General features: G+C 72.2%; 45 protein-coding genes, 1 rRNA gene, 2 pseudogenes and 1 riboswitch (1 of these 49 running past the window's edge). Of the genes and pseudogenes, 16 read left to right on the top strand and 32 right to left on the bottom strand.

Annotation, left to right across the window (positions count from 1 at the left end; genetic code table 11):
- The 7 genes and pseudogenes from ABZ956_RS07090 to ABZ956_RS07060 form a co-directional block, all read right to left on the bottom strand.
- On the bottom strand, positions 1–574 hold the 5' portion of the coding sequence (locus ABZ956_RS07090; protein ID WP_361888168.1) for an SDR family oxidoreductase. It extends 188 nt beyond the left edge of the window; the window shows 574 of its 762 coding nt (coding positions 1–574); the start codon lies at positions 572–574; its stop codon lies beyond the left edge, outside the window.
- An 18-nt stretch (positions 575–592) separates the two neighbouring features.
- Positions 593–1,354 carry a 3-oxoacyl-ACP reductase FabG gene (fabG, locus tag ABZ956_RS07085; protein WP_361888166.1) on the bottom strand — a complete coding sequence of 254 codons (762 nt, stop codon included), beginning with the start codon at positions 1,352–1,354 and terminating at the stop codon, positions 593–595.
- Between the two features lie 170 nt (positions 1,355–1,524).
- Entirely contained in the window at positions 1,525–1,917 is a 393-nt protein-coding gene (locus tag ABZ956_RS07080; protein WP_361888164.1) for a DUF3037 domain-containing protein, read from the bottom strand.
- Positions 1,914–2,738 carry a HipA family kinase gene (locus tag ABZ956_RS07075; RefSeq protein WP_361888161.1) on the bottom strand — a complete coding sequence of 275 codons (825 nt, stop codon included), beginning with the start codon at positions 2,736–2,738 and terminating at the stop codon, positions 1,914–1,916. Before ABZ956_RS07075 ends, ABZ956_RS07080 begins: the two co-directional genes overlap by 4 nt.
- 220 nt (positions 2,739–2,958) lie before the next feature.
- Positions 2,959–3,327, bottom strand: coding sequence for a TauD/TfdA family dioxygenase (locus tag ABZ956_RS07070; protein ID WP_361888159.1), 369 nt, complete (start codon positions 3,325–3,327; stop codon positions 2,959–2,961).
- A gap of 211 nt (positions 3,328–3,538) precedes the next feature.
- Positions 3,539–4,008, bottom strand: a pseudogene (locus tag ABZ956_RS07065) (alcohol dehydrogenase catalytic domain-containing protein); the annotation flags it as partial.
- A 417-nt stretch (positions 4,009–4,425) separates the two neighbouring features.
- On the bottom strand, positions 4,426–5,142 hold the full coding sequence (locus ABZ956_RS07060) for a hypothetical protein (protein WP_361888157.1): 717 nt from the start codon (positions 5,140–5,142) through the stop codon (positions 4,426–4,428).
- Positions 5,143–5,522: 380 nt separating this feature from the next.
- On the opposite strand from ABZ956_RS07060, the gene ABZ956_RS07055 reads away from it, so the two are divergent.
- The 3 genes from ABZ956_RS07055 to ABZ956_RS07045 all read left to right on the top strand — a co-directional run bounded on the left by ABZ956_RS07055 (position 5,523) and on the right by ABZ956_RS07045 (position 8,726).
- On the top strand, positions 5,523–6,980 hold the full coding sequence (locus tag ABZ956_RS07055) for an amidase (RefSeq protein WP_361888154.1): 1,458 nt from the start codon (positions 5,523–5,525) through the stop codon (positions 6,978–6,980).
- Between the two features lie 769 nt (positions 6,981–7,749).
- Complete coding sequence (locus tag ABZ956_RS07050) at positions 7,750–8,127, top strand: hypothetical protein (RefSeq protein WP_361888152.1); 378 nt, start codon at positions 7,750–7,752, stop codon at positions 8,125–8,127.
- Positions 8,128–8,387: 260 nt separating this feature from the next.
- Positions 8,388–8,726: a peptidoglycan-binding domain-containing protein gene (locus tag ABZ956_RS07045; protein WP_361888149.1), complete on the top strand. Its 339-nt coding sequence runs from the start codon at positions 8,388–8,390 to the stop codon at positions 8,724–8,726.
- Between the two features lie 461 nt (positions 8,727–9,187).
- Here ABZ956_RS07045 and ABZ956_RS07040 read toward each other — a convergent pair whose 3' ends face one another.
- Positions 9,188–9,943, bottom strand: coding sequence for a dienelactone hydrolase family protein (locus ABZ956_RS07040; protein ID WP_361888146.1), 756 nt, complete (start codon positions 9,941–9,943; stop codon positions 9,188–9,190).
- A 566-nt stretch (positions 9,944–10,509) separates the two neighbouring features.
- On the opposite strand from ABZ956_RS07040, the gene ABZ956_RS07035 reads away from it, so the two are divergent.
- The 5 genes from ABZ956_RS07035 to ABZ956_RS07015 all read left to right on the top strand — a co-directional run bounded on the left by ABZ956_RS07035 (position 10,510) and on the right by ABZ956_RS07015 (position 24,873).
- Positions 10,510–17,412 carry an SDR family oxidoreductase gene (locus ABZ956_RS07035; RefSeq protein WP_361888143.1) on the top strand — a complete coding sequence of 2,301 codons (6,903 nt, stop codon included), beginning with the start codon at positions 10,510–10,512 and terminating at the stop codon, positions 17,410–17,412.
- A gap of 2 nt (positions 17,413–17,414) precedes the next feature.
- Positions 17,415–22,076 carry a beta-ketoacyl synthase N-terminal-like domain-containing protein gene (locus tag ABZ956_RS07030; RefSeq protein WP_361888140.1) on the top strand — a complete coding sequence of 1,554 codons (4,662 nt, stop codon included), beginning with the start codon at positions 17,415–17,417 and terminating at the stop codon, positions 22,074–22,076.
- A 66-nt stretch (positions 22,077–22,142) separates the two neighbouring features.
- Complete coding sequence (locus ABZ956_RS07025; RefSeq protein ID WP_361888137.1) at positions 22,143–22,490, top strand: acyl carrier protein; 348 nt, start codon at positions 22,143–22,145, stop codon at positions 22,488–22,490.
- 13 nt (positions 22,491–22,503) lie between these two features.
- On the top strand, positions 22,504–23,745 hold the full coding sequence (locus ABZ956_RS07020; protein WP_361888134.1) for a glycosyltransferase: 1,242 nt from the start codon (positions 22,504–22,506) through the stop codon (positions 23,743–23,745).
- A gap of 48 nt (positions 23,746–23,793) precedes the next feature.
- Positions 23,794–24,873: a class I SAM-dependent methyltransferase gene (locus ABZ956_RS07015; protein ID WP_361888131.1), complete on the top strand. Its 1,080-nt coding sequence runs from the start codon at positions 23,794–23,796 to the stop codon at positions 24,871–24,873.
- Here ABZ956_RS07015 and ABZ956_RS07010 read toward each other — a convergent pair.
- Positions 24,863–25,597: a dienelactone hydrolase family protein gene (locus ABZ956_RS07010; RefSeq protein WP_361888128.1), complete on the bottom strand. Its 735-nt coding sequence runs from the start codon at positions 25,595–25,597 to the stop codon at positions 24,863–24,865. The two genes, ABZ956_RS07015 and ABZ956_RS07010, sit on opposite strands and share 11 nt — an antisense overlap.
- Before the next feature lie 371 nt (positions 25,598–25,968).
- On the opposite strand from ABZ956_RS07010, the gene ABZ956_RS07005 reads away from it, so the two are divergent.
- Positions 25,969–26,460 (top strand): Rieske (2Fe-2S) protein, encoded by a 492-nt coding sequence (locus ABZ956_RS07005; protein WP_361888125.1) that lies wholly within the window; start codon positions 25,969–25,971, stop codon positions 26,458–26,460.
- Positions 26,461–26,496: 36 nt separating this feature from the next.
- Here ABZ956_RS07005 and ABZ956_RS07000 read toward each other — a convergent pair whose 3' ends face one another.
- Positions 26,497–27,141, bottom strand: coding sequence for a cysteine hydrolase (locus ABZ956_RS07000; protein ID WP_361888122.1), 645 nt, complete (start codon positions 27,139–27,141; stop codon positions 26,497–26,499).
- Between the two features lie 130 nt (positions 27,142–27,271).
- Between ABZ956_RS07000 and ABZ956_RS06995 the strand changes: the two genes are divergently transcribed.
- Positions 27,272–27,745 carry a pyridoxamine 5'-phosphate oxidase family protein gene (locus ABZ956_RS06995; protein WP_361888120.1) on the top strand — a complete coding sequence of 158 codons (474 nt, stop codon included), beginning with the start codon at positions 27,272–27,274 and terminating at the stop codon, positions 27,743–27,745.
- A gap of 68 nt (positions 27,746–27,813) precedes the next feature.
- On the opposite strand, the gene ABZ956_RS06990 is transcribed toward ABZ956_RS06995, so the two are convergent.
- Positions 27,814–28,719, bottom strand: coding sequence for a LysR substrate-binding domain-containing protein (locus ABZ956_RS06990; protein ID WP_361888118.1), 906 nt, complete (start codon positions 28,717–28,719; stop codon positions 27,814–27,816).
- 73 nt (positions 28,720–28,792) lie between these two features.
- On the opposite strand from ABZ956_RS06990, the gene ABZ956_RS06985 reads away from it, so the two are divergent.
- Positions 28,793–29,935 carry a DMT family transporter gene (locus ABZ956_RS06985; protein ID WP_361888115.1) on the top strand — a complete coding sequence of 381 codons (1,143 nt, stop codon included), beginning with the start codon at positions 28,793–28,795 and terminating at the stop codon, positions 29,933–29,935.
- Here the strand turns inward: ABZ956_RS06985 and ABZ956_RS06980 are convergent.
- Complete coding sequence (locus ABZ956_RS06980) at positions 29,926–31,257, bottom strand: aminotransferase class I/II-fold pyridoxal phosphate-dependent enzyme (RefSeq protein ID WP_361888112.1); 1,332 nt, start codon at positions 31,255–31,257, stop codon at positions 29,926–29,928. The genes ABZ956_RS06985 and ABZ956_RS06980 overlap by 10 nt on opposite strands.
- Before the next feature lie 35 nt (positions 31,258–31,292).
- Here ABZ956_RS06980 and ABZ956_RS06975 point away from each other — a divergent pair, with 35 nt between their 5' ends.
- Entirely contained in the window at positions 31,293–31,985 is a 693-nt protein-coding gene (locus tag ABZ956_RS06975; RefSeq protein ID WP_361888109.1) for a pyridoxamine 5'-phosphate oxidase family protein, read from the top strand.
- Here the strand turns inward: ABZ956_RS06975 and ABZ956_RS06970 are convergent.
- The 5 genes from ABZ956_RS06970 to ABZ956_RS06950 all read right to left on the bottom strand — a co-directional run bounded on the left by ABZ956_RS06970 (position 31,972) and on the right by ABZ956_RS06950 (position 38,364).
- Positions 31,972–32,928: an EamA family transporter gene (locus ABZ956_RS06970; RefSeq protein ID WP_361889371.1), complete on the bottom strand. Its 957-nt coding sequence runs from the start codon at positions 32,926–32,928 to the stop codon at positions 31,972–31,974. The genes ABZ956_RS06975 and ABZ956_RS06970 overlap by 14 nt on opposite strands.
- A gap of 515 nt (positions 32,929–33,443) precedes the next feature.
- Positions 33,444–34,490 (bottom strand): EamA family transporter, encoded by a 1,047-nt coding sequence (locus tag ABZ956_RS06965; RefSeq protein ID WP_361888106.1) that lies wholly within the window; start codon positions 34,488–34,490, stop codon positions 33,444–33,446.
- Positions 34,491–34,612: 122 nt separating this feature from the next.
- Positions 34,613–35,134 (bottom strand): Clp protease N-terminal domain-containing protein, encoded by a 522-nt coding sequence (locus ABZ956_RS06960; protein WP_361888103.1) that lies wholly within the window; start codon positions 35,132–35,134, stop codon positions 34,613–34,615.
- Between the two features lie 206 nt (positions 35,135–35,340).
- The gene (locus ABZ956_RS06955; protein WP_361888100.1) at positions 35,341–37,653 is read right to left on the bottom strand and encodes a glycoside hydrolase family 3 N-terminal domain-containing protein; all 2,313 of its coding nucleotides are present in this window, start codon (positions 37,651–37,653) and stop codon (positions 35,341–35,343) included.
- 117 nt (positions 37,654–37,770) lie between these two features.
- Positions 37,771–38,364: a PadR family transcriptional regulator gene (locus tag ABZ956_RS06950; protein WP_361888097.1), complete on the bottom strand. Its 594-nt coding sequence runs from the start codon at positions 38,362–38,364 to the stop codon at positions 37,771–37,773.
- A gap of 192 nt (positions 38,365–38,556) precedes the next feature.
- On the opposite strand from ABZ956_RS06950, the gene ABZ956_RS06945 reads away from it, so the two are divergent.
- The gene (locus ABZ956_RS06945) at positions 38,557–39,372 is read left to right on the top strand and encodes a PhzF family phenazine biosynthesis protein (protein WP_361888094.1); all 816 of its coding nucleotides are present in this window, start codon (positions 38,557–38,559) and stop codon (positions 39,370–39,372) included.
- Between the two features lie 22 nt (positions 39,373–39,394).
- Here ABZ956_RS06945 and ABZ956_RS06940 read toward each other — a convergent pair whose 3' ends face one another.
- Complete coding sequence (locus ABZ956_RS06940) at positions 39,395–40,186, bottom strand: CPBP family intramembrane glutamic endopeptidase (RefSeq protein ID WP_361889369.1); 792 nt, start codon at positions 40,184–40,186, stop codon at positions 39,395–39,397.
- A gap of 145 nt (positions 40,187–40,331) precedes the next feature.
- Complete coding sequence (locus ABZ956_RS06935; RefSeq protein ID WP_361888091.1) at positions 40,332–41,837, bottom strand: glutamate--cysteine ligase; 1,506 nt, start codon at positions 41,835–41,837, stop codon at positions 40,332–40,334.
- A gap of 482 nt (positions 41,838–42,319) precedes the next feature.
- Here ABZ956_RS06935 and ABZ956_RS06930 point away from each other — a divergent pair, with 482 nt between their 5' ends.
- A complete protein-coding gene (locus ABZ956_RS06930) occupies positions 42,320–42,907 on the top strand; it encodes a hypothetical protein (RefSeq protein WP_361888088.1) in 588 nt (195 codons plus the stop codon).
- Positions 42,908–43,220: 313 nt separating this feature from the next.
- Positions 43,221–43,427 (top strand): DUF5999 family protein, encoded by a 207-nt coding sequence (locus tag ABZ956_RS06925; protein ID WP_071964758.1) that lies wholly within the window; start codon positions 43,221–43,223, stop codon positions 43,425–43,427.
- A 123-nt stretch (positions 43,428–43,550) separates the two neighbouring features.
- Here ABZ956_RS06925 and gcvP read toward each other — a convergent pair whose 3' ends face one another.
- Positions 43,551–46,436 carry an aminomethyl-transferring glycine dehydrogenase gene (gcvP, locus tag ABZ956_RS06920; RefSeq protein WP_361888085.1) on the bottom strand — a complete coding sequence of 962 codons (2,886 nt, stop codon included), beginning with the start codon at positions 46,434–46,436 and terminating at the stop codon, positions 43,551–43,553.
- Positions 46,437–46,622: 186 nt separating this feature from the next.
- Positions 46,623–46,740, bottom strand: a riboswitch (glycine riboswitch).
- A gap of 166 nt (positions 46,741–46,906) precedes the next feature.
- Between gcvP and ABZ956_RS06915 the strand changes: the two genes are divergently transcribed.
- Positions 46,907–47,272: a PRC-barrel domain-containing protein gene (locus ABZ956_RS06915; RefSeq protein WP_361888082.1), complete on the top strand. Its 366-nt coding sequence runs from the start codon at positions 46,907–46,909 to the stop codon at positions 47,270–47,272.
- Here the strand turns inward: ABZ956_RS06915 and ABZ956_RS06910 are convergent.
- The 12 genes and pseudogenes from ABZ956_RS06910 to rrf form a co-directional block, all read right to left on the bottom strand.
- Positions 47,200–48,618 (bottom strand): DNA polymerase IV, encoded by a 1,419-nt coding sequence (locus tag ABZ956_RS06910; RefSeq protein WP_361888080.1) that lies wholly within the window; start codon positions 48,616–48,618, stop codon positions 47,200–47,202. The genes ABZ956_RS06915 and ABZ956_RS06910 overlap by 73 nt on opposite strands.
- Before the next feature lie 102 nt (positions 48,619–48,720).
- Positions 48,721–49,371 (bottom strand): MerR family transcriptional regulator, encoded by a 651-nt coding sequence (locus ABZ956_RS06905; protein WP_361888077.1) that lies wholly within the window; start codon positions 49,369–49,371, stop codon positions 48,721–48,723.
- 215 nt (positions 49,372–49,586) lie between these two features.
- On the bottom strand, positions 49,587–50,060 hold the full coding sequence (locus ABZ956_RS06900) for a bifunctional nuclease family protein (protein WP_004947186.1): 474 nt from the start codon (positions 50,058–50,060) through the stop codon (positions 49,587–49,589).
- Positions 50,061–50,111: 51 nt separating this feature from the next.
- Positions 50,112–50,891, bottom strand: coding sequence for a MerR family transcriptional regulator (locus ABZ956_RS06895; RefSeq protein WP_361888074.1), 780 nt, complete (start codon positions 50,889–50,891; stop codon positions 50,112–50,114).
- 44 nt (positions 50,892–50,935) lie between these two features.
- Positions 50,936–51,379 carry an FHA domain-containing protein gene (locus ABZ956_RS06890; RefSeq protein WP_361889366.1) on the bottom strand — a complete coding sequence of 148 codons (444 nt, stop codon included), beginning with the start codon at positions 51,377–51,379 and terminating at the stop codon, positions 50,936–50,938.
- Positions 51,380–51,397: 18 nt separating this feature from the next.
- Positions 51,398–51,646, bottom strand: a pseudogene (locus ABZ956_RS06885) (zinc ribbon domain-containing protein); the annotation flags it as partial.
- A 268-nt stretch (positions 51,647–51,914) separates the two neighbouring features.
- A complete protein-coding gene (locus ABZ956_RS06880; RefSeq protein WP_361888071.1) occupies positions 51,915–52,919 on the bottom strand; it encodes a DUF881 domain-containing protein in 1,005 nt (334 codons plus the stop codon).
- Positions 52,920–52,924: 5 nt separating this feature from the next.
- Positions 52,925–53,257, bottom strand: coding sequence for a small basic family protein (locus tag ABZ956_RS06875; RefSeq protein WP_071964751.1), 333 nt, complete (start codon positions 53,255–53,257; stop codon positions 52,925–52,927).
- Positions 53,254–54,144 (bottom strand): DUF881 domain-containing protein, encoded by an 891-nt coding sequence (locus ABZ956_RS06870; RefSeq protein ID WP_361888067.1) that lies wholly within the window; start codon positions 54,142–54,144, stop codon positions 53,254–53,256. The genes ABZ956_RS06875 and ABZ956_RS06870 overlap by 4 nt, the downstream gene beginning before the upstream one ends.
- 127 nt (positions 54,145–54,271) lie before the next feature.
- A complete protein-coding gene (locus ABZ956_RS06865; protein WP_361888064.1) occupies positions 54,272–56,767 on the bottom strand; it encodes a mannose-1-phosphate guanyltransferase in 2,496 nt (831 codons plus the stop codon).
- A gap of 74 nt (positions 56,768–56,841) precedes the next feature.
- Complete coding sequence (locus ABZ956_RS06860; protein ID WP_361888061.1) at positions 56,842–57,432, bottom strand: CDP-alcohol phosphatidyltransferase family protein; 591 nt, start codon at positions 57,430–57,432, stop codon at positions 56,842–56,844.
- A gap of 154 nt (positions 57,433–57,586) precedes the next feature.
- Positions 57,587–57,671: ribosomal RNA gene (gene rrf, locus ABZ956_RS06855) — 5S ribosomal RNA — on the bottom strand; the annotation flags it as partial.

Genomic DNA, 57,671 nt, shown 5'->3' with positions numbered 1-57,671 from the left:
TCTTCACGAGGGCCGGGGCGATGGCGTTGACCCGTACGCCCGGCGCCAGCTCGTGGGCGAGCTGCAGGGTGAGGTTGACCATGGCGGCCTTGCTGATGCCGTACGCGCCGACGAAGGGGGACGACCCGAGGCCGGCGACGGAGGCGATGTTGACGATCGCGCCGCCGTTCTCCTTCTGCCATGCCTTGTACGTCTGCTGGGCGAAGCCGAGCGCCGAGATGACGTTGGTCTCGAAGACCTTGCGGGCGACGCTGAGTTTGAGGTCGGCGATGGGGCCGAACACCGGGTTGGTGCCGGCGTTGTTGACGAGGTAGTCCACGCGCCCGAAGGTCTCCATGGCGCGCTCGACGGCCACCGCCTGGTGGGCCTCGTCGTGGGCCTTGCCCGCCACGCCGATCGCCTGTCGCTCGCCGAGCGCCGCGACGGCCTCCTTGAGGGCGTCCTCGTTGCGGCCGGTGATGACGACGCGGTCGCCGCGGGCCACGAGGGCCTCGGCGATGCCGTAGCCGATCCCTCTGCTGGCGCCGGTGACGAGGGCGACTCTTCCGGTGAGCTCCCGCTCCTGAACGGTCATGTGTGTTTTTGCCTTCCGTCAGTTGAGAGGGCCGCCGGCCACGTACAGGACCTGGCCGGAGACGAAGCCGGCCTGCTCTCCGGTGAAGAAGGCGACGGCGTGGGCGATGTCCGCGGGCTCGCCGACGCGCTGCACCGGGATCTGGCTCGCGGCGGCGGTCTTGAAGTCTTCGAAGCTCATGCCCACGCGGGCGGCGGTGGCGGCCGTCATGTCGGTGGCGATGAAGCCGGGCGCGACGGAGTTGGCGGTGATGCCGAACTTGCCGAGCTCCTTGGCGAGGGTCTTGGTGAACCCCTGGATGCCGGCCTTGGCGGCCGCGTAGTTGGCCTGGCCGCGGTTGCCGAGGGCGGAGCTGCTGGAGAGGTTGACGATCCGGCCGAAGCCGGCGTCCACCATGTGCTTCTGGCAGGCGCGCGACATGAGGAACGCACCGCGCAGGTGGACGTTCATGACGGTGTCCCAGTCGCTGTCGCTCATCTTGAACAGCAGGTTGTCGCGCAGCATGCCCGCGTTGTTGACGAGGATGACGGGAGCGCCCAGCTCCGCGGCGACGCGGGCCACGGCGGTGTCCACCTGGGCGGAGTCGGAGACGTCGCAGCCGACGGCCAGGGCCGTGCCGCCCGCCGCCGTGATCGTCTCCACGGTGTCCGCGCAGGCCGCCTCGTCGAGGTCGAGGACGGCGACCGCGCGGCCCTCGGCGGCCAGGCGCACGGCGGTCGCGGCGCCGATGCCCCGGGCCGCGCCCGTGACCAGGGCTACGCGCTGCTCGGTGGTGGACATGCGGGTTCTCCTCACCTCGAAGGCGGCTCCCCGCCTTCCATCGCGGGTGAGCAACCGCTTAGTAGCATCGGACGATCTACGACGCTAGAAGCCCCGCCACCGGCTGTCAACGCCTCGCGGCGCACCGCCTCCCGTACGGCCCGCCGCTCACCCGCACCCGGCCGGCGGCCTCACCTGACGAGCAGGTCGAGGAGGCGCTCGGACTCGCTGTCGGGGTCGGTGGTCAGTCCGGTGTGCACGGGCCCGGGCTGGACGACCGTGCTGCGCGGCGCGATCAGCCAGCGGAACCGCCGGCCCGCGTCGTCGCAGGCCGCCTGCCCGGCGCGCTCGCCGCCGGCGCAGACGCCTTCGACGGCGTGCAGCGCGGCGCGTACGCCCGCCACGTCCGCCGTGGGGTCGAGGGCCAGCAGCCTGGCCTCGTCCAGATGGACGCGGGCGGCGACGTAGGACTTGGCCTGGCAGTAGACGACGACTCCGGCGTTGATCTGCTCCCCGCGCTCCACGCGCGGTACGACGCGCAGCAGCGCGTACTCGAAGACGTCGCGTCCGTTGTGGCGCGTCATTTCCCGGCCTTTCCGTTCAGCCTGACACGCACCCATTCAGGGGCCTGCGAGGGTTTGTCGGCGCTGCGCTCGCCAACAGTGATGCGATCGCCGATGGTCACCGCGCGTTCGAGCAGTACTTCGACGTAGGCGCGGCGCAGGGCGTCCGGGCTGTCGAAGCCGGGCTCGTCCGCGAGCCACTCGTCGGGCACGTCGGCGGCGACCTCGGTCAGCAGCTCCGCGGTGATGCGCGGGGCGAGCTCGGCCGCAGCGCCCGCGACGTCCGGGTCGAAGGAGGCGAGCACATGGTCGGAGGCGTCGTACGCCTTGCCGGCCGCGGCCGCCGCGCTCGGCCAGTTGTGGTGCCAGATCATGGTGGCGCCGTGGTCGATGAGCCACATCTCGCCGTGCCACACCAGCAGGTTGGGGTTGCGCCAGGAGCGGTCGACGTTGTTGATCAGCGCGTCGAACCAGACCACGCGCCCGGCCTCGGCCGCGTCCGTCTCGAAGGCGAGCGGGTCGAAGCCGAGGGCGCCGGGGAGGAAGTCCATCCCCAGGTTGAGCCCGCCGCTGGCCTTGAGGAGCGCCTGCACCTCGGGGTCCGGCTCGCCGCGGCCGATGACCGGGTCGAGCTGGATGCGGGCCAGCTCCGGCACGCGCAGCCCGAGGCGACGGGCGAGCTGCCCGCAGATGACCTCGGCCACCAGCGTCTTACGGCCCTGACCGGCGCCGGTGAATTTCATGACGTACGTACCGAGATCGTCGGCCTCGACGATGCCCGGGAGCGAGCCGCCCTCACGCAGAGGCGCGATATAGCGGGTCGCAACAACCTCTTCCAGCATTTCCCCAGGCCATCCGTCTCTTTAGCCTTGCACTCCACAGACCGCTTCGAAGGGGTGCGGCAGCGGGACTCGCCGGCGCGCCCCTTGCTGCCGGCCGCCTCCGGCATGAAGTGAGCATAGTAACCGAGGGTGATCGCGGGCGAGGAGATCGCCTGGCCCCGGCGGCGAACATGAATGGCGCCTTGGGCCACCACGCGGGTCTGCTCGGGGAGTGTGTCGGTCAGTCGACGGAGGGGCCGGTCACGGAGCCGCCGGGGTAGTGGATGCCGGTCAGGTAGAGCCGGCTGAGGTACAGCGCCGTCCGGGTCGGCCCCGGCACTCGGCTGACGACGGGGTGCCGGGCCGTGTCACCGCGCAGGGCATGGGTGTGGGTGCCGACGGCCCCCTCCAGCGCGTCCTTCCACCGCGGTGGGAGCGTCTTGTGGGCGCCGACCATGTCGGCGAAAAGGGTGTCCCCGCCGCGGGTGGGCAGCACGTGGCCCTGAAGCAGGGTGTAGCGGTCCGGCCGGGGCCGGAAGGACCGGTCGGTGTGCCACTGGGCGATGTCAGGGTGGGCCGAGGGGTGGATGTCGGTGGTGATGACCTGCACGTACGGGCTGTCCGGGTGAGGGGGGGAAGGAGTGCGGCGAGGGGACCGGCCGGGGCGAGCCGACGAGCCGGGCGACGGTCTCCAGTCCGCCAGGTCCGGGCCGTACGCCGCGCAGGACGACCACCCCGTGCCCGTCGAGAGCCCGCCGCAGCGCGTGGACGGCGGACAGAGCGGGTCTGATGTGGCCCAGGGAAATCAGCCGGTTGACCTCCATACTGTCGGCGTGGACGGCGGGATCCTCCGCGTCGACCACCCCGGTCGCCACGACAACGGCGTCACCGGTCCTCCAGCGGCGCACCCCCGCCCCCGTACGCACGACGACCCCGGCGGCGTCCGAGCCGATGACGTGGTACGGAAGGTCGTGCCGGGCCTCCCAGCGGCCCTGCTTCCCGTACTCCGCGAGGAAAGCGAAAGTGGGGACGGGCTCGAACACGGCTGACCACACGGTGTTGTAGGTGATACCGCTCGCCATGACGGCCACCAGCACCTCGTCCGGCGCGAGGGCGGGCATCGGCACCGGTCCGACGTGGATCGACTTCCGCACGTCCTTCTCGGCCGTACCGTCGAACATGCCGGCATCGGTGGCCCGCAGGTGCGCGGCGAGATACGTGTCGGCACGGGCAGACGAGCCAGCACGTCCGCCGGAGCGCCGGCGACTACTGTCTCACCCAGCGCGTCCAAGGGACTCCTCCCCCGAGAAAGACGGGTGGCGGAACGCGGCCCACCCTAGGCGGTCCCGCCGGTCCCGCCGGTCCGTGAAGATGCGAAATCAAGCCTGCGGGCGACGCGCAGTCGCCGTGGTTCCGCCGCCAGGCGGGGGTCACCGATGCCTCTGGGGCCGGCAGCCGCTACCTCGGTGAGGGATCCGGGTGAGTTCGGGCGGCGCCGGCGCGCACTGCGGCTGGGCCATGACCGACCACCAGTGGCCCACCACCCTCGACAACGTCCTCACAGCCCCGGCAGCATCCTGCAACAGCGCGTCGTACCCGTCACCGAACCCACTCAGTCGGCCGACCGAAGCCTCGCGAGGTGCGGCTCGCCGAATACGCCCGGTGCCATGACGGCACCGGGAGCATCCGGCATGACGTCAGTCCGGTCTCAACTGCCCAGAGGGCGGTATGCCGAGTTGAGTCGGTCGAGAGTCCAGCCTCCGCCGCCAGGACCGCACTGCAGCGCCGTGTCAGCCGTGCGGGACGCGTTTGTGCCGGTGTTGAAGTTGGCGTTGGGAGTATTGGGCATCAGGCCCATGTAGTACTGCCCGGCCGACGTCCACACGCATTGGTGCAGGTTGAGGTAGCGGTTGTCCGACAGGTCGAAGGATTGAACGGCGGAGTTTGCCCGCAGGAGACTCCAGCCGCCCCCGCCCGGGCTGCAGGTCAGCGTGGTGTCCGCGGTGTTGGAGACGTTGGTGCCCGTGTTGAAGTTGGCGTTCGGCGTGTTCGGGAGCACGGCTGTGTAGTGCTGCCCAGCCGAGTAGTACACGCACTGGTGGAGATTCAGGTACCGCCCGGCGGCGAGGTCGAAGGCCTTCACCGCCGAGTTGGCGGCAGCGGGACTCCAGCCCCCGCCTCCCGGGCCGCACGAGAGCGCCGTGTCCGGCGTGTTGGAGACGTTCGTACCCGTGTTGAACGCGGTGTTCGCCGTGTTCGGCAGCACGTTCGTATAGTGCCCGCCACTGCCGACATAGACGCACTGATGAAGATTCAGGTAGCGCTCGGCCAGCCGTGGCGCCGGCTGCGCCGCCACGGCGGTACTTCCCAGAATCAGGCCGATGGCCCCTGCAACTGCTGCCGTGACAAGGGAATATCTGCGCATGGCGCGCTCCTCCCGATCCGACGCCGCCCATCAGGGCATGTACGCACCAAGCTACTGATGTGACGCCCGCAGGAGGTCCGCGAGCGCACGGCGTACCCCGTATGGACTAAGCGATCGGTTGTCAGTGCGGCAAAGCGCTACCACGCCGCCGGACCGGCGCAGGCGGTGATGCGGTCGAGTGGTGCACAGTGTGTGGGACATCCGCTGGGCGGCACCGACGACGAGTGGGGCGTCATCGACCCTGATCCCCGCCAAGCCCAGATCAACAGGCTCACAGCGGAAACGCCAAGCTCAAGGAACGGCTGGATCAGTCGCACATCCACCCCGTTGTGCGAAGCGGCATTTCGTGCCCTCTTCCACAGGCCCATACGGTCGGATTCATGGAGTGGAATCTTTCGACGGCCGAACAACTCGCGGCTGCCTTGCGTGCCGGTGAAGTGACTTCGGCGGAACTGACCGACGAAGCGATCGCCCGTATTGAACGGGACGACGATGCGATCAACGCGATCTGTGTGCCGGACTTCGACCGTGCACGGGCCGCCGCGCACGATGCGGACCAGGCGCGTGCCCGCGGTGAGGACCGGCCCCTGCTGGGCATTCCGGTGACGGTCAAGGAGTCGTACGACATTGCGGGGCTGCCCACGACCTGGGGCATGCCGCCGCACCGGAACTTCGTGCCGGCCGAGGACGCGGTGCAGGTGTCACGGCTCAAGGCCGCGGGCGCGGTGGTGCTCGGAAAGACCAATGTGCCCCTGGGGCTGCAGGACATACAGAGCTTCAACGAGATATACGGCACCACCAACAATCCATGGGACCACCGTCGTACGTCGGGCGGATCCTCCGGCGGCTCGGCGGCGGCCCTTGCGTCCGGATTCGGCGCGCTGTCCATCGGCTCCGACATCGCGGGTTCATTGCGTACCCCCGCGCATTTCTGTGGCGTTTACGCGCACAAGCCGACACTCGGGCTGGCGGCGAGCCGCGGCATGGTCCCGCCGCCCGGGCCGGCCCTGCCGGTCGAGCAGGACCTCGCCGTCGTCGGTCCGATGGCGCGCACCGCTCGCGACCTCACGCTACTGCTCGACGTCATGGCCGGACCGGACCCGCTGACTCTCGGTGCGGCGTACCACCTGACGCTGCCGCCCGCGCGCCACGAACGGCTCCGCGACTTCCGGGTCCTGGTCGTCGACGAGCATCCGTTCATTCCGACCGGGTCCGCCGTGCGGGCGGGCGTGAACCGGGTGGCCGACGCGCTTGTCGACGGCGGCGCCCGCGTCGAATGGCACAGTCCGCTGCTGCCCGATCTGACCGAAGCCGCGATGCTCTACAGGCAGTTGCTGTTTTCGGGCTCCGTCGCACGTTTTCCTGTCGAAGCGTACGAGCAGCTGCAGTCCCGCGCCGCCGCACTGAGCGCGGACGACCAGAGTCTCGATGCGGCGATGCTGCGCGGCATGGTGTTCAGCCACCGCGACTGGATCGAGGCGAACAGCCGTCGCGAGCTCCACCGCCACGGTTGGCGGCAGTTCTTCGCCGAGTTCGACGCCGTGGTCTGTCCCATCACGCCTACTCCCGCGTTCCCGCACGACCACAACCCCGATCCGAGGAAACGCCGGATCGACATCGACGGCGTCGAGTATCCGTACTTCGACCAGCTCGTATGGGCCGGTCTGGCCACGATGCCCGGTCTACCCGCCACCGCAATACCAGCGGGTCGGTCGCCCGAGGGTCTGCCGGTGGGAGTGCAGCTCATCGGTCCGATGTTCGAGGACCGCACCCCGCTGCGGCTGGCCGAATTGCTCGAGCAGAAGATCGGCGGCTTCCAGGCACCGAAGACACCATGAGCAGACCCGCACCACCCGGCGTGGTGCGAACCCGTGTTACAGCACGACTACATGAACTGCCGCCCTGGCCACCGGCTGGAAGCCGGAGCAGTACCGCGATACCTACCACGAGCAGGTGAAGGAGCTGGTGCGGGCGAAGGCCGAGGGCCAGGAGGTCGAGCCTGCGCCGGCGCCCTCGGAGGGGGCCAACCTCGTCGACTTGATGAGGGCGCCGCACGGGCGGAGGCGGGTCCCGACGCGGAAGGCCGCCACCGGAAAGCCGGCCAGGGGCAAGAAGATCGCTATGCCAAGGCCCGGCCGGCGCGCCGGAACCGGCCGCGGCCGTGGGCGCTGGGCCGGCGGGAAGAACAGCACCGGCCTGTCCGGGCTCAGCAAGGCTGAGACCCACCAGCGGGCCGGCAAGCTCAGCGGCCAGCGCCGCGCGGATCTGGACGCGCTCGGCACGCGCGGGACCAGCAATGTGGGGAGGGGGACTGCGTGGCGTTCCAGGGTCACTCCTTTTGGTGAATTGCGTGGATGTCGACCCAATGGGGCTACTGTGTCTGCTGCCCTGGATGCATCCCCGTCGAAACGGGGACGGCATCTACGGCAGGGGGGCACAATGCGGCTCACACGATGCTCAGTAGCCGAAAAGCCATCCACAGGACGAAGAATCTCCCGGATCGCGGCGCTCGCCGCAGCGGCGGCCCTCGGTGTGGCGGGGTCCGGCGGGGCTGTCGCCGCCGAACGGGCGCAAGTCTCAGTCCTGTTCTGCTTTGGCAGCATCACCATGAACGTCACCCCGGGGCCGGGGGGCGTCACCGGCAATGGCAACCTCACGTGCGACGAACCCAGTGGCTCCCGGCGCACTGCCACCATCCGCATCTCGGGCTCCGTGGGCGGCGGCAGCGGGATGGTGACCGAGACCTTCACCACGGACACCATCAGCTACAGCGACGGCCAGGCCTCCACCCTCGATGTGAGCAGGCGGTTGGAGAGGCTCTCCACCGGCACCAGCGGCAACGCCCAGAGCACAGGCACCGGAAGGGTGGACAGCGGCCAGTACGACGGTGCCGGTGAGAACGAGCAGGCGAGCGGCACGTTCCGCACCGGCACCAATGGTACGACGTACACCTTCGGTGACTTCAGCCTGAGCTTGTCACAGTAGTCCGTTACTGTTCGCCTCCGCCCGATGGGCGGAGGCGAACGGGGGACTTTGGGCCGGACAGTTGGCCTTGCTGACGGAGTGTCATTGGGGCCGAATAGCGGGCAGCAGCTGAGGACGCCTGGATGAGCATCGGCGCCCTCGGCGGCGCCGCCGCCCTGGCCGCCGGTGCGGGCATGGTCACGGTGGCCCGCCGGACGCTTCCATGCCCCGCGTAACCGATCTCGTGCCTGCCGGGTTGGATAATCATGATTATCCAACGCATGACCTACCTTCTCGGCGCGGTCGCCGGTGCCGCCGTGATCGCGGCCTCCTCGCTTCCGGCCGCGGCCCACGTCCCAGCCACGACGTCGGTGGCCAAGGCCGCAGCCCACTGCGGCTTCTACCACGGCAAGGCGACGACCAGGCGCGGAGACCGTGGTGACCGGGTCAAGGAAATCCAGTGCATCATCAACCGCTGGAACGGTGGCGCCCCGCTGAAGGTGGACGGCGTTTTCGGACCACGCGTGGAGAGCTGGGTCGTCTACTTCCAGGACAAGCGCGGGCTGAAGGTGGACGGCGTCGTCGGGCCCCAGACCTGGTCCTCTCTTCGGGCGGTCTGAACACTTCCCGACGTCCCCCTGCTGCGCCCGGGCTCCAGGCTTGCCCCGGGTGCAGCAGGACGAAGCGGTCCGCGCCCTCGCCCTCGGACCAGCCGGCGCGGCCGGGCCGGCGCCAGAACCATTGCAGGGTGCGGCATTTGATCGCGCCTATGCCGGGAACGCAGGTCGACGACCGCCCGGCCGGGTGTTTCATGAGCGACCACCTATGAAACACCGATGTCCGGACTGTCGGCGGAACCGAGAATGCCTTCCCTCGTCGAACTGATCACGCGGGGACTCATCTGCGGGCTTGCGACGTTCCCGAGCTCCGCCAAGTGGGGTCGGCACCCCTCGTCACCCCGAAGGTTGCGTGGGGACCCCGGACTTGGGCAGAGAGCGCGTCGTCGGCGTCCTGCGGCGTTGAAGGAAGGAACGGGACCGGAACACGCCAGAAATGTGCCGTAGTAACCGGTAAGCGCTGGTCAGCGGTTGGCCGAGCTTGGACTGACCAGATCCTCCGTCACGGGTAGGCACTCGGAGAGCAGGTCGACGACGTCGCGCCAGGCTCGCTGCGCGTGCCGTGGGTGGTAGCCGACGCCGGGGACCACGGGGTGGTCGACCGGCGGGTGGTGGAAGGCGTGCAAGGCGCCGCCGTAGACCACGAGGCGCCAGTCGACGCCGGCGGCCTGCATCTCGGCGGTGAACGCGTCCCGTTGCGCGGGCGGCATGATCGGGTCTTCCGACCCGACCCCGGCCCACACCGGGCAGCGAATGCGCGCCGCCTCGCCCGGTCGGCCCGTGGTCAGCGCGTTGACTGTCCCGATCGCGCGCAGGTTGACGCCGTCGCGCCCGAGTTCCAGCCCGATGGCGCCCCCGGTGCCGTAGCCGACGGCGGCGATCCGGTCGGGGTCGGTCCGCGGTTCGGCGCGCAACACGTCGAGCGCCGCATGACCGATGCCCCGCATCCGGTCGGGGTTGGCGAGCAGCGGCATGCAACGGGCCAGCATCTCCTCGGGGTCACCCAAATAGCGCCCGCCGTGAAGGTCGAAGGCCAGCGCTACGTATCCCAGCTCGGCGAGAGCATCGGCCCGGCGGCGCTCGACGTCGCTGAGCCCCATGCCCTCTGGCCCGAGCAGCACCGCGGGCCGGCGGTCGACGCCGGCCGGGAGTGCGAGGTGCCCGATCATCGTCAGACCGTCGGCCGGGTACTCGACCGTGCGCGTGGTAATCGTCGTCATGAGACTGGACCTTAGTGAGCGTCGAGCGAGGTCGGGCCGGGGTTCACCGCTGGCAGAACAGCGCGGATGTCCCTCTGAAATACGGCGATGACTCACAAGGAGCGTCAAAACCCCGTTCCCACGGCAGCGCTATCGGATCACCTGCCCAGGCCACGGTGTTGGAAGCTGACCCAAGCGGCAGGATTCTGGCGTATACCGGCCCGGCAGCTGAAGGGGTGTCACCAGCTAGGCATCTCACGGTTCAGGCGGCCTGGTCGAGGCCGGCGGCGGTCAGGTCCTGCTCGCGAAGCGGGGTGAAGTCGACGTCGAGCTCCCAACTCCCGCCGCTCCGCCTCGATCGCCGGCAGCAGCGCCGCCCCCGCCGACGGCCGCGGAGCGGCCAAGGCACACACACTCGCAGCCTCCCCGCCCCCTGCCCCGGGAGATCGCTGGAGCCGTCCATCCGCCCTCGCCCCCGCACCCGCGTCATCCGCGTACGGCCGGTGTGCCCTCTCTTGTGCGCATACGCGCCCTGTGTGCGCTCTGTGTGCGCTCTGTCGCGGACATCTCACATGGGCTGTCCTGGAATGCCGGTCTCCCCTTGCGGATGGAGTGTCTCCGTGTCCGATGCGTCCTTCCGTGACGTGCTCATCGGGATCAGCCCCTTCGGCGTGCCCGACGCCCGGCTCGTCGCGGCGTTCACCCGGGCCGGCGGCCTCGGCGTGCTCGACCTCGGTACGGGGGGTCGGCGGGCCGGAGAGGAGCTGGAGCGGGTTCGGCGCTGGGCCGCGGGGCGGCGGTACGGGGTACGGCTCGGTGCCGAGTGCCGGTTCGTGCCCGCCGATCTCGCGCCGGGGCCGGCCGGGGGCGGGGCCGGCCCGCACACGGTGGTGCTCGGCGTGGGGGCGGACTGGCCGGTCCGCGAGGCGACCGGCGCGTACCGGGTGTTGGTCGAGGTCACCACCGTCGAGGAAGCCCTGGCCGCCGTACGGGCCGGGGCGCACGGCCTCATCGCGCGAGGCGGTGAGAGCGGCGGCAGGGTCGGCGCGGTCGGCACGTTCGTGCTCCTGCAGCAGGTGCTCGGCGAGCCGGGAGTGACCGTCCCCGTGTGGGCCTGCGGCGGCATCGGACCGCGGACCGCCGCGGCGGCCGTCGCCGGTGGGGCGGCCGGAGTCGTGCTGGACAGCCAGCTCGCCCTGCTGGCCGAGTCCGGCCTCGACGGGCGGGCGGCGGCCGAGATCCGCGCGATGGACGGTTCGGAGACCGTCGTCGTCGACGGTCGCCGAGAGCTGCTGCGCCGCGATCGACGCGCCGGGCACCTGCCGGTGGGTCAGGATGGCTTCCTGGCCTCCGACTTCGCCGACCGCTGGCAGACTGTGGCCCGGACCGTCCGGGCCCTCTCGGAGGAGATCGAGGACGGCCTCCACGACGGAACGGCCGCCTCCGCGCTGCGACCCGGTTCGGCGTCGGCCCAGGCGCTGGGCGTCCGGCTGCCCGTCGCACAGGGGCCGATGACCAGGGTGAGCGACCGGCCCGCGTTCGCCGCCGCCGTGGCCGCGGAAGGCGGGCTTCCGTTCATCGCGCTCGCCCTGGCACCGCCGGACCGGGTGCGCGCTCTGTTGTGCGACACCGCGGCAGCCCTCACCGGGCGTCCTTGGGGCGTGGGCGTGCTCGGCTTCGCACCGGAGGAGATCCGGGATGCCCAGCTCGATGTCATCCGGGAGGTACGGCCGAGCCATGCCGTCATCGCGGGCGGGCGGCCCGCCCAGGCCGCCGCCCTCGAAGAGGCCGGGATCGCCACGTTCCTGCACGTCCCCTCACCCGGCCTGCTGCGGCGGTTCCTGCGAGCCGGGGCCCGCAGGTTCGTCTTCGAGGGCGCGGAGTGCGGCGGTCATGTCGGACCGCGGAACAGCTTTCCGCTGTGGGAGGCGCAGACCGCGGTGCTCGCGGACTTCCTGGCCGGGCACAGGGGACAGGGCGCTCAGGAAGCAGCCGGCGCCGGTAGCCGGGAAGGCCGCGTAGAGGTGTTCTTCGCCGGCGGCATCCACGACGAGCGGTCCGCCGCCATGGTCGCCGCCCTGGCCGCCCCGCTGATCCGGCACGGCGTCGCGGTGGGGCTGCTGATGGGGACGGCCTACCTGTTCACGGAAGAGGCCGTCGCCTGCGGCGCCGTGCAGCCGCTCTTCCAGCGGCAGATGCTGGCGGCGCACCGCACGACCCTGCTGGAGACGGCGCCGGGCCACGCCACCCGGTGCCTCACGACCCCCGTCACGGAGGGCTTCGGCGCGCTCAAGGAGCGGCTCCGGGCGCAGGGTGTGCCGGCACGGCAGCGCTGGGAGAGCCTCGAGCGGCACAATGTCGGACGGCTGCGGCTCGCCAGCAGGGGCGTCGAACGCGGTCCCGGTGGGGAACTGGTGCCGGTGGGCGAGGACCGGCAGTTCCGCGAGGGCCTGTTCATGGCCGGGGACGTCGCGGCGCTGCGTTCGGGCGTCACCAGCGTCGGAGCGCTGCACCGTGCCGTGACGGAAGGGGCCGCGGACCACCTGGAGCGGCGGGCCGAGGAGCTGCGCCGGGTACCGGAGGAGGGCCCGCCCGGGGAGACGTCCCGGGCGGCCGTCTCCCGGCCGCTGGACATCGCCGTGGTCGGCATGGCCTGCATGTTCCCGGGCGCTCCCGACATGGCCGCGTTCTGGGCCAACGTGCTCAGCGGTGCCGACGCCGTCACCGAGGTGCCGGCCGACCGCTGGGACCCCGCCCTCCACCACGGCGCGGCCACCGTCTCCAAGTGGGGCGGATTCCTGCCGCGCATTCCCTTCGACCCGCTGCGCTACGGCATTCCGCCCGCCTCCCTGGGCAGCACCGAGCCGGTGCAGCTGCTCGCGCTCGAGGCCGCGCGCCGGGCGCTGGACGACGCCGGGTACGGCGACGGCGGCCGGGGCGACAGCGGCAGGCCCTTCGACCGCTCCCGCGCCTCCGTGATCTTCGGCGCCGAGTCCGGAGGCGAGCTGTCCCACGCGTACACCCTGCGCGCGGTCCTGCCCTCGTACTACGGCACGGTCCCGCCCGGCCTGGCGGAACAACTGCCCACGCCCACCGCGGACTCCTTCCCCGGGATCCTGGCCAACGTCGTCTCCGGACGCATCGCCCGCCACTTCGACCTGGGCGGGGCGAACTACACCGTGGACGCGGCGTGCGCCTCGTCCCTCGCCGCTGTCGACTCCGCCTGCAAGGAACTGGTCACGGGCAGCAGCGACCTCGTCCTGTGCGGGGGTGCGGACCTGCACAACGGCATCACCGACTACGCCCTCTTCTCCTCCGTGCAGGCGCTCTCCCCGACGGGACGGTGCCGCCCGTTCGACGCCGCGGCCGACGGGACCGTCCTCGGCGAGGGCGTGGCCTGCGTGGTGCTCAAGCGGCTGGCCGACGCCGAACGGGACGGCGACCGCGTCTACGCCGTGATCAAGGGGGTGGGAAGCTCCAGCGACGGCAGATCGAGCAGTCTCACCGCGCCGTGCCCGCAGGGCCAGCGCGCCGCCCTGGAGCGGGCCTACAGGAGTGCCGGCGTCTCACCCGCCGACGTCGGGCTGGTCGAGGCCCACGGGACGGGCACCGTCGTCGGCGACCGTACCGAAATGGCCACTCTCGACGAGGTGTTCACCGCGGCCGGGGCACGGCCGGAGAGCTGTGCCCTCGGATCCGTCAAAGCACAGATCGGGCACACCAAATGCGCCGCGGGCCTGGCCGGCCTCGTCAAGACCGCCCTGGCGCTGTACACGGGCGTCACACCGCCGACCGCGCGGCTGGAGCGGCCCGGCCCCTCCTGGCGGGAGGGGGACAGCCCCTTCGTCTTTCATACCCGGCCCCGGCCGTGGGCGGTCCCGGCCGCCGGGCGGATCGCGGGGGTCAGCGCCTTCGGCTTCGGCGGCACCAACTTCCACGCGGTGCTCGCCGCCCACGAGGCGGGCCTGCCCCCGCGGCACGGCCTGGACGCCTGGCCGGCCGAGCTCTTCCTCTTCCGCGGCAGCGGCCTGCCCGCCGCCCTCCGCGCCGTCGGGACGATGCTGGAACTGGCCGAGGCCAACGACGCGGCCGGACGGCCCCGGCGCCTGCGCGACCTGGCCCTGACGGCTTCCCGCGCGGCCGAGGCCGGCCGGGAACCGGTGCAGGTCGCCCTGGTCGCAGCCGATCTCGACGACCTCGCGCGCAAGCTGCGCCGGACCCTGGAGACCGGCGGCCCGGCAGCCGGGGGCCGCCCCGTACCGGGCGTCCACGTCGCGGAGCCGGGGAGGGGGACGGACCCCGGCAAGGTCGCCTTCCTCTTCCCCGGCCAGGGCAGTCAGCGCCCCGGCATGTTCGCGGACCTCTTCATCACCTTCCCGGAGCTCCAGCGCCACCTCGGCCTCGGCCGGGAACACGCCGCCGCCCTCCACCCCCCGGCCGCCTTCGACGACGTACGGCGAGCAGAGCGCCAGGCCCGCCTCACCGACACGCGGGCGGCCCAACCGGCGCTGGGCATCGTCGGCCTCACCGCGCACGCCCTCCTCGAAACCGCCGGCATCCGGGCCGACATGGCGGCCGGACACAGCTACGGGGAGCTCGTGGCGCTCTGCGCGGCGGGCGTCATGGATGCCCGCACCCTGCTGCACCTGAGCGCCGAGCGGGCGAACGCGATCCACGCGGCCGCCGCGGCTCACGAGGACGGGCCGGGCGGCATGGCGGCGGTCGCCGCCGCGCCCGCCGACGTCGAACGCGCTCTCGCCGAAGCGGGCCTGTCCGGCCGGGTCGTCGTGGCCAACCACAACGGCCCGGCCCAGACCGTCGTCTCCGGTCCGATGGACGCGATCGACGCGGCGGTGCGGGCCGCACGCGCCGCGGGCTGCGCCGCGACCCGCGTCCCGGTGGGCTGCGCCTTCCACAGCCCGCTCGTGTCGGCGGCCGGAGCCCGGTTCGCCGAGGCGCTGGAGGGCCGGGCTCTGGGCGCGCCGGAGTTCCCCGTCTGGTCCAACCGGACGGCCGCCGAGCACGGCGGTTCTCCGGACGTGCTGCGCGCGGAACTGGTCGCACAGATCGGTGCGCCGGTGCGCTTCGCGGAGCAGATCGAGGCCATGTACGCGGCGGGGGCCAGGATCTTCGTCGAGGCCGGGCCGGGCACGGTGCTCACCGGCCAGGTCCGGTCGATCCTCAGCGGCCGGCCGCACCGGGCCGTCGCCTGCGTGGGAAGGCCCGGGGAGGACGGGCGCGAGCTGCCCGGATTCCTCGACGCCCTGGCCGCGCTCGCGGTCGCCGGGCTGCCGGTGCGCACCGGCTGGATGTTCCGCGGCCGTGACGCCGTCGACGCCGAACCCTTGCCGCAGGAGCGGCCGGGCTGGACGGTCGACGGTCACCTGGTCCGCACCCGGGACGGTGAACCCGTGCCCGGCGGGCCGGCACCGGCCCGGCGCATCGCCGCCCCGGCGGTGACGGCCCCGTACGACGAGGGTGAGCCACGAGCGGACGCCGACAAGGACGGGCTGGTCTCCGAGTTCCTGCGCACGAGCAGGGACATGATCGCCGCCCAGCGCGATGTGCTGCTGGGGTACTTCGGCGCCGGGCCGAAGGAGCCCGTGACACTCCAGGCCCAGGCGCCCCCGCGTCCGGTCCCGGCTCCCGTACGTCCGGCGCCGGCGGCCGTGGCGCCCGCCCCCGCCGCGCCGCCCGCGGCCCTGACCGAGGCGGACGCGCTGAAGCTGGTGTCGGAGGTCATCAGCAGGCGCACCGGCTACCCGCTCGACATGATCGAGCCGGGCCTGGACCTGGACGCCGATCTCGGCATCGACTCCATCAAACGGGCCGAGATCGCGGGCGAGTTCGCCCAGCGCGCGGGCCTCGGCACCGGCGACGGCGTGGCGGCCCTCAGCGACGAGGAGCTGGAACAGCTCGGCAAGGTCCGTACCGCGGAAGCCACCGCGGCATGGCTGATCAGAAAGATCGCCGCCGGGTCCCCGCCGGATGGGAACCCGCAGCCGTCCGTGCCGGCGTCCGGCGGAGTCCCGCGGCGGTTCCGGCTCGGGCCCGTACCGCTGGGCGGGGTTCCCGCGGCAGCGCCGTCCTCCCGGCTCGTCGGCCGCCGCTTCGCGCTGCTCGGAACCGGCGACGTCGCCACGGCGCTGGCGGCCCGGCTGGCGCGGCACGGGGCGCGGACCGTGGTCCTGCCGGCCGATCACCTGCTGGGCGAGCGGGACGGCCCTGTGGACGGCGCGGTGCTCCTCGGCCCGCTGACCGGCTCGGACCTACCGGTCCTCCCCGGTACGTACCCTGTCGTCCGGGCCGCCCTGCGGTGCGGCCCTCACTGGCTGCTGACCGTCCGGGCCGCCGCGCCGTACGACGCCCGCACGGCCGGCCTGCGCGGGCTGTTCCGCACCGTGGCCCGGGAGTATCCGCGGGCCGTGTCCCGGCTCGTGGAGCTGTCGCCCGGCCTGCCCGCGTCCGCTGTGGCCGAGGCCCTCGCCGCGGAGATCCTTTCCGACGAGCGGGACGCCCCGGTCGTGCTCCGGACCACGGGCGGACGGCAGGGCCTGGAGTTGCGGGAGATCCCAATCGTCCGCACGGAGGCCGCCCTTGCTGGGCAGGACAGCGACGCCGACGCCACGGCCGCCGCCGGGCTGGACCGCGATTCGGTGGTCGTCCTGGTCGGCGGGGCCCGCGGCATCACGGCACGGTTCGCCGTCGCCCTCGCGACCGCCGCCCGCTGCCGGATCGAGCTGCTGGGCCGTACGCCCTGGCCCGACCCGGACGAGGAGCCCGCCATCGCCGCGGCGGGCGACCCGGCGGCGCTGTACGGCGCACTCGCGGCCCGCGGCGGCCTGACGCCGTCACAGATCCGCGAGGAGAGCGCGCGCATCCTCGCACGACGCGAGATCGCCGCCACGATGGACGAGTTGAGGGGCGTGGCCGCCCGCGTGCGGTACCGGCCGGTGGACGTCCGGGAACCCGAGGCCGTGTGCCGGGCGGTCAAGGAGATCCATGCCGAGTACGGTCGTCTCGACGGCGTCGTCCACGGTGCGGGCGTGATCGAGGACGGGCTGATCGCGCAGAAGTCCGCCGAGTCCTTCCAACGGGTGTTCGCCACCAAGGCGGACGGCGCCGCCACGCTGCTCGGCGCGCTCGAAGGGCTGCCTGCCCTGCCCGCCTTCGTCGTGCTCTTCGGCAGCGTCGCCGCGGCGCTCGGCAACCGGGGCCAGGCGGACTACGCGGCGGCCAACGACGCGCTGGAGGAGCTGGGGGCCCAATGGGCGGCCCGCACGGGAGGCCGGGCCCTGACCGTCCACTGGGGGCCATGGGCCCCCACAGGCCCCCACCCGGGGATGGTCACCCCGGAGCTCGGCCGCGCGTACGCCCGGCGCGGAGTCGGCCTCATCGACCCTCACGAAGGCGCACGGGCCCTGCTCCGCGAACTCGCCTGGGGCGGCATCCGGTCCGGTGCCGTCATCTACACCGCCCCGGGCCGGTGACCATGACGCACACACCGGCGCCGCCCGTCGCCGTCATCGGCATGGCCGTGCTGCTGCCCGGCTCCCCCGATCTGGAGACGTACTGGCGGAACCTGACGGCAGGCGTGGACGCCATCACCGACGTCCCGGCAGAGCGGTGGGACGCCGGCTACTACGACCCGGCCGGTGCCCGCAGGGCCGACCGCGTCTACTGCCGACGGGGCGGATTCGTGGACGAGTTCGCCGTGGTGGACACCGCCCGGTGCGGCATCATGCCCGCTGCCGTGCCCGGCACAGAGCCCGATCAGCTGCTCGCGCTGCACGTGGCGGCGGCCGCCGTGGCCGACGCGGGCGGCGAGCAGCGGCTGCCCGACCGGAACCGGGTGGGCGTGGTGCTGGGCCGCGGAGGTTACCTGGGAGCCGGGCTCGCCCGTCTCACCCAGCGCGTGGGGTTCGCCCACCAGCTGGCGCACACCCTCGGCGAGCTGCTGCCCGACCTGGAACCGGGCCGGCTCGAGCGCGTCCGGGCCGCGTTCACCCGCCGTCTGGGCGCCGACAGCCCGGACGCGGCGGCCGGCCTCGTGCCCAACCTCGTCGCGTCACGGACGGCGAGCCGGCTCGACCTGCGCGGCCCGGCCTACACGATCGACGCCGCCTGCGCCTCGTCCCTGGTGGCGGTCGACCAGGCGGTCGCCGAGCTCGCCACCGGCCGCTGCGACGCGATGCTGGCCGGCGGGGTCCACCACTGCCACGACATCACCCTGTGGAGCGTCTTCAGCCAGTTGCGCGCCCTCTCGCCGAGCCAGCGCATCCGCCCCTTTCACCGGCACGCCGACGGCCTCCTGATCGGCGAGGGGTCGGCCGTCGTGGTCCTCAAACGCCTCGCGGACGCCCAGCGGGACGGCGACCGCGTCTACGCGGTCGTCCGCGGCACCGGGGTGTCCGGCGACGGCCGCGCCTCCGGGCTCCTCAGCCCGGACCCGGGCGGCCAGGTACGGGCCGTGCGGCAGGCGTGGCGAGCCGCCGGCCTCGACCCGCGCGCACCGCACTGCCTCGGACTCCTCGAAGCCCACGGCACCGCGACACCGGCCGGGGACACGGCCGAACTAGCCACCCTGACCGAGGCGTTCGGGCCCGCCACGGGCGGCGACCGCGCCGTGCTCGGATCGGTGAAATCGATGATCGGCCACACCATGCCGGCCGCCGGAGCGGCCGGGCTGGTCAAGGCGGCCCTCGCGATCCACCACGGGGTACTGCCACCCACGCTGCACTGCGACGATCCCCATCCGGCGCTGGTCGGCACGCGGTTCCGCGTCACGGGCACGGCGGAGCCGTGGGAGGACGGCCCCGGCCCGGCCGCACGCCGCGCCGCCGTCAACGCCTTCGGCTTCGGCGGCATCAACGCCCACGTCGTCCTCGAAGAACCGCCGCCCGCCACCCGTACGCGAACACAACGGAAACAGCGAGAACAACGAGAACAACGAAATGAGCAGAATCCGCGGAATCAGCACACCCGCGGGCCCGCGATCGGCGTGAGCGAGCCGGAGCGCGTCCTGGCCCTGGCCGCGGACACCCCGCGGGAACTCAACGACCTGCTGACCCGCGCGGGCCACGCCGCGGCGGCCCCCCGGGGCACTGGCCGGGTCCGGCTCGGCCTCGTGAACCCGACCCCCGAGCGGCGCGCGCTGGCCGCACGCGTGGTGGCCGGGGAACGTCCCTGTCGCGGCCGCAACGACCTTTGGTACGCGCCCGTCCCGCTCCTGGGCCCCGGCACCACGGGCAGGATGGCGTTCGTCTTCCCCGGCCTGGAGGCCGAGTTCGCGCCCCGGGCCGACGGGATCGCCGAGTACTTCGGCCTGCCCCTGCCGCCCGCCGTCGGCCGCCCGTCCGGAGCGGGGGCGCCCGTCGGCGATCTCGGGCGCCATGCGGTCGAGGTGTTCGCCCTCGGCCGCCTCCTCGACGGCGCGCTGCGGCGGATGGGCATCCTCCCGGATGCCGTCGCCGGCCACAGCGCCGGCGAGTGGAACGCCATGGCGATGGCCGGCATGTACACGCAGGAGGCCGTCGACAAACTCCTGGCCGCCTTCGACCCCGACCGGCTGCGCGTGCCCGGCCTCGCCTTCGCGGTGCTGGGCACCTCGGCCCGGCAGGCGCAGGCCGCGCTGGCGGTACGGGGAGACGGGCGCGTCGTCCTCTCCCACGACAACGCACCCAGCCAGTGCGTGATCTGCGGCCCCCTCCCCCAGGTCGAAGAGGTCGTCCTGTCGCTGCGCGCGAAGGGGGTGTTCGGGCGCGTCCTGCCGTTCCAGTCGGGCTTCCACACGCCCATGCTGGCCCCGTGGCTGGAACCGATCACCGCCGAGGCGGAGCGCCTGGAGCTGGCGCCGCCCGCTGTCCCGCTCTGGTCGGCGACGACCGCCTCCCCGTACCCCACGGACCCGGCGGAGGTACGGAAGCTATTCGTCCGGCACCTGCTGGAGCCGGTGCGCTTCCGGTCGCTCGTCGAGGCCCTGTACGACGCGGGGTTCCGCGCGTTCGTCCAGGTCGGCACCGGACAGCTCACCTCGCTCGTCTCCGCCACGCTGGAGGGCCGGGACCACCTGGCCGTGGCCGCCGACTCGCCCCGCAGGGACGGACTCGCCCAGCTCCGTCGCGTGGCCCTGGCCCTGTGGACCCATGGCGCCGGCGTCGACCCCGCCCTGCCGCCCGCAGCCGGTGCCAGTGCCGGTGTCGGTGTCGGTGCCGCCACGGTCCACCGGCGGGAACACCCGACCGATGTCACCCTCCAGGCGCCGACCCGGCTCGCCCTGGGCAGCCCACTCGTCTCCCTGAACGAGCAGGACCTGGCGGAGCTGCGCCGCGACCTCGCGCTCACGCGCACCGCCGCAACGGGTTCCGGCGAACCCGGCGCCGATTCCGTCGGCCGTTGCGTCACCGCGTTGGAGGAGGCCGCCGGGCGCTTCCCTCCTGCCGCCGAGCTCGCCGCGCTCATCCGGGAGACGGCCGCCACCGCCGCCGCGCTGATCGACGCGACGACGCCGGGCAAGGCCTCCGCGCGGGGCGACTCCGCCACTCCGGGCGGCGCCGTCGCGCCGGGCCACGGATGGCGGACGGTGCTGACCGTCTCCGTCCAGGCGATGCCGTACCTGATCGACCACTGCTTCATCCACCAGCGGCCCGGCTGGCCCGATCTGGACGACAGAAGACCCGTGGTTCCGGGCACCACCATCGTCCACCACCTCATGCGGGCGGCGGAACGAGCCGTCCCGGGCATGCGGGCGGTCGCCGTACAGCACGTGCGCTTCGATCAGTGGGTGGCCGCCGCCGAGCCCGTCGACGTACCCATCACGGGGACGCCGTCGCCGGACGGCGCGGACAGGTTCGACGTCTCCTTCGGCCGGAGTGCGCGGGCGACCGTCGAGCTCGCGCCGCGGTACCCGGAGGCCGGCGGGGGTGTACGACACCCGGAGCCCGCAGCCGAACGCACCCCCGAGCACACGGCGGCCCAGATCTACGACGAGCGCTGGATGTTCCACGGCCCGTCGTTCCAGGGCCTCACCGACATCACGGCCATCGGTGAACAGCATGTGCGCGGGGTCATTTCCGCTTCTGCCACGCCGGGCGCGCTGCTGGACAACGTCGGTCAGCTCATCGGCTACTGGATCATGGCGAGCCGGGCCGAGCGGGTCGCCGTGCTCCCCGTGGGCATCCGGCACATCCGCTTCGCCGGCCCCCACCCGGCACCCGGCACCCCGGTGGAATGCCTCGTCAGGATCGTCTCGCTGACGGACACCATGCTCGAGGCCGACGCGCGGCTCGTCACAGGCGGCCGGGTGTGGGCCGAGCTCACCGGCTGGCAGGACCGGCGTTTCGACAACCTGCCCGAGACCCGCAAGGTGGAACGCTTCCCCGAACGTCACACCCTGTCCCGCCCGCAACCCGGGGGCTGGAGCCTGCTCCACGCGTGGTGGCACGACAGCGCCTCCCGGGACCTGGTCATGCGCAACCACCTGGCCCGCGCCGAACGGCACGCCTACGAGCGGCAGCCCCCGCGCGGCCGAGGACAGTGGCTGCTCGGCCGGATCGCGGTCAAGGACGCGGTGCGGCAGCGGCTGTGGGAAGGAGGCGAAGGGCCGGTCTTCCCCGCCGAGATCCAGGTGGCCAACGACGAACGGGGCAGACCGTACGTCACGGGAGTGCACGGCCGGACCCTGCCCGAACTCGATGTATCGCTCGCCCACTGCGCCGAGACCGCCGTGGCCCTGGTGCGGCAGCGCGGCCCCCGCGGACCGGGTGGCGTGGGCATCGACGTCGAAGAGGTCACCGAACGGCCTGTACACCTGCACGAGTTCGCCCTGACGCCGGATGAACGCCGATTGCTCGCCTCCGCCTGCGCGGAGACCGGTGAACCGGAGGCCCTGTGGTTCACCCGCTTCTGGGCGGCGAAGGAAGCGGTGGCCAAGGCGGAGGGTACCGGCCTGCGGGGCAGCCCCCGGGACTTCACGGTCCTCGGCGTCGGCCCGGACGGGCTCATGACGGCGGCAGGGAGACACGCCTGGTCCGTGCGGTGCCGGAGCATCGGCAACCCTCCCGGCTTGACCGCCAGGGACTACGTCGTCGCGTGGACGACCGGCACGACGGACGAGATGCCCGGGCAAGCGGCCAGGGAAGTGACGGGGAAGTGACCGGGAAGTGACCGCAGAAGCGGTCGACGAGGCGATGCGGCAAGGGATCCGGGAGAGAGGGACGGCATGAACGACGAACCGACAAGTCCGACGATTCCCGAGGACGAGACCCTGGTACTCAAGAAGGTCCTCGAAATGATCGGAGCCATTCTCGGGGGGCCCGTGGACGACTTCCACGACGGGGAGATCACCAGGGAGACCATGCTCCACGAGGACCTGGACATGGTCAGCATCGACTTCGCGGACCTAGGCGGCAGGCTCGCCGCGGCCTACGGGGAGAGGGTGAATCCAGCCGATTACTTCGCGGGACTCGACCTCAGCCAGATCATGTACCTCACGGTCGGCGACATCGTCGACTACGTCGTCTCATGCCTCCACGAGGACGCGGCCGGGGCGGCGGAGCGCCGGGTATGAGGAGCGGCAGGCCATGAGCGGCTTCCTGTTCGTCGTGCCCCCGTTCGCCGGACACGTCAACCCCACCGTCGGTGTCGCGGCGGAACTGGTCCGGCGCGGCCACCGGGTCGCCTGGGCGGGTCCGCCGTACGCCGTGGAGCCGCTGGTGGGGACGCGAGCGACCGTCTTCCCCTGCGCCGCCCCGGGGGCACCGGGATCCGTCGGCACCGTCGTCCCGGGAGCGCCGGAGCCGGGAAGTCCCGGTCCAGGGGCGTCGTTTCCTCCCTGGGGGCAACGGGGCGCGGCGGCGCTGAGGTCCCTGTGGGAAGACTGCCTGGAGCCGCTCGCGGAGGCCATGGCACCTGGGGTCCGGGCAGCGGTACGGGAATTCCGCCCGGACGTGCTCGTCGCCGACCAGCAGGCCCTCGCAGGAGGTCTGGTGGCCGACCAGCTGGGGGTCCCCTGGGCCACCTCGGCGACCACGTCGGCGGAGTTCACCGCGCTCACGGGCACGCCACAACTGCGGGCATGGGCCGACGAGCGGGTCCAGCGCCTGCGACAACGCACGGCCGCACGGGGCAGCCGATCCGATCCGCGCCGTTCGGACCGGCTTGTCCTGCTGTTCACCACCGAGGCCCTGGCAGGCCCGGCCGGGCACTTCGGCCCGCGGGTACGGCTGGTCGGACCGTCGATCGCCCCGCGCCCCTCCCCCGGCGGCTTCCCCTGGCACCGCCTGGACGACGCGCGCCCCACCGTGCTGATCACCCTCGGCACGGTGAGCGGCGACGCCGGGGCGCACTTCCTGCCGGCCTGCGCCGTGGCGATCCGCGACCGGTCCGACGCGGTCCAAGCGGTGATCGCCGACCCGTCCGGCACCCTGCGCGACACAGGTGACGGGATCATCGTCCTGCCGCACGTGCCCCAGCTCGCTCTGCTGGCGCGCTGCTCGGCGGTGCTCTGCCACGGCGGGCACAACACCGTCTGCGAGGCGCTCTGGCACGGACTGCCCCTCGTCATCGCACCCATCCGCTACGACCAGCCCGTGATTGCCTCCCAGGTGGTCCGGGCGGGGGCCGGGCTGCGCATCCGGTTCCGGCACGCGAACGCCGACCGGATCGGCGCGGCCCTCGACGCCGTCCTCGCCGAACCGCGGTACCGGGCCGCGGCCCGGCGCGTGGGGGATTCCTTCCGCGCGGCGGGAGGCGCGGCCTCCGCGGCGACCCACCTCGAACGCCTCGCCGCCCGCTCCGCGGTGGTACGGGCCCAAGCCTTGTGACCAGCGCCTCGACCACCCCCGCCCCCGTCCTCCCCAGGGAGTTCACCCATGCGCCCATCCTCGCCGCCACCCACTCCTGAGCAGCGGGCCTCCTACCGTGACGCCCTTGCCGAGGGCATGGACCGGTTCCTGCACGCGCCCCGGACCACCTGCCCCTGGTGCGACGCCGGACACCTCCGCCGACGCCTCCGCACTACGGACCTGCTGCAACGCAAACCGGGCACCTTCACCCTCGACCAGTGCCTGGACTGTGGCCACACCTTCCAGAACCCGCAGCTCAACGAGGACGGTCTGGACTTCTACTACCGGGACTTCTACGACGGCTTCTGGGAGGAACGAGCCAGGGAGACCGCGGGGAGCCTGCGGCGGGCGTACGAGAAGCGCGCCGCGTTCGTGGCCGACCATATCCAGCCGAAGACGTGGCTGGACATCGGTACCGGACACGGCCATTTCTGCGCCGCCGCGGCCGACCGCTTTCCCGGCACGGTCTTCGACGGCCTCGACCGGGCCGAAGGCGTCGAGCTGGCCGTCCGGCGGGGATGGATCGAGCGCGCCCACCGCGGCCTGTTCCCGGAACTGGCCGCCGAACTGGCCGGCGCGTACGACGTGGTCAGCATGCAGCACTACCTGGAGCACACGGTCGATCCGCTGCGAGAGCTGCGGGCCGCGGCCCAGGTGGTCGCTCCCGGCGGTCATCTCTTCATCGAAGTACCCGACCCCGAATGCCGGTTCGGCCACATCCTGGGCCGCTGGTGGATGCCCTGGTTCCAGCCGCAGCACCTGCATCTGATGCCCATGGCCAATCTCCGGCGCCGTCTGGAGGACCTCGGATTCACCGTGGTCGCCCAGGAGCGCTGCAACTTCGACGGGCCCGTCAACTTCCTGTACTCCACCTACCTCCGCGTGCACAACGCCGCCCCCGCCCCCGATGCGCCCTGGTTCCCCGCCGCGCCGACCCGCCTGCGGAAGGCGGCCCGCAAGGCGATGTTGCTCGGCGCGACCCCCCTGCTCCTCGCGGCGAAGGCCGCCGACGCGCTCACGGGGCTCCTGCCGTCCAGCGCACGCGTGACCGACGCGTACCGGATCCTGGCACGCCGGGAACCTCTGGGCCGGCGCCTCAGCTGTTGACCAGCGTGCGGTCGAGCAGGGGGAGCAGGCGGTCCCAGTGAAGTCGCAGTGCGGCGGGGTTGAAGGCGTCGGTGTCGGACATGGTGAAGCCGTGGATGGTGCCCGGGTAGATCTCGGAGGTGTAGTCGACACCCGCGGCGTCCAGGGCCCGGTTGAGCTCGCCGAGGGCGTCGGGCGTCAGGTCGCCTTCGGCGTGGCCGAAGTGGACCCGGGCGGTGATCGCGGCGAGGGCGTCGGGCCCGTCCGCGCCCACGGGACCGTGGAATCCGGCGACGGCGGCCACCAGGCCGGGGTGGGCTGCGGCGGTGCGCACCGCCAGGAGCCCGCCTATGCAGTAGCCGGTCACCGCGACCGGTCCGGCGCTGACCTCGGGCTGGGTGGTGAGGAACCTGACGTAGGCGTCGGCGTCACGCAGGACACGTTCGGTGGTGAGTGCCTCGATCAAGGGCATCAGCTGGTCGAAGACAGCGGGCCGGGCCTCTTCTCCGATGTGCTCGGGCAGTTCGATCACCGGTGCCGGGCCGTGCCGGTAGAAGACGTTGGGAACGAGCACGAAGTACCCGTGCCCGGCCAGTTCGCGGGCCATCTCCCGCAGCACCGGCCGGATGCCGAAGCCGTCCGCGTACATCAGCACCCCTGGGTGCCGCTCACCATGGTCGGGGAAGGCGGCGAAGGCATCGGCCTGGCCGTCGGCGGTGGGAATCCGCAGCATCTTGGTGGGCATGAATCCTCCTGTCGTGGTTGATGTGTCGAGCCTTTGATCAACACGACGGAGGCGGAGCCCGCGCGGCAACGCAAGATCCTCTATCGAACACCGGGCCCGCACCGGCCCGCACGGGGCTCAGGAGAGCACCGGGTCACCCATCCGTGTGTGGCGCAATGCCGTCCCGGTAGTCATCCCCGCAACATAGCCCACCGAACGAAGCCGACGCCAACGACGGCGACTTCATGACGTAACGGGTCGCCGTGGCTTCGGGTGGTGTCGCCCCGGGTTGCTCGGCCGTTGAACGCCGCAGGGGTGCGAACCGTATGGCTCCTCGAACCAGCCGACTTCCGGAACGAACGACTCCTGGAACGAACAGCGAGGGATCGATCATGACGCATTCGTCACCCGCCCCGGCCGGAGCGACCCGGCGCACCGTCGTCGCGACGGCCGGAGCCGCTTCTCTGGCCGCCGTGCTCGCCGCGTGCGGAGGTTCGGGGGGCGAGAAGAAGCCGGACACCTCGCAGCCGGCTCCGGAAGCGGAGGGGTCCGGCACGGCCGGGTCGACCGCCGGGGCGAGCGGGAAGCCGAACGCGGACGAGGCGCTGGCCCGGACCGCGGACATTCCGGTGGGCGGCGGGAAGGTGTTCCCGGAGCGGAAGGTGGTGGTGACCCAGCCGGCGAAGGGACAGTTCAAGGCGTTCTCGGCGGTCTGCACACACCAGGGGTGCCTGGTGAAGGAAGTGGCGAACGGGACCATCGCCTGCCCCTGTCACAACAGCACGTTCTCCGTCACGGACGGCAGCGTGCGAGGCGGCCCGGCGACCAAGCCCCTGCCGCCGGAGCGGATCTCCGTCAGCGGCGACTCCCTGACCCTGGGCTGAGCGGCGTACGGGCGGTCCGCCACGCCCGTACGCCGCTCAGCGCTGCCGTCGCCGGTGCCGCCAGTCGCGTAGGAGGGCTTCGGTGGTGGTGACGGTGGCGACGAGCGAGAGGGTGTGGCGGACCATGGCCGCTGTGTACTCGGCGGGCACTCCGGCGATGGCGTCGGAGGGGACGACGGCGGTGTAGCCGAGGTTGACGGCGTCGAAGACGGTGTTGGGGATCGCGACGTTGGCGGAGACGCCGGTGACGATCAGGGTGCGGCAGCCGATGTTGCGCAGCAGGGCGTCCACGCCGGTGCCGGCCAGCGGCGAGAGTCCGTGCAGCCGCCGTACGACCAGGTCGCCGTCGTCGACCGGGACCGGCTCGGCGACGCGGACCGCGAGGGTGCCGGTCAGCTGCTGGACGGGCAGGCGTTCGGCGGCGCGGAAGAGGTGGGCGTTGCGGCTGGCGCCGCGGCCGTCGGGGCGGCGCTCGGCGATGGCGTGCACGACCTGGATGCCGGCCTGATGTGCGGCGGCGACGAGCCGGGCGACGTTGACCAGCGCTCCGGAGGCGCGGGCGACGGCGGCGAGCTCGGGCAGGGCGCTGTCGGGGCCGACGACGCCGCGCTGGCATTCGACGGTCATCAGCACGGTGGTTGCCGGGTCGAGCCCCTCGGCGGGCTGGTCCTGCGGCGCCATGGTGCTCCCTCGTCGGGTCCGGCACGGGGTGGGGGTCGGGGCGCGTGAGGGTAGCGGGCATTGCGCGGCAGGGGAAGAGGTCCCATCCTTTCTGACAGGCAGTCAGTTCTCGGAGGGTGGGTGGTGGAGGATGGCCGTCTCACAGCGGCGGGGCCGCCGGATCATGATGACGCCGGCGGAACTGGACGCCTTCCTCACCGCGCAGCGCACCTGCCGCGTGGCGACGGCGGGCCCGGACGGCCGGCCGCACGTCAGCGCGCTGTGGTTCGTCTGGGACGGGCAGGCACTGTGGCTGTACTCCCTCACGCGCAGCCGGCGGTGGGCCGACCTGCGGCGCGATCCCCGCGTCGCGGTGGTGGTCGACGACGGCCGGGAGTACGGGGAGCTGCGCGGGGCGGAGCTGTCCGGCACCGCCGCCGTCGTGGGCGAGGCGCCGCGCCGGGGCGAGGCGTGCCCCGGGCTGGAGACGCCGGAGCGGCTGTTCGCGGCCAAGTACTTCGGCCTGGACGCGATGCCGCACGACGGCCGGCACGGCTGGCTGCGGCTGACGCCGCAGAGCGTGCTCTCGTGGGACTTCCGCAAGCTTCCGGAGCAAGTCACATAAGCCCCCGGAAGGCGCCACTGGAGCCCTCCGGGCCCTCCGTCGGTCCCCGCTGGTCCCGTCGGTCCCCGTCAGGCGCCGACCGCGGCGCCGGCCGTCCGGAGTGCGTCGACCGCCGCGCGGATCGAGGGCCTGCGGTCGGCGTCCGCCCGCCAGATGGCGAACACGTGGCGGCACATCGTGGGTCGTACGCGCACCACGCGCACCCCCTCCGGCACCGGACCGCGGCCCAGGCGGGGCGCGACGGCGACGCCGAGGCCCGCGGCGACCAGGGCGAGCTGGGTGGGGTGTTCGTCGGCCTTGTGCGAGATGCGGGGCTCCACGCCCTTGCCGCGCAGCGTGAACAGCAGCCAGTCGTGGCAGAACTCGCCCTTGGGCCAGGAGATCCACTCGTCCTCGGCGAAGTCCTCCAGGGCGACCTGCTCCCGGTCCGCGAGCGGGTGGTCGGCCGGGACCGCGACGTCGACGCGGTCGTCGAGGAGCGGGGCCTTGACGAGTTCGTCCGGCACCGGCAGGGGCTTGTTGTACCAGTCGAGGACGACGGCGAGGTCGATGTCGCCGCGCACCACCCGGGGGACGGCCTCGTCCTGTTCCATCTCCTCCAGCCGGACCCGCAGCTGCGGATGCTCACGGCGCAGCCCGACGAGCGCCGCCGGGAAGAGCCCGCGGGCCGCCGTGGGGAAGGCGCCCAGCAGGAGCTCCCCGACCGCATGGCCCCGCTGGGCCTCCAGGTCGGCCTGGGCCAGCTCCACCTGCGAGAGGATGCGCGAGGCATGGTCGGCGAGCAGCCGTCCGGCATCGGTGAGGCGCACTCCGCGGCCGTTCTTGGCGAGCAGCTGCTGGCCTGCCTCGCGCTCGAGCTTGGCCAGCTGCTGCGAGACCGCGGATGTCGTCACATGCAGGCCGTCCGCCGCGCCGCTGACGGAGCCGTGCCGGGCGACGGCATCGAGGGTGCGCAGACGCTCCAGGTTCAACATGTAAGCGATGCTACGCGATAGTGCATAAATTTATTTGCTTGTTCTAATGCATACGAGGCCGCATCGTAGTCCCATGAGCACCGCCGCCACTCCCAAGACGCCACCCACCCCTTCCGTCACAGACACCCCTGCCGGCCAGGGGCGTCCGCCGGTCGACTGGCGGATCCGCTTCGGCGCTCTCGCCCTCATCTGGGGCTTCAGCTTTCTCTTCATCAAGATCGGCACGGATGGTTACGCCCCGGCGTACGTCGCCTTCGGCCGGATGTTCTTCGGCGCGGCGGTGCTCGCCGCGGCGATGGCGGTCAAGCGGCAGCGGCTGCCCCGTTCCCCGCGTACCTGGGCCCACCTGGCCGTGGCGGCCTTCCTCCTCAACTCCCTGCCGTTCACGCTCTTCGCCTACTCCGAGCTGACGATCCCCTCCACCCTGGCCGGCATCTGCAACGCCACGACCCCGCTGTGGGGCATGGTGCTCTCCCTCGTGGCGCTGTCCGAGGACCGCCCCACCCGGCGCCGCTTCGCCGGGCTCGGGCTCGGCTTCGCCGGCGTCCTCATCGTGCTGGGCGCCTGGCAGGGCTTCTCGGGGCAGGACCCGGCGGGCACGGTGATGGCGCTCATCGCCTCCGCCAGCTACGCCGTCGGCTGGATCTACGTCCGGCGCACGCTGTCCGGCACGGGCGACTCCAACCTGTCGCTGTCCGGCGGCCAGCTGCTCCTCGGCACCGTCCAGCTGGCGGTCGCCGCACCGGTGTTCAGCCCCCTGCCGACCTCCTTCCCCCTGCTGCCGCTGCTGGCCGTGGTCGCCCTCGGCGCGCTGGGCACCGGCGTCGCCTTCCTCATCCAGTACGGACTGGTCTCCGAGGTGGGGCCGACGACCGCCACCCTGACGACGTACTTCATCCCGGTCGTCGCGACCGGGGCCGGCGTGCTCCTCCTGGGCGAGGACCTCACCTGGAACACCCCGGTCGGCGCCCTGATCGTGCTGGCCGGCGCGGCTCTCACCCAAAGCAAGGCGGGCGGCCCCGCCAAGACCGTCCGCTCCCGGACCCGCCGCACGGCAACGGGCGCCACGAGCGGGACCGGCGCAGACCGGCCCCTGACAGACCGGCCCCTGACAGACCGGACGCTGAGGGATCCGGCCCCGACGGATCCCTCCGCGGCGCAGCGGACCGGCCTGGCCCGGACCCCGGCGGACCGGGCCGGATCCGCTCAGTCGTAACGCCCCGCAGGCACCGGTACGGTCGCGGCCGCCAAGGCGTCCGCGACCGTACTTATCTCTTCCCTCGCCAGGCCCGAGACGGTCAGGCGCACTCCGGGCGGCGAGGCGACCCGGAAGCGCGCGCCCGGCGCCACCGCCCACCCCGCCTGCAGCAGCCGCGTCACCGCCCCGGTCTCGTCCGGCACGGGCAGCCACACATTCATGCCGCTGCGCCCGTGCGCCTCGATCCCCCGCTCCCGCAGGGCCCGCACGAGCGCGTCCCGGCGCCGCCCGTACGCCTGCGCCACGGCGACGGCGTCCACGGCCCCGCTGCGCCACAGATGCAGCACGGCGTCCTGCAGCACGTGACTCACCCACCCGTGCCCGAGCCGCTGGCGCCCGCGCACCCGGTCCACGGTCACGACGTCGCCGGTGAGCATCGCGAGCCGTAGGTCTGGGCCGTACGCCTTGGCGACCGAACGCACCAGCGCCCAGTGGGCGGTGACGCCGGCGAGGGGGTGCAGCGGCAGGTCGACGATGCCGTGGCCGTGGTCGTCCTCGATGAGCAGCACATGGGAATGGCGCGCGAGGACGCCGCGCAGCTCCCGGGCACGCGCCTCGCCGACGGCCGCTCCCGTGGGGTTCTGCGCCCGGTCGGTGACCACCAGGGCCCTGGCCCCCTCCCGCAGCGCCCGCTCGGTGTCCTCGGGCAAGGGACCGTCGTCGTCGACCTGAACGGGAACCGCCCGCAGGCCGAGCGCGGGCACGAGGTCGAGGAGGCTGCCCCAGCCGGGATCCTCCACCGCCACCGCGTCCCCGGGCCGCAGGTGCGCCGTCAGCACCCGCTCGATGCCGTCCAGCGCCCCCGAGGTGACGGCCACCGGACCCTCGGGCACACCATCCTGCGCGAACATCGCCCGGGCCATGCGCTCGAGCTCCGTGTCGACGGCCGGAGCGCCGTACAGCACCGGGTCGCGGCGGGCCCGCTCCGCGGCCGCCGCGAGCGCCTCCCCCAGCGGGGGCAGCAGCGCCGGATCCGGGTTGCCGGCGGAGACGTCCCGCACCCCCTCCGGCGCCTCCACGCGGATCAGTTCGCGCGGCGCACTGGCCGGGCGCTGCCGCACCCGGCTCCCCCGCCGCCCCGCCGTCTCGATCACCCCGCGGTCGCGCAGCGTGCGATAGGCGGCCGCGACGGTGTTGGGATTGACGCCCAGCTCCACCGCCAATTCCCGCATGGGCGGCAGCAGTTCGCCCGGAGCGAGCCTGCCGGCCCCCACCGCGCGCTCCACGCTCGCGGAAATGTCCGCTGCGCGACGACCCTCGATCCGATACTCTCCTAGCACAAACACGAGTATGCACTAGTGCAATGGAGAACGCAATGCCTTCTTCCACGGTCGTCGAGCAGTCCTCCGGGGCCGGGCAGTACGAGCGGACCGAGCGCACGATCCCCACCCGCGGCCGCGACCGCGCCACCTACGACCGCGAGCGCATCCACGCGATACTCGACGCGGGCTACGTCTGCCACCTCGGCTTCGTCCGCGACGGCACGCCCGTCGTCCTCCCGACGCTCTACGGGCGCATCGGGGAGCGCCTTTACGTGCACGGTTCGACCGGCTCGCGGCCGCTGCGCGCCGCCGGGGAGGCCGAGGAGCCGGGGATGCCGGTGTGCCTCACCGTCACCCACGTCGACGGCCTCGTGCTGGCCCGCTCCGCGTTCCACCACTCCCTGAACTACCGCTCCGTGGTGGTGCAGGGAACCGCCCACCGGGTCACCGACGAGGCCGAGCTGACCGCCGCCCTCGACGCGCTGGTGGAGCAGGTCGTGCCGGGCCGGGCGGCCGACTCCCGCCCGGCGTCGCCGAAGGAGCTGGCCGCCACCGCCGTGCTGCGCGTCGACCTCACCGAGGTATCGGCCAAGGCCCGGGTGGGCGGCCCCAACGACGACGCCGAGGACCTCGCCCTCCCCTACTGGAGCGGCGTCGTCCCCGTGACGACCACGTACGGCGCCCCGGTCCCGGCCGACGACCTCGCCCCCGGCATCCCCGTACCGGCCTACCTCACCGGTCGCTGAGCACGTCCGCCCGCGCGGGGGCCGCCGAGCCGCGCGCCTCCGCACAGGCCAGGACGGCCACCGCGCTCAGCAGGACGGCCGTGCCGACCGCGGTGGCGGCGGTCAGGCGCTCGCCGAGCAGGGCCACCGCGATGACCGCCGCCGTGACCGGCTCCAGCAAGGTGATCACCGTCACCGTCGTGCCCCGCACCGCCGCGAGCCCCGCGAAGAACAACGCGTAGGCCAGCGCCGTCGGCACCGACACCAGGTAACCCAACAGCCACAGGGTGCTCCCCAGTTCGTCGATCCGCGGCCACAGCCCCTCGACCGCGGCGAGCGGCAGCAGACACACCGTGCCGACGGCGAACGACGTCAAAGTCGTCGTGAACGGGTCCGAGCCCCTGCCCTGGCGGCCGAGGAAGCGCGTGTACAGCGTGATCACCGCATAACCCGCCGCCGACAGCAGCCCCATGGCGACCCCCGCCGGGCGCACCGCGCCGGTGCCATCGCCGCCGAGCATCAGCACCGCCAGCCCGGCCAGCGCGCCGGAGACGGCAAGCCTGCCGCCCGCGCCGAGCCGCTCACCCATGAGTACCCTGCCGCCGAGCGCCACCATCACGGGTGCGGCCCCCAGCGTGACGACAGTGCCGACCGCGATGCCCGTCCCGTCGACCGCGGCGAAGTAGGCGGCCTGGAAGACGGCGAGGCCGACGCCGGTGATGGCGATCCGTGCCGCCCGCCGCCCCCTCGGCTCCGCGGGGCGCACCCCGCGCGGGCGCTTCTGCCGCAGGACGCGGACGGTCCATACAGCCAGCAGGAGCGCGAAGCCGCCGGCAGTGCGCCAGAAGGTGAGGGCGAGGGGGCCGAGGCCACTGGTGTCGAAGGCCAGAGCGGCCACCGGTCCGGCGGTGCCCCAGGCAACGGCCGCGAAGGTGACGTAAGCCAACGCGCGGCGTACGGACAGGCTCGCGGAGGCGCGGCCGGCCGGACCGGCGGCAGGACCGCCGGACCGACCGGTGGCCGGACCGGTGGACAGACCGGTGGCCGGACGGGCGGACTGGCCGGTGGCCGGTGCGGTGACCGGACCGATGGACGGCGCGGTGCCCGGACCGGTGGACGGACCGGTCGAAGGACGGGCGGACGGACCGGTGGACGCTGCGGTGACCGAACCGGTGACCGGTGCGGTCTCCGGACCCGTACCAATGACCGGGGCCGGGACCGTCAGTGAGCCGCCCGGTGCGTCGGGGGCCGGGCCGGTGGATGACGACAGACCGGTGACCGGCCCGCCCGAAGAAGGGCAGGCCGGAAGAGAGGAGTGATGCACGACTGTTCTCCCGCGGAAGACATGAATGATCGCGTGGTCCGTCTGCGGGCAGCGGCGATCAGCCCGGGAACTCGTCCCGGGCCCGGTCCTCCGGGAGCGGCCGCCCGCGCTACGCGGCGGGAGGCGGCAGAACAGTCATCGGCATGATCGCCACCTTAGGCCGAACGGCTGCCCCCGGCCAACTCCCGCCCGGCCTCCGCCTCCCCGGCCGCATCCGCGCCCACCTCGGCATCCGCCTCCGAGGCCCCCGTATTCGCACCGGCGCCCGCGCCGGCCACCGGCGTCGGCGACGCCTCCTTGGGGGTGGAGCGCTGCGCGATGAAGGCGCCCGTCAGCACCACCGCGCCGCCCAGGATCTGTGGCACGGAAAGGTGCTCCCCCAGCAGCACCCAGGCCAGCACGCAGGCGATGACCGCCTCCAGGCAGGCGACGACTCCGGCGACCTGCGGCGAGAGCCGGCGTACGGACAGCACTCCGGTGAGGTAGGCGGCCACCGTCGCGACCAGCACCAGCCAGCCGACCAGCAGCGCGGCCGGTACCCGCATGCCGTTCATGTCGGTGCTCGCGGCGAGCACTCCCCAGTCCAGGTTCCACGGCAGCGCCACGGCCGTGAGCAGGGCGGCACCGACGAGCAGCCCGTAGGCGATCACTCCGATCGGGTCGGCCGGGTCCTCGCCGTCGCCGCCGTGGTCGGACAGGATGAAGTAGCCGACCTGGCAGAAGGCCGCGCACAGCGCCAGCAGCAGGCCCACGGCGTCGAAGGTCAGCCCCGACCAGACCTGCACGACGCACGCGAGGCCGGCCACGGCGAGGACCACGCCTACCGCCGCGGACCGGCTCACCGGCCGCCGCTGGACGAACCGCACCCAGCCCAGGACGAGCGCCGGCGCGAGGTATTCGACCAGCATGGCGACGCCGACCGGAATCCGGGATATCGCCGCGAAGTAGCACGCCTGGACGCCCGCCACGGCGAGCAGCCCGAAGCCGGCGAGGAGCGCGGGGCGCCGCGTGACCAGGGCACGGTGGCGCCACGCGACGGGCAGCAGCACCAGGGCCGCGCCCGTCGCCCGCAACCACACCACGTGGAGGGGGTCCAGGCCCGCCTCGATCAGCGGCTTGGCCGCGACGCCCGATCCACCGAACGCGAACGCGGACACCAGGGCGAGGCCCAGACCGGCGCTTTTACGTTGAGACGCTTGCATCGCTGCATCATGGCAGCAACAGACAGGACCGTCACGTCTTTTGGTCCTGGCAGATTCGGTCCGGCCCGACGAACCACCGCATACCGTGCCGCACCCCGCGACACCCCACGACAGACGGCCACTCAGCCGCAGTCGAAGCGGGTGCCCGCGTCCATCAGCGCGGCATCCGTCAACCCGGCATCCGTCAACGCCGCATCCGTAACCACCGCATCCGTCACCACCGCGTCCACGCGCGCGGCCAGCAGGCCCGTGTCGACACCGGCCCGCCGCAGGACCTCGACGGCCCGGCAGCGGGGGTCGCGCACCAACGCCGCCAACAGGTCCGTGCCTTCCACGCACACCGCGCCGCGCGCGCGGGCCCGGGCGTACGCCTCCCGCATGGCGTCGGCGGCGGCAGGGGACCAGCCGGGCACCGCCGCGCCGGTCAGGGCGGGCAGGGAGCCGGAGTCCTCCACCGTGCCGCTCCAGCGCAGTCCGTATCCGATGGTGCGCTGGACGAGATAGCCGAGCAGCCGGGCGACCTGGGCCGGGCCGCCGGGGAGGGCCTGCCGGGCGCGGGGGTCGGCTTCGAGCAGGGTGTGCAGCAGATGGGCGGTGTCGATCTGCCGGTCGCCGTCGCGTGCGGCCCGCCTGCGGGCGCCCATGACCGCTGAGGCGAGTTCCGCGCTGAGCGGAGTCTCGCCTGTGGCCCCGGTCCGTCCGGTGTCAGGTGTACGGCTTTGCACCCTGCCACCCCATCAGTCCCATGTGATGAGAGCATCCCCAGAGAGTCGCATTCGCGCATCCGACAGCGGGCGGGTACGACAGGCCGGTTCCTCATCCTCAAGAAGGACGGGTGTCGGATTCCGTCTCAGGGGCGCGCGTTTCCCGCCGGTACGCGTGGCGTGACGACCAGTGTGGCCGTGCGCTCCCCCACCGTGAAGACGTACGCCCCCTGTTCGACGCGCGGCGGCCCCGCGCCGTCGATGTCGCCCGGGGTCACCGCGAGCGCGCTGGGCGGGACGGTGAGCCGTACCGTGCCCGACTGCCCGGCCGGCAGATGTGTCCTGGCGAACGCCACCAGCTTCCTCGGCGGGGCGAGGACGTCACTGACCGGCCGGGACACATAGACCGGTACGACGAGGTCGCCGTCGCGCGCACCGGCGTTGCTCACCTTCACCGTGACCCGGACCTCCCGACCGGCCGGCACGGAGGTTTCGCCGAGTGTGATCGAGTCGAAGCGGTAGGACGTATAGGAGAGCCCGTCGCCGAAGTCGTACGCCACGTCGTGTGCGGACTCCGCGCCCGCGTTGGTCCCGGGCAACTGCTGGTAGTACAGCGGCTCGTTGCCCGTCCGCCGGGGCCAGGACACCGGCAGCCGGCCGCCGGGGGCGACCTTACCGAAGAGCACGTCGGCGACCGCGTGGCCGCCCTCGGTGCCCGGCAGCCAGGACATCAGCAGCCCTTCCGTGCCGGCCGCCCGTCCCAGGACCGGTGGGCGCCCGGCGATGACCACGACCACGACCGGGCGTCCGCTCGCCTTCACGGCCGACACGAGCGCCTGCTGGTCCGCGGGCAGTTCGGGCCGGGGGCTGTCGGCCTCGCCCTCGGCCGCCGCCCTCTCCCCCACCACGACCACCGTCACATCGGCGGTACGGGCCTCCCGTGCCGCCTGCGTGGCGTTCCCGGCGTGGACGACGCGGGTTCCGGCGGGTGCGGCCGCCTTGATGCCCTCGAGCACGGTCGTACCCGCGAGCTCCACCCCTTCGGGCACCCGGTGCCAGCCGACGGTCCATCCGCCCGCCTGGTCCACGAGGTCGTCCGCGTGGGCTCCGGCGACGACGATCTTCTGTGCGGACGGCCCGATCGGCAGGAGGTTCCTCTCGTTGCGCAGCAGCACCTGTGACGCGGCGGCGGCGCGCCGGGCCAGCTCGCGTCCGCTCCCCACGACTTCGGTGTTTGCGCGCTCGGCGTCGACAAATGGTCGCTCGAAGAGCCCGAGGCCGAACTTCAGCCGCAGCACGCGCCCGGCGGCCTCGTCGATTCGCTCCCGGGAGACCAGGCCGGCCCGTACCGCGTCGCGCAGGCCCTCGGTGAACTCGCGTGCCTCGTAGGGCTCCATCGTCACGTCGACGCCCGCGTTGACCGCGAGGGCGATGGCGTGCGGATAGTCCGCCGCCACCTTGTACTTCGTCCACAGGGCGCGGACGTCCTGCCAGTCGGAGACCGTGACGCCGGTGAAGCCCCACTGCCGGCGCAGCACCTTCGTCAGCAGATGGCGGGAGGCGGTCGCGGGTACGCCGTTGACGGCTCCGGAGTTGACCATCACGCTCTTCGCCCCGGCACGGATCGCGGTCCGGTAGGGGGCGAGGAGGGTGTCCTGGAGATAGCGCGGGGAGACGTCGGCGGGCACCCGGTCGTGGCCGTTGGCGGGTTCGGAGTAGCCGCCGAAGTGCTTGACGGTGGAGGCGACCTTCTTGGCGCCGGCGGCGCCCTCGGTGCCCCGTACCGCCGCGGCGGCCAACGTACCCGCGAGCAGCGGGTCCTCGCCGTAGGTCTCGTAGTAGCGCCCCCAGCGCCGGTCGCGGGCGAGGTCGGCGACGGGGGCGAAGTTCCAGTCCATGCCGGTGGCGGCGACCGCGCGGGCGGTGGTGCCGGCGACGGCGCGCACGAGCGCGGGGTCCCAGGCGGCGGCGAGGCCGATCTGGTGGGGGAAGACGGTGGCGCCGAGGACGTTGTTGTGGCCGTGTACGGCGTCGACGCCGTACAGCACCGGGACGCGCAGGCGGCTGTGTTCCAGGGCGTACTTCTGCACCGCGTTGACCATGCGGGCCCAGTCGCCCGGTGTGTTGCGCGGCGGGCCCATGCCGCCGCCGGAGAGCACGGAGCCGACGGCCTGGTCGTGCAGAACACTGTGCAGGCATGCCTGGTTCAGTTCGCCTCCGCTCTCGCGGCAGTCGCCTTGTAGCCGGACCACGGCGATCTGGGCCATCTGCCCGATCTTCTCGTTGAGGGTCATGCGGCGCAGCAGGTCGCGTGTGCGCTCGTCCGGATCGGCGTGGGCGTCGCGGTAGAGCGGTTCGCCGCCGCCGGCGCCGGCGGGGACGCCGATGAGGCAGGCCGTGCAGGCGGCGAGGGCGGTGAGCGCGAGCGCGGCGCGTCGACGGCGCGTACGCAGGGCCATGGGGGGGCTCCGTTCCGGTCGGATCCGGAAACCGGAGTCTGCTCACCCGGCAGGACCGGGTCAAGGAACGCGGCGGGGCCCACGGAATGCGGATTCCGTGGGCCCCGTCGGGGTGGCTCAGCCTTCGTCGGCGAGGATGAGGTACATCTTCTTCCGCGCGTCGTTGACGACGGCGAGGGCCTTCTCCCGCTGCTCGGGGCTGCCGGTCCGCCAGACCTGGACCAGGGCCTCCATGAGGCCGGAGCCGGCCTGCCGCATCTCCATCGCGCCCTCCCGGTCGGCGCCGCGTCCGACGTCCTCCCAGGGGGTCTGCGGGCCCGTGTCGGCCTCGGCGCGGCCGTCGGCGGTGAGCGTGAACAGCTTCTTGCCGCCCTCGCTCTCGCTGACGATCATGCCTTCGTCCTCCAGCATCTGCAGCGTCGGGTAGACGGAGCCGGGGCTGGGCTTCCAGGTGCCGCCACTGCGTTCGGCGATCTCCTGGATCATTTCGTAGCCGTGCATCGGGCGGTCCTTGAGCAGCGCCAGGATCGAGGCGCGTACGTCGCCGCGCCGTGCCCTGCCGCCCCTTCCGCCGCGCCCGCCGAGGGGCGGGCCGCCGAACGGCGGGCCGAAGGGTCCGAAGGCGCGCCGGCCGCCGAAGCCGCCGGTGCCCTGCGGGCCCGCGCCGGAGCGGGGTCCGCGGTGTTCATGACCGTGTCCGTGGAAACGCATTGCGTCCCTCCAATCGTTGATCGGTCGCGATACCTCAACGATATATCGGAACCGATCGGATGACAAGAGATGGCGACAGCGGGGAGAAGACGACGCGGGCGCCGCCCCACGGCGAGCCCCCGGGCGGCTCCCGGGCCACCTCTCACCCATTGGCTCTGGCCTGCGGCTTTTACGGGCCCTACGGTCCCGGGCATGCGGATTCGAATCGTCGACGCCTTCACCGACCGTCCCTTCACCGGCAACCCGGCCGGTGTCCTGCTCCTGGAAGCCGGCCCCTTCCCCGACGACGTCTGGCTGCAGCACGTCGCCAGGGAGGTCAACCACGCCGAGACGGCCTTCGCCCACCGGCTGCCGTCCGGCTCCGACGCCGACTGGGCGCTGCGCTGGTTCACGCCGACCACCGAGGTCGACATGTGCGGCCACGCCACACTCGCCACGGCCCATGTCCTGCACACCACGGGCACCGCGACCGGAACCGTGCGCTTCGCCGCCCGCTGCGGCATACTCACCGCGACCGCGCACGGGAACGGCTCGATCACCCTGGACTTCCCCACCGCGCCGCTCACCGCGGTGGCCGCGCCCGACGGGGTGGCCGAGGCCCTCGGCGCCACGCCGCTGAGCACGCACGACACCGGCCCGCACATCGGCGACCTGCTGGTCGAGCTCGCCGACGAGAAGACCGTACGGGCCCTGTCCCCCGACCTTCCCGCGCTCGCGCGGCACTCCCGCCGGGGCATCATCGCCACCGCTCCGGCCGAGGATCCCGGGCGCGGCTACGACTACGTCTCGCGCTGCTTCTTCCCGAACGTCGGCATCGACGAGGACCCCGTCACGGGCAGCGCGCACACCGCGCTGGCCCCGTTCTGGTCCGCCCGCCTGGGCCGCGAGGAGCTCACGGGTCTTCAGGCGTCCGCGCGGAGCGGCCTCGTCCGCACCACATTGCGCGGCGACCGGACCCTGCTGACCGGCTCCGCCGTCACCGTCATCGACGGCGAGCTGCGGGCGTAAGGGCCGCCGGGAGCGGGGCGGATCAGGCCGTGGGCAGCCAGCTCACCTTGCCGGCGAGCAGCGCGTAGCCGACGAAGGCCACGATGTCGATCAGCGCGTGCGCGGCGACCAGCGGCCCGACCCGCCCCCACCGCCGGTACAGCAGGACGAAGACCACCCCCATCGCCATGTTGCCGACGAGGCCGCCGATCCCCTGGTAGAGGTGGTACGAACCGCGCAGCCCCGCGCTCGCCGCCAGCGCCGCCGCCGGCGTCCAGCCCAGCTGCCCCAGCCGGCGCAGCAGATAGCCGACGACCACGACCTCCTCCAGCACCGCGTTCTGCAGGGCCGAGGCGATCAGGACGGGAACCTTCCACCACACGTCGGGCAGGCTCTCCGGCACCACGGTCAGATTGAAGCCGGCCGCCCGCGCGGCGAGGTAGAACGCCAGCCCGGTGCCGCCGATGGCCGCGGCCAGGCCCGTACCCCGGCCGAGGTCGAAGGCGGGCCGCTCACGGTCGAAGCCGATGAGGCGCAGCGCCCCGCCCGCCCGGCCCTCGCGCATCAGCAGGTACGCCACCAGGAAGACGGGCACGAGCGCGGTCGTGATGCCGAAGAGCTGCCAGGCGAGGTCGAGCCAGGGCCTGCCGGGCGCGTGCGAGGCGTTCAGGGTGGCGGCCTGGTCCTTGAGCCCGCCCGGCCGGGTGGCCGCCCCGACGAAGCTGATCAGCGACGACACGCCGCTGGCCCCGAGCGACAGCGCCAGGACGATCAGCAGCTCCGCACGCAGCGTCCGCCGCGGCAGCGTGGAGTCGCCGCCCGGCAGCCCGGCCAGTTCCTCCGGCCGGGCGCTCGCGTCATCGTCTGGAGCGTTCCGCCGCACTGTCGTCTCCCGTCTGGCCGCCGTCACCACCGTCGTACGACGGTCGTCACAGCTTGCCCGACGGTCTCGCGCCGGTACGGACAGGGGTGCGCCCGTGTCAGCCGGCGAGGCCGGCGGGCCAGGTGTGCACGGGTTCGCCGGTGCGCATCAGCTCGCAGTAGCGCCGTGTGGTGGCGGCCAGCGCCTGCTCGCGGTCCAGGCCCCTCTCCAGCGCCCGGTGGTAGGTGGCGGCCTGCCAGGAGGCCCCGTTCACCCGGCGCCGGCAGCGTCCTTCGATGACGCCGAGGTAATAGTCGCGGTCGGCGGGTTCGACGCCCCAGGCGTCGAGCCCGGCCGCGGCCAGCGGCAGCAGTTCCTCCAGGACCAGTCGCACGGCGGGCACCCGCGCCGGGGCGCCGCCGCCCCGGCCCGCCCGCGGCCAGCGCAGGAAGGCCTCGATGCCGTGGCGGCAGGCGACGTCGAAGTTGTCGGCGGCGACGGCGAACGGCATCCGGGTCCACACCGGCCGGGGCTCCTCGGCGAGCGCCCTGATCAGCCCGTAATAGAAGGCGGTGTTGGCGATGACGTCGGGGACCGTGGGGCCGGCGGGCAGCACCCGGTTCTCCACGCGCAGGTGGGGGACGCCGTCGGCGACGCCGTAGACGGGGCGGTTCCAGCGGTAGACGGTGCCGTTGTGCAGGGTGAGTTCGTGCAGCATCGGCACGCCGCCCGCGTCCAGGACGTCCAACGGGTCCTCGTCGTTGGAGATGGGCAGTAAGGGCGGAAAGAAGCGCAGGTTCTCCTCGAACAGCTCGTAGGCGGAGCTGATCCACCGCTCCCCGAACCAGGTGCGCGGGCGCACGCCCTGGACCTGTAGTTCGGGCGGGCGGGTGTCGGTGGACTGGACGAACAGCGGCGGGCGGGACTCGCGCCACAGCTCGCGGCCGAAGAGAAAGGGCGAGTTGGCGCCGACGGCTATCTGGGCGGCCGCGACGGCCTGCGCGGCGTTCCACACCGCGGCGAACCGTCCCGGGGTGACCTGCAGGTGCAGTTGCACGGACGTACAGGCGGCCTCGGGCGCGATGGACCGGGCGGTGCAGGTGAGATGCTCGACGCCGGAGATGTCGATGGTGAACTCCTCGCCCCGGGCGGCCACCACCTGGTCGTTGAGCAGGTGGTACCGGTCCGCGACGGACAGGCTCGTGGGCACCAGGTCACGGCTGGTGAGCGTCGGCAGAATTCCGATCATGACGATTCCGGAATCGACTTCCATGGCCTTGCGGTCGGCGTAGGACAGGCCGGTGCGCAACTCCTCGGCAAGCTGGTCCAGAACCCTTCCCGAGAGCCGGTGAGGGACGATGTTCACTTCCAGGTTGAACTGTCCGAGCTCGGTCTGGAAATCATGGCTGGCGATGCGTTCCAGCACCTCCGCATTCACCATGCTCGGCATGCCGTCGGGGCCCGCGAGATTCAGCTCGATCTCCAGCCCCATAAGATTCCGGGGGCGGTCGAACCGCTTCTCCGCCAGCAGCCTCGCCAGCCCTTCCAGACACTGCCGGAGCTTGTCCCGGTGGTGCTGTCGGTCGGCGAGGTCGAACCCCATGGCCACGACCTTCTCACCCATTCAAGCGTCCCTCCTCGTGCGGGTCGCCCCCGGCGCCGACCTCCGTGTCACGGTCGATGATGCCCAGGCGACGCGATCCATAACGCCTCACGGCGGCCGCATACCCGGTAGGCTCTCGCCGAGCGCACTCCGGCACATTCCGTCGGCATAAAGGGGTCGCCGGAGCGCAGCACAATGCGCTGGTGATAAACACCGATCGGATCCGGCCTACCGTATACGGAGAAAAGGCCGAGGTCATGAGCGCCAGCCGGTCACAAAAACACCGAAATCCCCCCTGGAACGGGTCCCGATTTGCCCTTGCCGGAAATACGGGCGACAGCTAGACGAAACATCATGTGAACATGTGTCGTATAAACTCCGGAATGAGGCAGAGAGTAGGCGCCCTGGAGTCGGTCCCGGCCCCCTCTGACCCCGCACGCCGACAGCGTCGTCCGCACCTGCCCAGCTCCACCGTGTCTCCGAAGCGAGAGGCGACCCACACCATGCCGCTGCATGTCCCCCCTGCCCCCGCGCCTGCCCTGCGCAGCGTCCGCACGGCCCTCGGTTCCCCCACCGCCGTCCGTGAGGCCCGCACCCCGTCGCTGACGTCCGCCCGGACGCCGCTGACCCCCGAACTCCCGCTGCCCGTCCATGTCCTGGAACGCGTCACCCCGCGCGGCGCGGCGCCCCGCACCCGGCTCACCGGCTGGCGCTTCCTCATCCGGGGCGGCGACCGCGCGGTGGCCGCGGGCGAGGCGATGCTCACGCCCGACGGCTGGGCCTTCTCCCACTTCTTCGAAGGTCCCTACCTGGCGTCCACCGAGCGCGCGCTGCGCCAGGCGGAGGCGTTGCCCACGCCGTACCAGCCGCGGCTGCTGTCCGTGCCGGAGTTGTACATGCTCACGCTCTGGCTGCACGCCGACATCGCGGCCGACGCCTCGTCAGAGCTGTTCGCCCCGGGGGACCTTCTGGTGCCGCTCGCCCCGGCGCCGCCCGGCATCGCCGCCCACCGCCCCCACCGGGTGGCCGATCTGCTGCCCATGCTCACCCTCCGGCTGACCCCCGGACCCGCGCTCAAGGCGACCGCCTGAGCGGGCCGTACGCGCACGCGCCCCGCGCCTCCCGGGACCGGGAAGTCGCGGGGCGCACCGCTGTCCCCACCCTCACCCCCACGGGCTAGCCCACCGGGGTCAGCCCGAACCACCCAAAGGGACTGTCGAGTTGGAGGCAACCGCCCGCATGGGTGATGCGTCATCACCCTGTGAGGAGCGTCACTGTGAAATCCCTGCGGAATCAGGCCCGTAGGGCAACACTGGGACCGACCGACGATTGATTACGGGGGGCGGCATGACCACCGCATCGAGCCGCAGGACAGCCACCACATCAGAGCGAAAGATCCCTTCCATGTGCCAGCACCAGCCCACGTGCCCGTCAGCCGACTCCGCCGACCGGGAGGCCGCCCATCTCGTGGCCGCCTACCCGGAGCAGGGATGGAGTCTGCTGTGCAATGGCGTCCTCTGCTTCGAGGACACCGGTGAGCTGCTGCCGGACGGGCAGATCATCGCGCCGCACCGGTCGCTCGGCACCGACCATGTGGTGACGGCCGCCTAGCGCGGCATCTACCCTGCACCACCTCATATGACACACGGAAAAACGTGACACACAGAAAAACATGAAGGGGCCGGCCCGGCGCGAACGCCGAACCGGCCCCGACCCGTGTGCGGGCCCGCCGGGTCAGCCGTCGTATTCGTCCATGGGCGGGCAGGAGCAGACCAGGTTGCGGTCGCCGTACGCACCGTCCACGCGGCGCACCGGCGGCCAGTACTTGTCGGCGGGCGTCACCCCGGCCGGGAAGACGGCGTCCTCGCGGCTGTACGGGTGCTCCCAGGCCCCGGCCACCGAGGCGGCGGTGTGCGGGGCGTTCCGCAGCGGGTTGTCGTCCTTGTCCCACTCCCCCGAGCCGACCTTCTCGATCTCGGCGCGGATGGCGATCATCGCCTCACAGAAACGATCCAGCTCGGTGAGGTCCTCGCTCTCCGTCGGCTCGATCATCAGCGTTCCGGCCACCGGGAAGGACATCGTCGGCGCGTGGAAACCGTAGTCGATGAGCCGCTTGGCGACGTCGTCGACGCTCACTCCGGTCGCCTTGGTCAGCGGCCGCAGGTCCACGATGCACTCGTGCGCGACCAGCCCGTTGGGACCGGTGTAGAGCACCGGGTAGTGCGGCTCCAGGCGCTTGGCGATGTAGTTGGCGCCGAGCACCGCGACCTGGGTGGCGCGCTTGAGGCCCTCGCCGCCCATCAGCCGGACGTACGCCCAGGAGATCGGCAGGATGCCGGCGGAGCCCCAGGGGGCGGCCGAGATCGGGCCGACACCCGTCTCCGGGCCCGCGGTGGGCTGCAGCGGGTGGTTGGGCAGGTACGGGGCGAGGTGGGCGCGGACGGCCACCGGGCCGACGCCCGGACCGCCGCCGCCGTGCGGGATGCAGAAGGTCTTGTGCAGGTTCAGGTGCGAGACGTCGCCGCCGAACTCGCCCGGCTTGGCCACGCCCACCAGCGCGTTGAGGTTCGCGCCGTCGACGTAGACCTGGCCACCCGCCTCGTGCACCGCCGCGCAGATGTCGGCGACATGCTCCTCGAAGACGCCGTGCGTGGACGGGTAGGTGATCATCAGCACGGCGAGCTCGTCGCGGTGCTTGTCGATCTTGGCGCGCAGGTCCTCGGCGTCGACCTCGCCGTCGTCGGCGGTCTTGACGACGACGACCTTCATGCCGGCCATCACGGCGCTCGCGGCGTTGGTGCCGTGGGCGGAGGACGGGATGAGGCAGACGGTGCGCTGCTCGTCGCCGTTGGCGCGGTGGTAGGCCCGGACGGCCAGCAGGCCCGCGAGCTCGCCCTGCGAGCCGGCGTTGGGCTGGAGGGAGACCTTGTCGTAGCCGGTGACCTCGGCGAGCCGCTCCTCCAGCTCGGTGATGAGCGTGAGGTAGCCCCCGGCCTGCTCGACCGGCGCGAAGGGGTGCAGCGCGCCGAACTCGGGCCAGGTGACCGGCTCCATCTCGGTGGTGGCGTTGAGCTTCATGGTGCAGGAGCCGAGCGGGATCATGCCGCGGTCCAGGGCGTAATCCCGGTCGGCGAGGCGGCGCAGGTAGCGCAGCATCGCGGTCTCGGAGCGGTGCTGGTGGAAGACCGGGTGGGTGAGGTAGTCGCCGGTGCGCAGCAGGTTCTCGGGGAGTGCCTCGGCCGTGGTGGCGTCGAGCGCCTCGACGTCCGCCCGCACGCCGAACGCGGCCCACACCGACGCCAGCCGGTCGCGGGTGGTGGTCTCGTCGCAGGCGATGCCGACGTGGTCGGCGTCGGTCAGGCGCAGGTTGACGCCGCGCTCGCGGGCGGCCTCGACGACCTCGGCGGCCCGGCCGGGGACGCGCGCGGTGAGGGTGTCGAAGAAGGAGCCGTGCACGACCTCGACCCCGCCGGCGCGCAGGCCCTCGGCGAGCACGCCGGCGTAACGGTGGGTGCGGCGCGCGATGGCGGCGAGGCCCTCGGGGCCGTGGTAGACGGCGTACATGCCGGCCATGACGGCGAGCAGCACCTGGGCGGTGCAGATGTTGCTCGTGGCCTTCTCGCGGCGGATGTGCTGCTCGCGGGTCTGCAGGGCGAGCCGGTAGGCCTTGTCGCCGTCCGCGTCGACGGAGACGCCGACGAGGCGGCCGGGGAGGCTGCGGGCGAACTGTTCGCGTACGGCCATGAAGCCGGCGTGCGGTCCGCCGAAGCCCATGGGGACGCCGAAGCGCTGGCTGGTGCCGACCGCGATGTCGGCGCCGAGCTCGCCGGGCGGGGTGAGCAGCGTCAGGGCCAGCAGGTCGGCGGCGACGGTGACGACGGCGCCGAGGCCGTGGGCCTGCTCGATGACCGGGCGCAGGTCGCGCACGGCGCCGGAGGCACCGGGGTACTGGAGCAGGACGCCGAAGACGCCGCGCTCGGCGATGTCGGCGGGGATGCCGGCTGAGAGGTCGGCGACGACGACCTCGACGCCGGTGGGCTCGGCGCGCGTCTGTATGACCGCGATCGTCTGCGGGAGGGTGTCGGCGTCGACCAGGAAGACGCCGTTCTTGACCTTGCCGACGCGGCGGGAGAGCGACATCGCCTCGGCGGCGGCGGTGCCCTCGTCGAGGAGGGAGGCGCCGGAGGTGGGCAGGCCGGTCAGGTCGGCGACGACGGTCTGGAAGTTGAGGAGCGCCTCGAGCCGGCCCTGGGAGATCTCGGGCTGGTAGGGCGTGTAGGCCGTGTACCAGGCAGGGTTCTCCATGACGTTGCGCAGGATCACCGGCGGCGTGAAGGTGCCGTGGTAGCCGAGGCCGATCATGGGGGCGAGGACCTCGTTGCGGTCCGCGAGGGTGCGCAGCTCGGCGAGGACCTCGGCCTCGCTGCGGGCGGCGGGCAGCCGGAGCGCCTCGGCGCTCTTGATCACCTCGGGCACGGCGGCCGCGGTGAGTTCGTCGAGCGAGCCGAAGCCGACCTGGGCGAGCATCTTCGCCTGGGCGCCGGCGTCGGGGCCGATGTGGCGGGCCTCGAACGGAGTGCCGCGTTCCAGGTCGGAAAGGGAGCTGCGGTGGGCTGTCATCTGCGGAGGCCTCCTGGTCGTCACGACCTGCGAGGGGTACCACGGCGCGGGTACCCGGACGGCCTCCCCCTCTGTCATCTCAACCTGAGAGCTTCACCGGGCCATGCTGCGGCCCGGCTTTCACCGTCGGTGAGGAAGGGCTCGGCGTCGTGCCTGACCGGGGCCCGCCCTGCTTTCCAGAGTGACCTCGCCTGTGCGGTACGTGTGCCTGAGAGATTCCGGGGAGGATTTGCTCCTTCGGCGCCTCCGTCGGCTCCCAACATCTCGGCTGGGTTTCGAAGGAGGACTCTCCCGCACGGGGTCTGCGGCCAATCGCCAGCCTACCAGCGCGGCTTTCCGGGCGGATCTCCCGAGTGGCCGGTTCCCGCTTTGTGGCTTTTCGTGGTTTCCACAGGGTGCTGACGGGCTCCGCGGGGCGTCCGAGGGCACGCGGACGGCCGGCCCCCGCAGACGCGATCAAGGGAGGAACCGTGCAGACCGACATCGATCCCCGGAGCCTGATCGGCCGGAAGGCCTTCGACCGCGACGGTGCGAAGATCGGCACGGTGGACGAGGTCTACCTCGACGACGCGACCGGGGAACCGGAGTGGGCCGCCGTACGCACCGGGCTGTTCGGCCGGGACGCGTTCGTACCGCTGGAGCCGAGTCGCGTCGAGGGCGACGTCCTGCGCATCCCCTACGACCGGGCCCTGATCAGGGAGGCACCGGGCTTCGGGGTGGGCCGGCACCTCTCGCCGGAGCAGGAGCTGCAGCTCTACCACCACTACGGGCTCGAACTGCCCGGCGGCTCCGACGCCTCCGGCCCCGCAGGCCCCTCAGGCACCCCGGGCACCTGAGCCCCCGGCTCCCGGACGAGCGGCAGCGGGTCGGCCGGTTCGAGCGCGGGGTCGTCGACGCGGAACGTGCGGACCCGCCCGGGTGCGGACCAGGGCTCCTCGAAGCGGACGGTGACCCGCCCCACCCCGCTGCCCTGCACCCAGCCGTTCCCGTACTCCGCGTGCCGCACGTCCAGCCCCGGCAGCCACTGGCGGGGCGGCTCCGGGGCGGCCGGGGCCTCCTGGGGCTCGGCGCTGTCCTGGGCGGCGGCCCCGGCGGCCTGCTCCGCCTCGCTGGCGGCCTGCGCGAAGAGGTCCTCCTGGGTGTAGTCGGCGAGCCCGGAGACCCCGACGCCCAGGAGCCGCACGCCCATGGTGGTGTCGACGCCGTCGAGCAGCCGGGCCGCCGCCTCCCGCACCACCGCCGGGTCGTCGGTGGGGCCGCGCAACGTCTCCGAGCGGGTCAGCGTCGAGAAGTCGTAGCTGCGCACCTTGATGACCACCGTGCGCCCTGAGCGGCCGGCCTCGCGCAGCCGCCGCACGCACCGGTCGGCGAGGCGGGCGAGCTCCAGCTGGACCCGGGTGCGGTCGGTGAGGTCCTCGGCGAAGGTGTCCTCCGCCGAGACGGACTTGGCGTCCCGCTCGGCGACGACGGGCCGGTCGTCGTGGCCGGTGGCGAGCGCGTGCAGGCCGGCGCCATGGGCCTTGCCGAGCAGGCGCACCAGCTCGTCCTCGCCCGCCTCGGCCGTCTCGGCCACGGTGGTGATCCCGGCCCGGCGCAACGTTTCAGCGGTGGCGGGCCCCACTCCGGGGATGGCACGGACCGACATGGGGCCGAGTATCTCCAGCTCCGTGCCGGGCTCGATGACGACCAGGCCGTCGGGCTTGGCCTCCTCCGAGGCGATCTTGGCGAGCATCTTGGAGCCGGCGAGCCCGACGGAACCGGTGAGCCCGGTGGCCGCCGCGATGTCCCGCCGCAACCGCTCCCCCACGGCCCGGACCGCCGCCGAGGTGGGCTCCACGCCGCCCGCCTCGAGGTCGACGAACGCCTCGTCCAGGCTCAGCGGCTCCACCAGCGGCGACAGCTCGCCGAGCAGCCGCATGACCACCTGGCTGACCTGCTGGTACAGCCGGAAGCGCGGGGTGAGGTAGGCGGCGTGCGGGCAGAGCCTGCGGGCCTGGGCCGTGGCCATGGCGGAGTGGACGCCGAAGACCCGCGCCTCGTACGAGGCGGTGGCCACCACGCCGCGCGACCCGATCCCCCCGACGACCACGGGCTTTCCGCGCAGGCTGGGCTTGGCCGCCTGCTCCACCGAAGCGTAGAAAGCGTCCATGTCCAGATGGAGAATCGTCGGCGCACCCCTCACATGTCAGATGCTGCCGCATGCCACTGACAATGGCGCCCACCTGCGACGAAGCGCCCCTCGCGGCGACGCGGGGGGCGCTTCGGTCCTGCGGTCCGGCCGGGCTCAGCCGGCCCGGTTGCGGCGCCGCGCCAGCTCGTCGGCCGGATTGTGGCCCACCAGCGTCTCCCCGGTGTCCACCCGCTCGCCGTGCAGCTGCGCCAGCGCGCTCTCCACATCACGCCAGACGACGCCCACCGCGATCCCGAAGACCCCCTGACCGCCCTGGAGCAGGTCGACGACCTCGTCGGGCGAGGTGCACTCGTACACCGTGGCGCCGTCGCTCATCAGCGTCATCTGCGCCAGATCCGCCATGCCGCGCGTGCGCAGGTGCTGCACCGCGGTGCGGATGTTCTGCAGGGAGACCCCGGTGTCCAGCAGCCGCTTCACGATCTTCAGGACGACGACGTCCCGGAAGCTGTAGAGCCGCTGACTGCCCGAGCCGTATGCGGGCCGCACGCTGGGCTCCACGAGCCCGGTGCGTGCCCAGTAGTCCAGCTGCCGGTAGGTGATCCCCGCCGCCGCGCATGCCGTCGGCCCCCGGTATCCGATGTCCTCCGAGCTCCTGGAGCCGGCAGAGCCGTCGGAACCACCGGAATCACTCCCCCGCGGAGTGGTGACCGCCGCCGTAGCGGAATAGCGGGGCACTGGTTCGACCGTTCCCCCATGCAGCGGATACGGACCGCCAACCGCCGTACCGTCGCCCGTGCTTCTCACGCCGACCTCCGTCCTTGACCTGCCTTCTCGACGGTAGGCAGTCGCTCGGGGTGCGTCAACGATCGCCACACTCGGCACGCCGAGTGATAATCACCCTGAGAGTGGTTTTACGTGTCCAGGTAGCGGGAAAGGCTACTCGAATGCGCCGTGCGGCAGCCCCGACGCGGCCGTCCCGCACCGCCCCGGCCGCCGGGGCACGCCCGTCGCGGCGCGCCTCACTGGCTGTTGGTGCCGAAGTCCTCCGGCGAGATCTGGTCGAGGAACTCGCGGAACTTCTCCACCTCGTCCTCCTGCTCGTCCGGGATGGCGATGCCCGCGTCGTCCAGCACCCCGTCACTGCCGTAGATCGGCGTGCCGGTGCGCAGTGCCAGCGCTATGGCGTCGGACGGCCTCGCGCTGACCTCCACCCCGCTGGCGAAGACGAGCTCCGCGTAGAACACGCCCTCGCGCAGATCCGTGATGCGGACCTCCGCGAGCTGCTGCCCGACCGCCTCCAGCACGTCCTTGAACAGGTCGTGGGTCAGCGGGCGGGCCGGCGCCATGCCCTGCTGGGCGAAGGCGATGGCCGTCGCCTCCCCGGGTCCGATCCAGATCGGGAGGTAACGGTCGCCTCCCACTTCACGCAGGAGCACGATCGGCTGGTTGGAGGGCATTTCCACCCGGACACCCACGACATCGAGCTCGTTCACACAGCAACCCTAGGACGTGCCCGGCAGGTTTGGGTAGTCGGGCACTGTCGGTCACTGTCCGCGCGGGTGCAGCGCGGTCCGCACCAGGGCGGCGTGCAGCCGCACGGACAAGGCGGCCAGCTCCTTGGCGGTGGCCTCGGCATGTGCCCTGGTCTGCGGGTTGCGGTGCCTCCGGAGAGGTGCGATCACCTGTTCGATAAGCCCGGCCTCGCGGTCGGCGGCGGCCTTGACGGCCCGCAGGTGGCGCGGCTCCAGGCCGAAACCGCCCAGATCCGCGACCAGCCTTGCGATCGTCACGGAATCGACATCGAATCCGCCGTCCGGGTGGGCACAGAGCAGCCCGTAGGACTCCCACTCCGCGAGCTCGTCCTCACTCACGCCCGCGGTGGCCAGCAGCTCCGCCCTGCCGATGCGGGCGGCCGTGCGGCCCTCCGGGGCACCCGCGCCTCCGTCGGCGCCCTCCGGGCCCTCAGCGGCGTCCAGGAGGTCCAGCGCGTCACGGGGCTGTGCCGGAGCGGGCAGCTGGACCCGCTCACCCCGGGCCATGGCGTCCAGCTGCTCCCGGATGACCTTGAGCGGCAGGTAGTGATCGCGCTGCATCCGCAGCACGTGGCCGAGCCGCTCCACGTCCTCCGTGCTGAACTTGCGGTAGCCGGACGGCGTGCGCTGCGGCTCCACCAGGCCCTCCGCCTCCAGAAAACGGATCTTGGAGATGGTGACCTCGGGGAACTCCTCGCGCAGCAGGTTGAGCACCGTTCCGATGCTCACCAGCCGGCCTTCCGCACCGGCGGCACCGGAAGGTCCGGTACCGCCCGACGGTGTTCGAAGCATGGACCTTCCCTGGGGGTACCTCCCGGACGGAGTCCGGGGGAGGGTCAGATGCCCCGCTGGCTGCCGAAGAAGACCAGCCGGTACTTGCCGATCTGGACCTCGTCGCCGTTGGACAGGGCGACCGAGTCGATGGGCTCGCGGTTGACGTACGTGCCGTTGAGGCTGCCGACGTCGGTGACGGTGAAGCCGCCGTCCTGCTCCCGGCGGAACTCCACGTGCCGGCGCGAGACCGTGACGTCGTCGAGGAAGATGTCGCTCTGCGGGTGCCGGCCCGCGGTGGTCACATCGGCATCCAGCAGGAAGCGGCTGCCGGAGTTGGGGCCGCGGCGGACCACCAGCAGGGCCGAGCCGAGCGGCAGGGCGTCGACCGCCGCCTGCGCCTCCGGCGACAGGGCGGGGATCTGCGTCTGGCCGGTCGTCTCCGAGTCGTACGCCTCGAGACCGGAGATGGAAATGGTCGACGTCGTCTCCGACGCGCGCTCGGCCACGGCTCCCGGCCGCAGCGGCGCACCGCAGTTGGAACAGAACCGACTGGCCTCGGCGTTCCGGTGGCCACACCTCGTACATACCGGCAAGGCAAACCCTCCACCCGCACTTGAGGTTGCTGGTGCCTCGAAACCTATGCGCCCCGCCTGGGCAGGGTCAACAGAGGACGCGCCCTGACTGCCCGGAATGTCGCCTCCCGGCGTCCCCGTGACGTCCCTCTGGTCGCGGAACAGCGGACGGCCTTCCTGGCCCCCCTCGCCGCCGTCCACCGGACGCGACGCCCGGTGCCGGGCGGTGCCGCCCTCCTGGCGTGCGCTCTTGCCGAACAACTTCGCAAACAACTTCACGGGCGATTCCCCTTGACCGAAACAGACCCGCCCGTGGGGCAGGACAAACCCTTGCTGCACACACCGTCCGACCTGGACATCCTTACAACGTCCGCAGTCAACAGACAGTTTCCATCACGCACCACGAACTTGGTGCGGCGACCCCCCGCAACCGCCCGCCCTCCCCACGGGCCCCGACCGCGCGCCGGTCTCACTGCGATGACGACCGAGCGTAGTCAGGCCGCTTCGCCGGGCGCAAGGCATCCACAATGATCTTCTCAGACCGGGAGACGGAGACGACGGCCTGCTCCTTCTCCAGAGTCTGCACCACACCACCGGGGATGTTCAGCGCGGGCTCCAGGTCCTGGGGCTTGCCGATGACCTTGAACTTATAGGGCTGGGAGACCTTCTTGCCATCGATCTCCACCTTTCCGGCAGAGCCGGAAAAATACGTGTCGGCGACGACCCGCACATCGTTGATCTGGATCGCCTCCGCCCCCGCCGCCCGCAGCTCCTGGATGGTGTCGAGCAGCTTGTCCGCCTCGACCGCACCCTTGGCGTCGCTCACCGTGAGCTCGATGCCCGGCCCCTGTGCCGCCACCGTACCGGCGAGCACCCCGAGCTGCTCCTCCTTCTGCGCCGTCTGCTTACGGGCCTCCGCGGCCTGGTTGGAACTGCTCTCCAGCTCCGAGCGCTGATTGTCCAGCCGCCGCTTCTCGTCCTCGAGCCGCTTGGTCCGGTTGTCCAGCTCGTCGAGGATCCGCACGAGGTCCTCCTGCCGGGCACCGCGCAGCGCGCTGGTGTCGCTCGTCGAGCGCACCTGGATGGCCAGCCCGAGGCCGAGCACGCACAGCAGCACCGCCACGGTGAGCTGCGCCCGCGTCAACCTGGGGGGCCACAGCCCGTTCATCAGCCGTTGACGTCCCGTCAACGGCGCGGCCGCCGGAGCCGCTTCCGATCCGGGCTCGGCCGCCTCCTCGGACCGCGGCTCCGGCTCGGGGTGAACCGGCCGCTCCGGCTCGCCGGCCTCGCCCTTTCCGGCCGGCGGCTCGTCGGGCCCGGACCGCGCCCGCGGCTCCGGCTCCTCCCCCGACGGCTCCGGTTCCGGCTGCTGTGCGCCCTGCGACGGCTTCGGCTCCTTCGGGCCCTTCGGCTCCTTCGGCCCCTCGGGGCGACCCGGCTCTCCGGACTTCTCCGGGGTGTCGTCAGTGCTCATCGGTCTCACGCCCGGAAGATGTGCCGCCGGATGGCGGCGGCATTGGAGAAGATACGGATACCCAGGACGACCACCACGCCCGTGGACAACTGCGCCCCGACACCGAGCTTGTCGCCCAGGAAGACGATCAGCGCGGCGACGACCACATTGGACAGGAACGACACGACGAAGACCTTGTCGTCGAAGATGCCGTCCAGCATGGCGCGCAGGCCGCCGAACACCGCGTCCAGCGCCGCCACGACGGCGATGGGGAGGTAGGGCTCGACCGCCGTCGGCACCACGGGGCGGACGACCAGTCCGACCACGACTCCCACGATGAGGCCCAATACGGCGATCACGATCTGCCCTTTCCTGGCTTTGCGGTACGTACGATCAGACTCGGCGCGGCCGGCAGCCGGACCTCGTCCTGGGCGGAAATGCTCGCGCGGATCCCGTAGTTCTGCTGCAGCACATGCAGATACTGGCCGTCGGCACTGTCCTGGAAAGCGGTGCTCAACCGCTGACCGTTCCCGATCGCCAGCACCGTGTACGGCGGCACCAGCGGCTTGTTGTCGACCAGTATGGCGTCACCCGCGGCCCTGATCGCCGACAGTGCGGTCAGCCGCTGCCCGTTGACCGAGATCGCCTCGGCACCGGACTGCCACAGGCCGTTGACGATGCGCTGCATGTCACGGTCGCGCACGCGCCCCGTATCGGAGAAGCCACTGCTCTCCCGGGGCCCATTGCCACCCGTTTTGGCCTGTTTGGCATCGTCGACGACCACTTTGACCCCGGGCCCTCGCACCGGCGTGGCGCCCGCGAGCAGGGACACCAACTCGGCCTGGTCCCCACCGTGTTTCTGCAGCACGTCACGCTGCTTCGTACCGACCGCGGCGCGCAGGGTGTCGACGTTCTTCTGCAGCGTGTCGGCGGCCGCCGTCTCCGCCTCGATCCGCTGGATGAGCTGCTCGCGCTCCTTGGCCAGCGTCGGTGCCGATATGCGCGCCTGCACCGCCCCCAGGGTCACCACCACGGCCGACAGCATGAGCGCGGCGGCGAGCCCCAACTTGGCACGCAAAGTGCTCGGAAGGCCCTTGCCGCCCTCGCCGCGCCGGGCCGCCGCCTCCGCGTAGCCGTCGTCGAGGCTGTGATCCATCACATTGGTCAGCAGCGACATCGAGGCATCGGGGCGCGGCGGCGGCGATGAGGTGCTCCGAACGGGGGGCTGCTGCGACATGCCGCACATCGTCGCACGTCGGGGGCGTCGTCTCCCAATGGCCCCACCGGCGCGCCGGATCCGGGACAGATCCGGAACATTCCAGGAACAGGGAGACGACGCCCCTCACGCACCGGTCACATTCCGCCCCACGGGCTCAGCGTCCGGCACCGTCCACGACCGAGGACCACTCGTCCAGCAGCGCCTGCGCGGAGGCGTCGTCAGGACCCTCCGCCCACAGGTGCGTCACCGCCTCGGCGGGGTCGGGCAGCACCATCACCCAGCGCCCGTCCGCCTCGACCACCCGCACACCGTCGGTCGTATCGACCGACCGGTCCCCCGCGGCCTCCACGACATGCCGCATGACCAGGCCCTTGACGGCCCACGGCGTCGCCAGGTCACGGCGCAGGACATGCGCCCGGGGGATGCGTGCGTCTATCTGGCTCAGCGTGAGCTGGGTACGCGCCACCAGCCCGATGAGACGTACGAACGCGGCCGTACCGTCGAAGACGCTGCTGGACTCCGGAACGATGAAGCCGCCGCGGCCGTCCCCGCCGAAGATCGTCGACTCCGCCCGGCCGACCCTCGTGAGGTCGTCGGGCGACGTGGTCGTCCACTCCACCTGCGTGCCGTGGTACGCGGCCACCTGCTCGGCGATACGGGTCGTGGTCACCGGCAGCGCCACCCGTCCGCTGCGCCGCTCGGCGGCGACCAGGTCGAGCAGCACCAGCAGGGCACGGTCGTCCTCGACGATCCGCCCCCGCTCGTCCACGAGCGAGATCCGCTCGCCCACGGGGTCGAACCGCACGCCGAAGGCCGCCCGCGCCGACGCGACGATCTCGCCCAGCCGCACGAGGCCGGAGCGGCGGGTGTCGGGGGTCTCGGTCGGGCGCGCCTCGTCGAGGCCGGGGTTGATGGTGAGCGCGTCCACGCCGAGCCGGCCGAGGAGGCTGGGCAGAACAAGCCCCGCGCTGCCGTTGGAGGCGTCGACGACCACCTTGAGGCCGGCCTCCGCGACGCCGGTGGTGTCCACGGACCTCAGCAGCGAGCCGGTGTAGGAGTCATAAACGCTGGAGGGGAAGGACAGATCGCCGATCTCCCCCGGGAAGGCACGCCGGTACTCCTGGCGGGCGTAGACCCGGTCGAGCTTGCGCTGCCCGGCCTGCGAGAGGTCGGCCCCGCGCTCGTCCAGGAACATGATGTCCACCGAGTCCGGCACACCCGGGGACGTACGGATCATGATGCCGCCGGCGCTGCCCCGCGCGGTCTGCTGACGGGCCACGGGCAGCGGTACGTTCTCCAGGTCCCGCACGTCGATGGCGCTGGCCTGGAGGGCGGAGATCACCGCGCGCTTGAGCGCCCGCGCGCCACGGGAGTGGTCACGTGCCGTGGTGACGGTCGCGCCCTTCTTGAGGGTGGTGGCGTACGCGCCGGCGAGCCGCACCGCGAGCTCGGGGGTGATCTCCACGTTGAGGATGCCGGAGACACCGCGCGCGCCGAAGAGATGGGCCTGGCCGCGGGACTCCCAGATGACCGAGGTGTTGACGAACGCGCCCGCCTCGATGGTCTTGAAGGGATAGACCCGGACGTTGCCCTGAATAATCGATTCCTCACCGACGAGGCACTCATCGCCGATGACGGCCCCGTCCTCGATCCGGGCGGCGCGCATGATGTCGGTGTTCTTGCCGATGACACAGCCGCGCAGATTGCTCTGCTGCCCGACGTACACGTTGTCGTGGACGACGGCCCTGTGCAGGAAGGCACCGCTCTTGACCACGACGTTCGAGCCGACGACCGTGTGTTCGCGGATCTCGGCGCCGGCTTCGACCTTCGCGTAGTCACCGATGTAGAGCGGGCCGCGCAGAACCGCGTCGGAGTGCACCTCGGCGCCTTCGGCCACCCAGACGCCCGGCGAGATCTCGAAGCCGTCGAGGTCCACGTCGACCTTGCCCTCGAGCACATCGGCCTGGGCCTTGACGTAGCTCTCGTGGGTGCCGACGTCCTCCCAGTAGCCTTCGGCGATATACCCGAAGACGGGCTTGCCCTCCTTCATCAGCTGCGGGAAGACATCGCCCGACCAGTCGACGGGCTCATCGGCCTTGACGTAGTTGAAGACCTCGGGCTCCATGACGTAGATGCCCGTATTGACGGTGTCGGAGAAAACCTGGCCCCAGGTGGGCTTCTCGAGGAAGCGCTCGACCCTGCCCTGCTCATCGACGATGGTGATGCCGAATTCCAGCGGATTGGGGACCCGGGTCAGGCAGACGGTGACGAGAGCGCCCTTCTCCTTGTGGAAACGGATCAGGTCGGTCAGGTCGAAATCGGTGAGGGCATCGCCGGAGATGACCAGGAAGGCATCGTCCTTGAGCGCCTCTTCCGCGTTCTTGACGCTGCCCGCCGTACCGAGTGGCTTTTCCTCGTTGGCATAGGTGAGCTCCATGCCGAGTTCCTCGCCGTCACCGAAGTAGTTCTTCACGAGGGAGGCGAGGAATTGCACGGTCACCACGGTCTCGGTGAGCCCGTGCCGTTTGAGCAGACGCAGCACATGCTCCATGATCGGCCGGTTGGCCACCGGCAGGAGCGGCTTGGGCATGCTCGAGGTCATGGGGCGAAGGCGAGTGCCTTCGCCGCCGGCCATCACGACGGCCTTCATGTCGGAAGCGTCCTCCTTGAGAGACGACGGTCATGCCGACTTCACGCCTGGTAAGGCTCAGGACAACGGCGAGATCAGTCGGCCGTGGCGTCCGCCCTGACCAGTCGGCGGACCTGGACCACGTAGAGGATCCCTGCCCACCAATAGAGGGTTGTACCCCATCCGGCGAACGCCCATCCGAAAATCGCGGCGAGTGAGGACAACCAGCCGTCCCCGTCACTGAGAAGCAGCAACGGGAAGGCGTACATCAGGTTGAACGTCGCGGCCTTGCCGAGGAAGTTCACCTGCGGCGGCGGATAACCGTGCCGCCTCAGAATCCACACCATGACCAGCAGCATCGCCTCGCGGGCGAGAAGGGCCACGGTCAGCCACAGCGGCAGGATCTCACGCCAGGTCAGACCGAAGAGCGTGGAGAGGATGTAGAGCCGGTCGGCGGCCGGGTCGAGCAGCCGACCGAGGCTGCTGATCTGATTCCAGCGGCGGGCGAGCTTTCCGTCGAGGTAGTCGCTGACGCCGCTGAGCGCCAGCACGACGAGCGCCCAGCCGTCGTGCTTCTGGAGAATCAGCCACAGGAAGAGGGGTACGCCGACCAGGCGCGCCATGCTGAGGATGTTCGGGATGGTGAGGACGCGGTCGGTCTGAACGCGCGTCTCCTGGACCTCCACCCGGGGGCCTCCTGTGGGGATATGTACCAACGATGTCCCATGACCTTACCCTCCGCCGACTTGTGACCGTGCGGAGGGTGGCGGAACCGGCCGGAAATGCAAGAAAGCCCTGGCAGGGACCTTTCGGTCCCCACCAGGGCTTTCTTGAATAATTGTTCGGCGGCGTCCTACTCTCCCACAGGGTCCCCCCTGCAGTACCATCGGCGCTGAAAGGCTTAGCTTCCGGGTTCGGAATGTAA

It is taken from the genome of Streptomyces sp. NPDC046261, assembly GCF_040646235.1.
Classification (GTDB): Bacteria; Actinomycetota; Actinomycetes; order Streptomycetales; family Streptomycetaceae; genus Streptomyces.
The sequence above is the reverse complement of the archived record's forward strand: the minus strand, read 5'-3'. Positions and strand labels throughout refer to the sequence as shown.

Coding starts and splice junctions, on each gene's coding strand:
- fabG (WP_361888166.1), bottom strand. CDS start 1,354: ATGTCCACCACCGAGCAGCGCGTAGCCCTGGTCACGGGCGCGGCCCGG.
- ABZ956_RS07080 (WP_361888164.1), bottom strand. CDS start 1,917: ATGACGCGCCACAACGGACGCGACGTCTTCGAGTACGCGCTGCTGCGC.
- ABZ956_RS07075 (WP_361888161.1), bottom strand. CDS start 2,738: ATGCTGGAAGAGGTTGTTGCGACCCGCTATATCGCGCCTCTGCGTGAG.
- ABZ956_RS07060 (WP_361888157.1), bottom strand. CDS start 5,142: ATGCGCAGATATTCCCTTGTCACGGCAGCAGTTGCAGGGGCCATCGGC.
- ABZ956_RS07055 (WP_361888154.1), top strand. CDS start 5,523: ATGGAGTGGAATCTTTCGACGGCCGAACAACTCGCGGCTGCCTTGCGT.
- ABZ956_RS07050 (WP_361888152.1), top strand. CDS start 7,750: ATGAACGTCACCCCGGGGCCGGGGGGCGTCACCGGCAATGGCAACCTC.
- ABZ956_RS07045 (WP_361888149.1), top strand. CDS start 8,388: ATGACCTACCTTCTCGGCGCGGTCGCCGGTGCCGCCGTGATCGCGGCC.
- ABZ956_RS07040 (WP_361888146.1), bottom strand. CDS start 9,943: ATGACGACGATTACCACGCGCACGGTCGAGTACCCGGCCGACGGTCTG.
- ABZ956_RS07035 (WP_361888143.1), top strand. CDS start 10,510: ATGCCGGTCTCCCCTTGCGGATGGAGTGTCTCCGTGTCCGATGCGTCC.
- ABZ956_RS07030 (WP_361888140.1), top strand. CDS start 17,415: ATGACGCACACACCGGCGCCGCCCGTCGCCGTCATCGGCATGGCCGTG.
- ABZ956_RS07025 (WP_361888137.1), top strand. CDS start 22,143: ATGAACGACGAACCGACAAGTCCGACGATTCCCGAGGACGAGACCCTG.
- ABZ956_RS07020 (WP_361888134.1), top strand. CDS start 22,504: ATGAGCGGCTTCCTGTTCGTCGTGCCCCCGTTCGCCGGACACGTCAAC.
- ABZ956_RS07015 (WP_361888131.1), top strand. CDS start 23,794: ATGCGCCCATCCTCGCCGCCACCCACTCCTGAGCAGCGGGCCTCCTAC.
- ABZ956_RS07010 (WP_361888128.1), bottom strand. CDS start 25,597: ATGCCCACCAAGATGCTGCGGATTCCCACCGCCGACGGCCAGGCCGAT.
- ABZ956_RS07005 (WP_361888125.1), top strand. CDS start 25,969: ATGACGCATTCGTCACCCGCCCCGGCCGGAGCGACCCGGCGCACCGTC.
- ABZ956_RS07000 (WP_361888122.1), bottom strand. CDS start 27,141: ATGGCGCCGCAGGACCAGCCCGCCGAGGGGCTCGACCCGGCAACCACC.
- ABZ956_RS06995 (WP_361888120.1), top strand. CDS start 27,272: ATGGCCGTCTCACAGCGGCGGGGCCGCCGGATCATGATGACGCCGGCG.
- ABZ956_RS06990 (WP_361888118.1), bottom strand. CDS start 28,719: ATGTTGAACCTGGAGCGTCTGCGCACCCTCGATGCCGTCGCCCGGCAC.
- ABZ956_RS06985 (WP_361888115.1), top strand. CDS start 28,793: ATGAGCACCGCCGCCACTCCCAAGACGCCACCCACCCCTTCCGTCACA.
- ABZ956_RS06975 (WP_361888109.1), top strand. CDS start 31,293: ATGCCTTCTTCCACGGTCGTCGAGCAGTCCTCCGGGGCCGGGCAGTAC.
- ABZ956_RS06965 (WP_361888106.1), bottom strand. CDS start 34,490: ATGCAAGCGTCTCAACGTAAAAGCGCCGGTCTGGGCCTCGCCCTGGTG.
- ABZ956_RS06960 (WP_361888103.1), bottom strand. CDS start 35,134: ATGGGCGCCCGCAGGCGGGCCGCACGCGACGGCGACCGGCAGATCGAC.
- ABZ956_RS06955 (WP_361888100.1), bottom strand. CDS start 37,653: ATGGCCCTGCGTACGCGCCGTCGACGCGCCGCGCTCGCGCTCACCGCC.
- ABZ956_RS06950 (WP_361888097.1), bottom strand. CDS start 38,364: ATGCGTTTCCACGGACACGGTCATGAACACCGCGGACCCCGCTCCGGC.
- ABZ956_RS06945 (WP_361888094.1), top strand. CDS start 38,557: ATGCGGATTCGAATCGTCGACGCCTTCACCGACCGTCCCTTCACCGGC.
- ABZ956_RS06935 (WP_361888091.1), bottom strand. CDS start 41,837: ATGGGTGAGAAGGTCGTGGCCATGGGGTTCGACCTCGCCGACCGACAG.
- ABZ956_RS06930 (WP_361888088.1), top strand. CDS start 42,320: ATGCCGCTGCATGTCCCCCCTGCCCCCGCGCCTGCCCTGCGCAGCGTC.
- ABZ956_RS06925 (WP_071964758.1), top strand. CDS start 43,221: ATGTGCCAGCACCAGCCCACGTGCCCGTCAGCCGACTCCGCCGACCGG.
- gcvP (WP_361888085.1), bottom strand. CDS start 46,436: ATGACAGCCCACCGCAGCTCCCTTTCCGACCTGGAACGCGGCACTCCG.
- ABZ956_RS06895 (WP_361888074.1), bottom strand. CDS start 50,891: ATGCTTCGAACACCGTCGGGCGGTACCGGACCTTCCGGTGCCGCCGGT.
- ABZ956_RS06880 (WP_361888071.1), bottom strand. CDS start 52,919: ATGAGCACTGACGACACCCCGGAGAAGTCCGGAGAGCCGGGTCGCCCC.
- ABZ956_RS06870 (WP_361888067.1), bottom strand. CDS start 54,144: ATGTGCGGCATGTCGCAGCAGCCCCCCGTTCGGAGCACCTCATCGCCG.
- ABZ956_RS06865 (WP_361888064.1), bottom strand. CDS start 56,767: ATGAAGGCCGTCGTGATGGCCGGCGGCGAAGGCACTCGCCTTCGCCCC.